Below are 56,819 nucleotides of genomic sequence, written 5' to 3' on the forward strand. Positions count from 1 at the left end.
TGCAGGCAACAGAGGCAAACTACGCCTCGGGGCAGTATGCAGTGCGGTTCCCTGCCTGGCTAGAAGCGCGGCGCAAGACGTGGGCGCCGGTTGTGCGGCGGGCCGCTCAATTGACGGGTGTCCCCGCCGCGTTGATTGACGCTGTCATCACGGTCGAGAGCAAATATAACCCTGGCGCACGGTCGGGCAAGAACGCTATCGGAATGATGCAACTGCTCGACACGACGGCTGCATTGGTCGGTGGCGGCGATCCGCGAAACCCTGAAGACAATATCCTGATGGGATCGAAGTACTTGGCGCAACTCGCGACAAAGTTCAATGGGGATCTCGCACTTACCTTAGCCGCATACAACGCAGGCCCAGGTGCGGTAACCAAGCGCGGCTATCGCATCCCGCCATTCCCGGAAACCCAAGCCTACGTCCCGCAGGTCATGGCGCTCTATTCGTACTTGCAGCAGCATCCATAATCGCTTTGCCAATCCGGTGTACGGGTGGGGCTGGAGAATTCACAGCCACGCGCATATGGGAATGCGACAAGTGATGAGACGGTGGGGTCATACAACTGGTGTTATTTGCAGGGCTTTGACAACTCTCAAAACAACGCAGTCGGCTTGTGGGAAGTGTCTATTGTCTCGGACGGTGGCCCGAACAATCGGTATTTTTTTCTGCACAATTCCAAAGGGGGCGGCGCTGGAATTCAGTACGCATGCTTTTGAGCAGACAATTACTTGCCCCGGCGCTTGTCAAATACCGCAATTGGCAAGGCGACCTTGAAACGCCCTGCCATATTGTGTGGTTTCCGGTCAGCAGCATGCGTCAATGGCAACCCAGTCGCCTACGACAGCAGTTGTTGGTAGGAAATCCGCCTTGCCAGAGGGGGGACGGATGCCAGCCCAGACCAACGCATTTCGCCCGAGGCGTTTACCTGAGCGGCTTTTGGTCGCTCAAGCCCGAGAGCGAGCAGCAGCGGACCGGACCGCCCAGGTGGCCATTCACAACCTGCTATGATTTACGCCGCAATTTGAAGCGAGTACCTGCGTGAACCAACATCAGCCCCGCCATCTGTCTCCTCACTATCGTCCCGACATCGACGGACTACGCGCGATAGCCGTCCTCTCAGTCGTGCTTGCACATGCCGGTTTTTCCGCCTTTGCCGGAGGCTTTACTGGTGTAGATGTTTTTTTCACCATATCCGGGTTCGTCGTAACGAATTCCATCCTCGGCGACCTCGAGCGAGGCGCATTTTCGTTCAAAGGGTTTTATGCGCGTCGTGCGAAGCGATTGGCTCCGGCGCTTTACGTAGTGCTGGCTACGACCTTTGTGTTCAGCATCCTTTTTTCGTTTCCGGACGACACGTTCCATCTTGCGAAGAACATCCTGGCGGTCGCCACGATGACTTCGAACATCTTCCTGTCGAAACAGACTGGATACTTTGACGCTGCAGCTGGGGATCAACCACTGCTGCATACATGGTCGCTATCGGTCGAGGAGCAGTTTTATGTCGTACTGCCGCTTCTCGTGTACTGGTTGTACCGGAAAGCTCGGAAGTGGCTTGTGCCGACCCTGTTCATTCTTGCGGCGATATCGTTCGGATATGCGGTTGCCGAGGCTCACCGTGACGTGGTCGGCGCGTACTATTTCGCTCAAAACCGCGCATTCGAATTCCTTGTTGGTGCTTTGCTCGCGCTCTATGAATCCCGGCGTACGCCCATCAAAAAGCGGCTGTACGATTTCCTGTTTGTTGCCGCACTCGCCATTGTCCTTGCGGCCGCAAACGACAGTACGACGCAGCAGTTTCCCGGTATCGGGGCACTCGCGCCGTGCGGTGGTGCTCTGCTGTTGATTTTTGCCGGACGCCGCGCGACGTTCGCCCACGTGTTGCTTTCGAATAGGGCGACGGTATTCGTAGGCCGGATCTCCTACCCGCTTTACCTGTGGCACTGGCCGGTGTATTTTGCGCTGCGCAGGCTCGACCTTGCGTCTGTGGACGGATACGTTGTGGGTATTGGTGTATCGGTTCTATTGGCGACGATGACTTACCTCTACGTCGAAGGTGCTGCACGTCGTGCGGTTATGCCTGTAAGACGCGCGTTGGTCGCGTTCGTCGCGGTGCCAATACTGGCGTCAGGAGCGATAGCTGCCGCAGGGAAAGTTACGGACGGTTTTTTGTTTGCTTATCCGGAGAAGGTCCGAAACGATTTTCGCTGGTCGGGGGACGCGCTGTTTGACATGCCTCGCGGCAAGAAATGCTGGTCGAAGGTTGACGTAACAGACGAAGCAAGCTGCACGTTGGGAGCGCCGGGCTCCAAGGATAAGGCAATACTGTGGGGCGATTCTCACGCCTACCACCTCATCTATTTCTTTGACGAGTTGGGCAAGGCAAAGCATATGGCGATCCACGATGTAGGATTCACGCTTTGCCCGCCGATCGAGAATGAACCGCCTAAACCAGGCGACATGACATTGCTCGAGGATCACCTGAAATGCGTCCAGCACAACAAAGCCGTGATGGCCTTTGTGATGACGCAGCCGGACATCCGCACGGTATTCATGGCCGCGGCATGGCAGAACTACCAAAACCTGTCTGGCGACTCCGCGCTAAGCCCGAATCTGCACGGCTTCCTTCCACTCCAGCTTGAAAACGAGCTTGGAAACACAATTGCGAAGCTGACAGGCGCCGGAAAGCATGTCGTGTTGATGGACGATGTTCCGATGATCCCGGTGAATCTGGTCAACTGTGACTTCAACAACAACCTGTATTTTCCAGTTCGTCGACAGGCCTGTGAGTTTGACGCGCGAATCGCTCGAGAGCAGCATGCGCCCATACAAGCGATGTTGGATCGTATAAAGACACGATTTCCGCAAATCGACATCATGCACACTTATGACGTCCCATGCACGGAAACCACCTGCACGCTTGATTTCGACGGCCGCCCGATATACCGGTTCGACGACTACCATCACTTAAGCGCCTCCGGCAGCTCGCTGCTATTCCCCAAATACATGGAGAAGCACCCACACGAGCTGGACACTATCCTCGCGCGGTAGCGCTTCGTTGATAGCCGTTGCCGATTGCTAGGCCTGCGTGCCATTCCGGTGTTTGAGTATCGGCTGGATCGATGAGCACGATTGCCATCGAATGGCGGTGGATTCGCGGCGTGCCTGGCTCATTCACTGCGAATGCAGTGGCGATGACGGACGGGAGATAAGTCCCCCCACACCGGTGCATCGAGTCGAACGGCTACGACTGCAAATGAAGGGAACGGTGGAAGCTGTATGCGCATGCATTTGTGCCGTAGCAGCGTGCCGCCTGCCAGCTGAAGCTATAGCGTCGCTTTGGCAAAACGGTACCCATCACAGCGGATCTATCACCAGCACATGCGAACTGTCTTCGTATTCAAGCGGCGGAGTCGGCGCTGGCGCCTTGGCTGACGTTCGCACGAGGTTGACGAGCTCGCGCAAGAGCAGGTCCTTTGCGCGCAGCGAGACTTCCTCGACATCCCGACCGGAGACCTGCAGATGCCGAAAATCCAGAAACTGCAGCGTAATGCCGGTGTCGCTGGCCGACACCGAGGCGGGGTAGGGCACGACCGCCTGGACGATGACGCGCTTGCCTTTGTTCAGCGTCTTCTTCCCGTCGAGCTTTTCAACGAGATTGCTGGCCTTGAGGTGCGTATATCGACGCAGCATCTGCATCGACTTGTGTCCGCTGATGGTTGCAACTTCCATCATGTCGAGCGTGCCGAGCTCGAATAGACGAGACACAGCCTCGTGCCGCAGATCATGGAAGTGAAGGTTCTCGATGCCGCACCTTCCAACGAGGTTGCGCCACGCCGATTTGAAGCCGTCCGACGTGTATTTGAAAACCTTGCCCCGCGTGCCGACCCCGAGGCGCGTGAGCGCGTCGACGGCGCGCAGGCTGAGCGGAACATCGCGCTTCGAACCGTTCTTGGTGATCGGCAGATGCGCGACCCGGGTCCGCAGGTCGATGTGTTCCCATTCGAGGCCAAGGATCTCGCCCTGCCGCATCGCGGTTTCCAGGGCAAGCACGATGATCGAATAGATATCCTGGTTCCGGTGCGCCGACGCCGCGCGCAGCACGCGCCGCTCTTCACCCCACGTCAAGCGACGGTCGCGGCCGGGCGGCAGCTTCGGCTTGCGCACGCGCAAGACGGGATTGTCCTTGCAGGCTCCCCATTCGATGATCGCGATGTTGAGCAGATCGCTGAGCATCGCCAGTTCCAGGCGAACCGTATTGGGCGATACCAGCCGCTTCGTGTGCGGCGCAATCGTGGCGAGGCGCATGTCGCGATAGTTCGCGACGTCCACGGTGGTGATTTCGCTGATCTTCAGCTTGCCCAGGAACGACCGCCAAATAGGGCGAGCTCGATACCTCTCCTGCTTGGCGCCGCGCTTATGCGCCGAGATCCGCTCTGTGTAGGTCTTTAACGCTTCCTTGATCGTCGATGTGGGCAGCACGGGTGCGCCCGGAACATCGTCATCGCGTGTGCGTGGTTCTAGCGGTCGGGGAGGGGATGGTGGCGGGGGGGCGGAAGACAGGGCGCCGCCGGCGGCTTGCGCGGCCCCGGAGGCCGGAAACAAGTCAGGATTCACTGGGTTGGGGATGCGATTGCGTGGAGTCGAGTTCTCGTTCGATTGCGGCCGCAAATTCCGTCAGTGATATCCCAAGCGCCCGGCTGAGTGCGAGCAGCGTGTCCAGGGTCGGCGAAGCCTCGCCGAGTTCCAATGAGGAAATGTACGAGCGGTCGAGGCGAGCGCGGACGGCCAGATCCCGCTGGGTCGCTTTTCGAGCTTTGCGTAACGAGCGAAGCGCCTTGCCGAAGGCGAGGTTTTGACTGTGCATGCTGGCCGATTGTTTTCGGCCAGCATTGTCATTCGAGATAAGGGGCAAAATTCTGGATATACCCAGAATTTCAGGGATATCGCCCCAAAATTTCTTTACTATGCCCCGGCGAAGAAACGGCTGGCGGACGACGGCCGATTGGCCATGCTGGCCCGCCGCTGCTGCCAGGTTTCGGGGATGTGCAGCGGCACGATGCGGCCGACGCGGACGGGCTTGCCTTGGCGAACAAGACAGAAACCGAGCAGCGTCTCACGCGCGAGGTCGCCGCAGCGCGCGAGCGGCACATGAATTTCGATCGCGATCTGGGGGATGAGGGTATCCATCACCGTCAGGCCTTCCGTCATCAGCAGCAGGCTGGAGCGATCGTCGTAGCCGTGCAACGCCGCTGCGATCGGCAGGTGCTCGAGCCACGGCGCCTCGCGCGCATCCATTGCGAGCATGAGGCCCAGATCGTCGCGTGCGAAGCCGAAGAGATCCGTGTGGGCAGGCGAAATCTGCACTCCGCGCATCGGCGTCTCGATGGCGCGGATACCCGCGTCGCCCAGAGTCGATGTCCACTTCAGGAAGTCAACGCACGCGATAAGCCGATTGGATTCAAAAACAAAGTTTTGTTTGTTTTCCATTTGGTGGAAAGTACCATGATTTTAGACAAATGCTAACCGTTTTGATAAACTATTGCCACGCTTTAAAGGCGCTATGGACACTCTTGGCGCATCAATGTCTGCACCCGAGACTCATCCGGGGGATGCCCGTCATCGAGGATCTGGCCGTTTTGCCGAGCGCTGTCCCGGCGCGTGAGCGTTTCGCAATCCACTCCCGCGATCTTTGCTGACGGAGCCTGACGATGATGCAGAAAACCCCCGGGAAGCCGGACATTCCAACTGATCAAATAGATCTCTTTCCGTTTGGCGACGAGCTTGTCGCGCGCATGCCGCAAGAGCGTGTGCATGAGGAAGTGCATCAGGGTATCCCGGCGTTGTCGGCCGTCGCCGATGCGACGGTCTCGCTGTCGAATCGTTTGCCGAACGACGCGCGCAACGCTCTTTTTTTCTCGGCGCCAGGCGTGGACGAGGGCTTGCGCGAGATTGCAGTGGAAGTCGCACTGAGACGGCGCGAAGAGGCGACAGTGGTGCAACCGGACTTCGATTACCTGCGCGGGCAGCAGTCCGCCACGCGGCAGAACTATGAGACGGGCGAAAACGATCTGTGGATGCCGAGGCCTCCGCGCCCGGGAGACTGACGAATCCAAGCAAAAACGGATGAATGCAATGTTTGCCGGAGAGGGTGATGGGTCTCGCGTCGTCTGAATTGCACGATGAAGTGAAGGAATTGAACCTGTCCTACTTGATGCTCGCACAGCGCATGCTGCGCGACGACAAGGAGGCGGGCATGTACCGCCTGGGGTTCTCGGTGGAGGTGGCCGATGTCGTTGCGAAACTGACGATGGCACAGATTCTTCGTCTGTCGACATCGGCGACGCTCCTGTGCCGGTTTCGCTTCAACGATCACGCGGTACTGTCGGCGCTTGCGGATAAGCGCTCGAAGGTGCCGCAGCAGACGGCCGGAATTCATCAGGCCATCGTGTTGGCTGGTCAGACGGTCGAGCAACCGACCTAACTCGGCTTCGTGATGCCAAGCCTGAGCGCCAAGCGTTGCTCACCTGCGCGCCGGGAGCCGGTCAGTCTTTTTGAGGCGAGATAGCTGCCCCCATTCCGGTATCGGTCATCGCCTGCGCCTGATGGCGGCCGCCCAGCGCCTCCAGGATTTCGCCATGGCGTTTCTCTTCGATATCGCGCTGCTGCTTGGCCTCGGTCCCCTGCCGCTCGCTTCGAGACGAGATATCTGCTCCCTCGCCTGTATCCGTCATCGTCTGCGCGTAACGGCTGACGCTCTGCGCCTCCAGCATTTCTTCATGGCGCTTGCTTCCGGTATCGCTCTGCCCACTAGCCCCAGGATTGGAGGAATCCTTGCCCGATGGAGACTTGTTGGCGCTGTCCATTGCGCGGGACATCGCCTGTTGCGCCTGCGAGCTGGCTGTGTTTTCGATGCGGCCCCTGGCGCCTTGCTCGCCGAGGTCGCCGATGCCCGCGCCGACCCACCGCAAGATGCGGTCCGGAAGCGTTTGAGGCAATCCGAACGCCATCATGAACGTGCTCGTCAAAACCGTCCCGTAGCCGAGCATGTACGCCGCGATCGATGTCGTCATCAACTCGGAGCCTTGCGCCACAGATTCGAATTTGGCAAGGAAGGCGGCATTGATGAAGTCGATTGCGGGACCCAGGATTGCGTTGCTCGCGACGAGGCCAATGATCATGAGCGCGGGCCGGAAGAAGCCGGACATGACCAGCATGTAACCCTGCATCTGTCCGCCGATGAAGCTGTTGTCGCGCGCAGGCGTTGTGTGTGCAGCGGCCCAGAGCATACCGGCCGCCATCATCTCGACGACGAACAGGAGCCACCCGATCACGCCGAGCGCGAATATGTAGAAGGGCACCATCGGCAACCAGATGCTCATCCAATTGCCGAGATACATGAGCGTGTAAAGTGCCGGCTTGACGATGTCGAACCGCTCATCGATAAACGTCGAGATGCCCTTTACGATTCCCGACACGATCCCGGTAGCGGCACTGACGTTGGTTCCCAAAACGCTTTCATTGGAGACAGCGTCAGCCTCTTTTCCTATGCCGGCCAAAACGGCAGTGGTATCGGCTTTCCACTGGAGGATATCGTCGACGACGGACGTAATGGAGTCGCCGATATCTTTGACGTGCATGACCGCGTCGTCCTGCTGGCCGATGGCGTTAACCACTTTTCCAACCAGCCATGTCGGGATCTTGTTGTAGATCTGCGCAACGGTTTGCTTGACGTCTGTTCCGCCTGCGGTGAAATCATTGAGGGTGAAATTGCTTTGAAGAGAGGGGGACGCAGGGGAGGCGTTAGCCGTTCCTGCGGCCGCAGGCAGTGCGAGGGCCTGCTTGGTTGCTTCGGCTGCCGCAACTTCATACGGGATGACTATCGATGAGACGGCGTTGTACATGTCGCCGTTGCTGAACATGCTGCGAATGCCGGCTTCGTCGGGTTCAGTGGTGGTCAGCGTGGATTCCGATGCGGATTTGACGAAGTCTTTGATTTGGGCAAGGTTGTTCCAGTACGAGCCCGCCATGGTCCAGCCCTGGCTTGTCAGCGCCGTGGCAAGCGCATCCGTGCTTTGCTTGGAGATATCGTTGCGCACAGCAGTCTGGATGGTGTTTTCCAACTGGCTCTTGTAGTTCGCAATATCGGCGGCCATGGCCTGGGCACTAACCGGGGGGGCGCTGTCGACGGCTTGCATGATCGCGTTTGCTTCCGAAGGCACCGGGCTCGAGCTGTCCGGCGAAAACATGTTCTTGTAAAAATCGAGGCGAGCCGACGCCAGATCACTACGCAAGGTCTGCAACGTCTGGTTGGTCGAGATATCCTTCACAGCCGCGGTTGCCAACCCTTGCAATCCATTGCTCGCGGCAGCGTTGGCGGCATCCTTGAAGACGGGTTGTTCATCGTCCAGCGTTATCGAGCCGCACAGCTTGTCGCTCCCGGGAGCATAGGGATCCGCGAAATAGATGATGGTCTCTGCAGTCTGTGTCCCGACCCACGTTCCATTGATGGGTTTCGTCTGAAAGGACAAGCTGAGGGGCTGCCCGGCTTGATTTGTCAGCCCCAGGGAATTGAACGCCTTGTTCATGGCCCCTGCGCAGACTTCCATGCGAATTGCCTGGGAGACCGCATTGCTGAAGTTGGTATCGTCGGCCACGCTGTTCAGTGCGCTTTGGGTGACGTCGGTTGCAACCACGGAGCTGACGACGTTCGTCCACAGATTCGACGCGAAGCCGACCGACCATGCCACGACGTAAAGCAGGATGATCTGCACGGGTGCATACCCGCTCGCGGCTGGGATCAGCGAGCCGGCGGCGGCAACCGTTCGGACCGGGGTGTAGAAGGTGTTCCAGGTCTTGCCGAGCACTTCGCCGTCGCTGGCTGAGTTCGACACGCCGAAGATGGTCACGGCCGTCAGGATGAGCGAGCCAAACAGCAGCACCCCCGAATCGAAGTAGCGGAAGGCGGCGGCCAGCATGTTCGATGCGTCCGTCACCTGTGCTCCGCCGGCGTTGACCGGACTGCTCGTCATGGTGTTCACGACGTTCCCGAATATCTTCCACAGCAGCACCATCGCCGCATCACTTCCAGATGGAATGAACGGATTCGTCATATCAACCCCAGCCTCAAGATTGAGTTCAAAAAAATAATTTAATTTGAATCATGAATACGTGGTATTTTACAATAAAGTGTGAAAATTTGTAGTTATATCGAGATTTGTTCGTCTGAGGGCAAATCGGCGCTGACAGGGTAGTGAACCCTGACTCAACCATGTGAGGGACCTATGCAATTTGCCGAGCGCTCTTCCGCTGCCCAGCACGTTGTCGAGCAACTCGCGAATGTCTCGCCCGAGTTCGGGCCGCAGGCGTTTGGCCCGATCGTCGCCTCGCGCGTCACGGCCATGCTGACCGCGATCGATGCTGCTGCTTCGACGGCCGGGCAGCCGCTTCTTGTCACCGATCTGCTACCGGGTGTCGACCTCATCGTTGCGCCCGATCACTCCCAGCCGGCGCAGCGCGCGCCCGCGGATGCGCCGAGCCTCGCATCGACCTGGGATCGGGAGCCGGCGGGCGCTGACTGGATCGGCGCGCTCGCCGGCCTGGTGACCGCCGCGCTGAGTCAAGCTCGCGCAGGCGCGGGTGAGCAGGGAGCCTGGTATCACCATGGCGGCGATGGCCTGCATTACTTTGTGTTCGATTCCCGCGACCGTGCGCAAGCGCTGCAGCAGTTGGGCGTCGAAGAAACTGATCTCGTGATGGTGTCACGTATCGAGGAGGTGTAAGCCATGAAGCTCTCTCTCCAGGCAGACGAATTTTCTCCGCAACCGGCGCCGTTCATCGCGTTCGCCCGCATGGGCGAGATCGTCCGGGAAAACAGTCTGTACGGCGATCGCACGCTCGGCATGAACGGTACGCATTTGCGCAACATCGCCACTGCAACGGCGCGCGAAGACGCCGAGGCGGCCATCGATCGGCTCGAGGCCGGCGTGCGCAATGCGCACGGCAGGGAAGCGCGCCAGTCGTTCCGCGATGCGCTTTCGATGGCCAAGCACAGCGAGAATCCGCATCAACTGCACTACCTTGCGAGCATGTTCATCAACCATCCGAACGTCATTCGGGAGATCGCGAAGAACCCGCATATCGAAACGCGCACGCAACTGGCCGTCCTCGATGATTCTGTGCTCGGTCAGGATGTGCGCCTGCAGCGCAATCTGGGCGACAACCCGGCTATCGGGCCGGAAGTGATGACGCGCCTGCTGAACAACAGCGAGGACTCGATCACCCATTACGCGGTTACGCGTAACGCGGTGCGCAAGTCCCTGCAGTCCAATGGGCCTGACACGCCATACGTTAAAATCTGCGACATGCTCGCCGATACGAGCCGTGACCCTGCGCTGCGCCTGGCCGCGCTTGCAGGCGTGCGAGATCACAGCGTCATGCGCAAGATCGTGCGTACTCGTGACGCGGTGTTCGGTGCGCGTGAACTGGAGGCGATCGCCGGCAACATCCATGCTCCGAAGGACGTGCTTGCGGAGATGGCGAATGCCTCGGGCCCGCGTCAGGCCGAGCATGCCGCGTTCGGCGCTGCGATCGGCCAGCGCGCAGCGCTCACGCTTGCACGCCTGTCGCATCCCGAAATGGATAACGACGCAGTGCGGCGGTCGTAGCGAGGCCGCGAAGAACCGGCGGGACCTCATCCAATAGCAAACAAGTCAGCACCATGTACTTCTCGACATCGAATTCCGGCAACCAGCAGGCAGCGAAGATCGTGGCACTTTCGGCTGCGGCGTTTGGCGCGGAGCTCACCAAGGACAGGTACGCGCACGTGCCGTTCGAGTCCGTGGCTGCGGCGATTTCGCATGCCAAGGCGATCCCGGCCGACCAGGTGGCGAGAGAGCTATTTCAACTCGATCCCGAGCGTCGCCGGAAGTCCTTGAGCGTGGGGCTCTCGCAGATGGTGAAGGCCTTCGGCAACGAAGAGCAGGCGATGGCTTTTTTCCGGCAGGTGCGTGAGCCCGTCGCGACGCTGCGCTTCGAAGGCGTTGGCGGTATCAGCGAATCTGCGCTGCAGGTGAAAAACCGGCTCGCCGCGCTTGCTTCGGACGCGTATTTGACGCGCCAGGGCGCAGCACATGATGGCCTGCTGCCGATCGAGCGGGAGTATGTCGACTTGCTCAAGTCCGTGCGTCGCGAACTGACGGTGGGCGTCGAGCGGGACGTCGTGCCGCCCGACGCGGCAGAAGGGATTGCCGCAGGCATCGAGGGCGCGGTCCGGCACATCCCGCTGCCCGGCATGGCCGAGTACGTCGCGCCGCTGCATGACGTTGCCCGCGAAGAGCTTTTCGAGGAAGCGCGCGAGCGCGTGCGTCAGCGCTACGCGGCCAAGCCGTCGTTCGACGGCCCGGCTCCCGAGTGACGCGCTTCATCGGCTGAATTGAGCTCCAGCGGGACAGGATAGAACCCGTCGTAAATCGAGCGGGTTCCGGGAGCGACTCAAGCGGATGGTGCAAACGAATCGTCAACCGCGGCCAAATCAATGTCGCGATGCGCATACGGCCGTTCCGTGCGATCCGCAGCTTGAGGCTGATCTGCCGCGCGCCGGGCCGCATCCACTTCCGCAATCAGGTCGACGGGCGTCTGATTCGGCTGGGTCAGGCGTATAGCCGACATCTGCGCGCGGACTTCGTCGATGCGCGTGACGGTCACGTCTTCGCCCAGCGTCGCCAGGGCGCATGCGATATCGTCGTTATGCGGCAGAGCCGCGGGCGTTACGGATGGCGCGCGATCCGCATGAGAGAGGATCTCCATGGCTTGCACAATCATCTCGCGGCGGACCTCGGTCCACTCCTCCGATTTGACCTGGCACACCATCCGGTCCTCGGAGGCGTGCGGGTTCTTTTCATGCACGGCGCCATCACGCACATAAAGCGCGTCGGCATCCAGCTGGTGTTTGTCCGCGAACTGGTGCAGCGTACGCGTCTCCTGTTCCAGCATGGTCCAGTACACCGAGTCCATCTTGCAAATGGGGCGGTCGCCGGAGCGCGTGTTCACCTCGCGAACCTCGTTGTTCTCGATCACGATAACCGTTGCGTTGATGCGGTGTGCCAGAGCCAAGCGCGCGATCATTTCCGCGGTGCCGGCTCGCGATGCGGCGGGTTCGCTGGGAGTGCGTGACGGATGGCGCTGCGATTCGCCGTCGACTGGAGCGTGCTCACGTTTGCTCGCCTGTGCAGAACGGCCGTCCTGAGCCGGTTCGCGGTTTTCGGGCTCCTGTGATCGCCCGTGTTTGCGAATCGCATGGAGCGTGTCGTTGAGTGCGGACTTCACGCTGTGGAATCCGTGAGCCAGTGACTCGATGGTCGAGCCGACGAGATTCGCAGCCGTGTTTATCGTGGTCAAGTTGAGGCCTGGTTTGGTGTCGGCCACGAAGTCCAGGATCTTCTTCCCCAGCCCGCTCCGCAGCCCTTTGCCGATGGCCGGAATGCCGTGCGCCAAGGCACGCGCTCCCTTGGTCGCGGCAAGGCCTTCAGCAATTTCTGAAACCGCGCCAACGCCTTCGGCAATTTCAACGGCACCTGCGAGGGGGGCAACGATTTCAGGCGCAAGGAGTGCGGCCACTCCAATGGCTGCGGGGATGGCGACCGACGAGTCGAGATGAATCTTGCCGAGTTTTTCCGCGAAGCGCTCGAAGAGGTGCGAGGATTTTGTTTGCAATGCGCTCATCGTTTGCTCCATCAGTGGGTTGACGCGTATTCGAGTTCGACCAGGTCGCAGAACTCTCCGACCATCCCAAGCATGTCGCCTACCGACGGATTCGAGGCATCGATTCTGTTCTCCATGAGATCGGACAGAAATGCGGCATACACCGTCGCATGCGACCGGACGAGCGTGCCGCTCGTCTCGATGCGGCGAAAGCAGGCGTCAAGCCGGGGGATGAGGCCCTGAGCCAGGAATTGTTGCGATGTCTGGAACTGAGGCATGAGCAGGCTCCTGTTTGTCGATTACATATCCAGCGACGCGGCGCTGTCTGCGCCGCTCTTGGGGTTAGGGGCTCGACCTAGGCGACGAACCCGTACGCGGCACCTAACGATTTCATTGAGTAGGGTACAAATAAGTTATATTTGTGTCAAATGATGAATAAAAAGATACTTTTGCATCTTTTATGATTCAAAAAAATATTTCAATATGATTGAGTTCGAGGCCGGGCGTCTAGGCTTCCTGGCTTGATGCCATAGCCCCGGCAGGGCATCGAGATTGCGGTGCGGCCACGATTCGTGTGCCATGTGCTGGTTCATGGAGATCCTGGGTGTGGAACATATCAGAGGTGGAATCAAAAACAACTTTTATTTTGAAATATTTTGTTGACGAAGTTATCTCTTGACATGAGAATGCCTGGGAAATTCTGGAGGATCATCCATGGTTGTCGCCGAGGAAAGGGGAGAGAGGGGCTCGCGAGCCAGTCAGTGCCCGCAAGCCGTGCTGCGCGTGCAGACGCTCGAGCCTTTCTTCGAGCGCCGCTTCAAGATGTCTCGTCGCGATCCTGACGCGCCGGTGGTGCATCTTGGCTGACGCCCGTTCCATGAAGCTGCGCGCGCGCCGCACCACGACCTGGGGAAATCCGCCCACGGTCAGCACGCCTCGATTCGTTCGCGTGTTCGCGGGCATCCTGCGGCGAACCAATCACGTCCTCAGCGGCGTCATCCTCCTCCAGCTGGCGCTGATGGCAGGTCTTCTGCTCTGTCTCACGTACGGAACGACGTTCAGCCGTATCTATGCATCCGACGGCTCGTCGCACTCGTGCGAATTTCACTTTTTGTCGAGGGGCAATCGATGAGTCACCCGCAACCGGGAGCCGCTCCTTCGAAAGAGCAGATGATCGATCTCGTTGCGAAGAATCAGCAACTGCAAGGGGCGATCAAGGACGAGCGCAAGTCTTTCACCAACATTCTCGTGAGCGTGATCGCGGTGCTGTCTTTGGTGATCGTGTTCCTGCTCTACCTCGTCTTCGTTCATTTCCCGCAGGACAGGGTGCTGGCGACGGCCAATGCCGCGACTGTCTGCAAGGTGCCGACGCTCGACAAGCCGTACATCAGCGAGGCCCAGGCGCTGAATTTCGCAGAGCAGGCCGTCATTTCGATGTACACGTACAACTACCTCGATTACCGCATGCGGACGCAGCAGGCGGCGAACGAATATTTCAGCAATGGTTTCGCGGATGCGTTCGTTCAGCTCCGCTCGAATTCACAGGAATTGCAGGATGTGATCCAGAAGCGGTTCATCGTGACATCGATAAGCAACCCGAACCAGCCCCCGGTCGTCGCCCGCTCGGGACCCTACAAGGGAGCGTGGGCGTGGGAGGTGTCCGTGCCTGTCTATGTCTACTACACCTCGGGTCACGAGCAATTCCAGGAAAAGCGCCTTGCCAATGTGACGGTCATGCAGGTGCCGCTGTCGCCCTCCAATCCGCGCGGACTCGCAGTCGACAACATCGTGCTGCGCCAGGCACTGAACTAGGAGCGCTCCGTTGAGAAAACATCTTTCCGTTTTGATGGTGGCGCTCGCGCCGGTCATGGTTTTTGCGCAGAGCGCCGGCGGCGGTGGGGTCTATGCGCCCGCGCCGGTTCAGCCGCAACCGCAAATTGCACGGCCGCAGGGCGCCCAGCCGCAGGCGGCATCACGCGCGGCGTCCCGGTATGCGCAGGCGGCGAATCAACCGGCGAATGACGGCGGCGGAGACGGCTCGCTCGATGATGTCACGCCGCCGATTCCCGTTACGCGGAGCGTGGTTCGCAGGCTCGTCCAGGATAGCGATGCGAAGGTCATCGATCCGGCCGAAATCGAGTCGATTCGCTCGACGACTTCGCGTGCGCGCCGCGCAGCGGTTTCTCCGTACCCGGGCAACGTCATGCCCACGCCGATTCATCGAACCGTTGTCTACGCGCCGGATACGCGCAAGCAACCGGAAGCGATTCGTCTCTGGCAAGGCACTGTGACGGCGCTGGTTTTCACGGATATGGCGGGCAATCCATGGAACATCGAATCGATCGCGTTGAACTGTCAGATGTTCGACGACGGCCGTTCATGCGGTAACGGTCAAGGCGCGTCCGCTCAGGTGGCGGGCGGGGCCAATGGCGCGACGCCGAGCTCGGGGCCCGGAGCGCCGACCAACGTGCTGAACCTCCAGTCGCTGATGCAGTACGGATACGGCAACGTCGTGGTGCGTCTGCAGAGCATGGCGAGTCCGATCGTGCTGGTGCTCAAGACGGGGCTCGACAAGAGCAACGAGAACGACATGCAGGTGGATTTCCACGTGCAGGGCCGCAGCCCTTCGGCTCGGCCGGAAATGATGGTGATGCAGACGCTGCCGGGATTCGACGCTCACATGAGCGATTTCCTGTACGGCGTGCCGCCGGGCGGCGCGCGGCAGATGAAGGTGTCCGGAGGGCTGGCGGAAGCGTGGATCTACAACGATGCGCTCTATGTCCGGACGCGCGTATCGATCTTGTCCCCGGCATTCACTGATCACGTCGGCAGTGCGGAGGGAATCGAGGTCTACAAGTACACCTCGGCTGTTCCGACGTTGCTCGCGAGCGTGAACGGCTCGCCGACCACGCTGGTCGTGACGGGCAACTGAATCCGGGGCGGCCACTCAATAGCGGATGCATCATGGCAGATCAGAACACTCAATTCGATCCGGACAAGCAAAGGCGCGACAACGATCAAACCCGCGAGCTCAAGGCGAACAACATACGCGCCGTGTTCGGCACGGGGGCGGGGCGTGTCGCGATCATTGCGGTGGCCCTTGCGATGGTCAGCATGGTCGCATTCGGCCTTTACAACCTTTTTTCCCCGAAGGCGCTCGATCAGCGCGCGGCGCCTGCGGATGCGATGCTCGGTGTGACGGGGCGAGATGGCGACCCGGTCGCGGGGAACGCGGCCGAGGCCCGTGCGCGTGCGGCGCAAAACGCCGTGGAGGCGTCGCAGGCGGCTGCCCAAGGCAAGGCTTACATGGCGCCGCCCCTGCTGGTTGCGAGCAACGCCCAGGCTCTTGCGCCCGTTGGCGAGGATGCGATGGCGCCGGCTTCACAGCCTGCCGATGCAGTGCCGGTTGCGCCGGGCCGGCCTGCGCGTGCGGGGGTAACGGACGCTCAGATCGCAACGACGCTCGGGTATCGCACAGTCAGCGCGGCGATCGGGGCAAGCGAGGTGACGCCGCAGATCATCTCCGTTGCGCGCGGGCAGGATCCGACGCAGCAGCACAGGGCTGCGCCGTATCAGATCGCGTATTACCCGGTGGACGATGCGCAGCAAAGCACTGGATCGGCACGCGGTGCAGCGGCTCAAACGCCCATGCAAGCGGGCGTTCCGAGTGCCGCAGCCTCAGCGGCAGGTTCGGCGGCTACGGCAGTGAAGCATGCTGTTCCGGGATTCGGTGCCGGGGATGCGTTCTACTGCAAGATCTATTTCGGCATGAATAGCGATTTGCCGCGCCGGGATGCCATGGCGAAGTGTTTTGGCGGTGCGGCCGATGGCGCGACCTTCATCGGGAGGGCCGAGGCCTCGACAGAAGGGGTAGCGGAGCCGGGCTTTACCGTGACGTTCGATAAGCTGAAGCTGCCTGGGCGCAATACGCTGGAAGTCAATGCCGTCGCAGTCGATGTCGGCACCATGGAAGAAAACGTCGCGGACGACGTGAGTAGCCACGGCTTCGTGAAGTTCAGCGAGCTCGCGCTCGCGGGCCTGCTCAAGGGCATCGGGCAGATCGCCAACCAGCAGCAGGCGCAGCAGACGACGCAATCGGTCGGCGCCGTGAGCACTTCGACCTACGCAACGCTGAAGCCGGACGCGTTCCAGATTGTCGGCGGCGCCCTGGGCGGTGTCGGCACTGCCGTGGGCGAGCTCTTCCAAAAGAAATCGGATGCGTTGAAGACGACCATCAAGGTGTGGCCGAACAAGGATATCGGGGTGGTTCTTTTTAGCGATGTGATGGAGTAAAAAAAGTGTTTTTTTTGTTTCCGATGGATATAATGGGTTCACTTTTCAATAGGTGATGCGAACGTGAGCGGAACAATTGATCAGAATCCTTTCGCTTTCGAGCAGGATCTCGATGCGCTCGAAGGCCAGCTTGGCGAGGCGGCGGACACGGGCGGCCAGGGGCCGGCAAAGGCGCCGGGAAAAGCGCCGCCCAAGCCGTTTCCGCTGAAGCTGTTCGCGATCGGCTTCGGTACTTTCATCGTTCTGCTCGGCGGGGCATTCGTCCTGACGTTGAAGCGGGCGTCGCCGGCCCAGGAACAGATGCAGGCCATTCCGCAGCCGCAGATGGCGGCTCCCGCTGCACAGGCTGTTCCGCCGTTGCCGCCGGGCGTGCCACCCGGCGCGCAAGGCATGCAGCAGTCGTGGGCGCCGGCGCAACCTCCGATGGCGCCCCCGCAGAATGCGCAGTCCCCGCAAGGGCAGCCCGGCGTGTTTCCCGCGGCGCCGCCGGCTGCCGATCCGTCGGCTGCCGTGCAGCAAGGGCAGGCGGTTGCGCCTGGCGCAAATGTTCAACCGATGATCGTTGCGCCCGGCCAGCAGCCGATACAGGCGCAGCCCGCCGCGGTTCAGCCGACGCCCGCGCAACCGGCTGAGGCGCAGTCGATGGCTGCACAACCGGCTCCTGCTGCCGCCGTCCATCGCAAGCGTGGCGCGGCCTGGTCCGATGCTGCGGGCGGGCAGCCGATCGGCCCGGAGCCGACGGCAGCGCCGAAATTGGCGGCCGCGATGTCGGACGGCAGCCAACAACAGATCGCGGAGCTGCGTCGTCAGGTGGCCGAGCTGACCAATCGGTTGAATCAGATGAGCGCGGGCAACGGCAATGGCGCGCAAGCGCAGGCAGAGGCTTCGGGCGACGCGGCTGCGCCGGCGCCGGCAAAGCCGGAGAAGCGCCGTGCGCACGAGGCGCACAAGGCCAAGGGCGCAAAGGCGGCAAAGACGGGCGCCGCGGCGAATGATCAGGACAGCGGGTACGTCTTGACCGGCATGATCGACAACCGCGCATTCGTTGCGCGCAAAGGCAGCGGCGACGTGAATGCATCGCTCACGCTGGCGCCGGGCGACAAACTCGACGATGGCCGCAAGGTGATCCAGGTCGACGCGAAGAATCGCCGCGTGTGGCTGAGCGGCGGCAAGTACATCGGCCTGCCGCCCGATTCGGCGCCGTCGAATTCGGACAATCAGCCGAGCTCGTCCGATCAGTAACCCATCGCGCACCAGGCGTTCCCGACGAGGACTTTCATGGACAGCACATCGAGCTCATCAACAGGCGCCATGACCACGATCATGAGTATCGCCGGTGCGTATCCGGCGATCTCTCAGTTCATCACGTCGCTATTCGCGCTCATCGGCGTGCTGATGATGGTCAGCGCGATCAGGGGCCTCTATTACATCCAGGCGCACGGGACCTACGCGCAGGGCGGCTATCAGCACCGTACCAATGGCGGCCTTGTCTGGCGGCTTCTGATCGGCAGCATCCTGACCATGGGCGCGTGGGGTGTCGGGATCGTGGGCAACACGGTCTTCGGCTCGCAAGTCGCCACCGGCGCAATGGGCTATCAGGCCGCCGGCCTGTCCGCTACCCAGCAGGCGGCGGTGCAGGCGGTTTTCGCCTGCTTTTCACTGGTCGGCTACATCTCGTTCGGACACGGATGGATGCTGCTGGACGCACACACGTCGGGCCGCTCGCAGGGCGGATGGAAGCCGCCGATCGTGTTCATCGTCTCGGGCGTGATCCTCGTCTACATGCAGCAGTTCCTGAACATCGAGGCTGACATCACCGGTGTCAACGTCGTCGACATGCTCGTGTTTTAACCACCACACGTAGGAGAAAAATAAGTGAAACGACTCTATACCCATATGGACAAGCTGATTGCGACGATCGCCGTCGCGACGCTGTCGGTGCAGGCCCGCGCGCAAAGCACGCTGCAGCTGAACAATCTGTCGGGCTCCACCGGCGCAGGCTCGAACGACATCACGGCGCTGATGACGAGGGGGCAAACCGTTGCCCAGGCGGCCGTTACTTTCGGCATCGTCGTCGCTGCGGCGATCGGGGTGTTCATGATCATCTTCGGCATGTTCGGCATCTACAAGGCTCAGAAGGATCAGCGGGAATCGCCGAAGACCGCCGTGGCGGGGCTCATCGTCGGCGCCTGCCTGACGTCGGTGGCCCTGATCGTCGGCCTGCTGCGCAACACGGTCAGCGTGTCGTCGTCGTAAGCACGGCGGAGGTCCTCGCGGATGGTACAGAAGCGGATGGCGCCCGATCTCGTGATGTCTGCCAGACGCTCGGTCTGGCGGATGAGCGATCACGCGGGGGAAGACGCAGACAAGGCATTCCAGCGTCTGCGCCGTGTGGTCCTGGACGCCTGTGCCGGCCGATGCGAGTTCTGCGGATTCGCCTCCGGCCGCTATCAGGAGGTCCATCACGGCGATGACGATCATCGCAACAACCAGCGGGAGAACCTGTTCGGCGCGTGCCCGCTCTGCCACCAGGTCTTTCATGTCGGGCTCTCCGGGATGCGCGATGGCGGGTTCATCATCTACGCGCCCGAGCTGACGCAGGCGGAAATCAACCAGATCTCGCTGCTGATCTGGACGATCGAGTCCACGACCGATCCGGCAGTCGTCGAGACCGACCTGTTCCGGCGAATTCGCGATCGCGCCGTGAAGCTGCGGGGCGACCTCGAAAACCGGCGCGGGACCGTATTGTTCCGGATGGAAGCCTATCTCAAGGAAAGCGGGCTCTTGCCCGAGGGCATGAAGCCGAAGTTGTCCCACTATTCCCCGATGTTGTTCGCGAACGTCCTGATGTCGCTCGACGAAGCGACGTATGCGAGGCGCCGTGACTTGCTGGGCGGGCTTCGTCTCTTGCCGCGCGCGGTTCGCTTCGAGAAATGCCTGGAACATTGGCGCGACGAGCAGGCCAGGACCATGCCGATTGCCGGCTGGCCGTCGCTCGTGCCGCCCGCGCGGTTGGCCGACATCATCCTGTCCTGCTGGCAGCGGGTCGCGGATGCCGAGCAGCGCCTTGTCGCGTGAACGGGAGGGGCCCATGCCCTACGGTGTAGTGCTATTCGATGACGTGTTTTGCAACGTCGCCCGCAAGGCAAAAGCGCCCGGCGGGGCGGGCCGGAAACTGGAACCCTGAAGGTACGGATCATGATGAAAGGGCTGCTGGATCTTAGCGAACAGGTGCTTGCGCGACTCATGCAGGTGCTCCATTTCAACATCAACGACTACTGCGATCTGGAGACGACGGCAAGCGATTCGCTGATCGCGAGGGATGGATCCGTGGCGACAGTCGTTCGGCACGACGGCTTCCGCTCGTTGCTTGGCCGAGGGGATTTCGAGTATCTGACCTCCGAGTTCGCCTCGCGCGTCGAGCAGTACTTTGCGAAGCGCGGGCATCAGCTGCAGGTCGTGTTTATCCGGGATGAGGACGCGACCGACACGATTCGCTCGATGCTTGCGTCGCATTACGAATCGGCCGACACGTTGAAGCTGGACGTGCGCGATGTGCTCGACGAGAAGGTGCAGATCCACTCGTCGTACTGCATGGACGAAAGATGCTTTTTCGTGCTGTGGTCGCGTCCCTCGTTGCTCGACGTCACGGAGATCGAGATTTCGCGCAGCGAGGCCGCCAGTTTGTCGAAGAAGCACGTGATCCCCACGTTCGAGCGCGCGCAGAATCTGTTGCGCCCGAATCGATTCCTGGTCGATCAGCACGACGCCTTCGTGCAGAAGGTCCTCCAGGAGCTCGACGCGCTGAAGTGCGCGGTCACGCTGATCCCGGCAAGGGACATCATCTTCGAGGCGAAGCGCTACCTCCATCGCGAGACGCCGCTGTCCTGGCGGCCTGTGCTCGCGGGAGACCCCGTGATTGCCCGCTGGAAGAACAACAGGAAGATGCGCGACGCCAGCGAGTTGACGTACCCGCGCATCGACGATCAGGTTTTCCATTCGCCCGGCCACAACGGCAATTCCAAGGGGATCGGGGGCGTGACGGATACGGCTGCCGTCCGGATCGGCGACCGCCTGTTTGCGCCGGTGCTGATGAAGCTGCCGCCTGCCAAGCCTTCTCCGTTCAACGATCTGTTCAAGGCGATGAACCAGGCGGTCGTGGAGGACGGCAAGGGCGTCAAGCGGCGCGTGCCGTGGTCCATCAGCTATACGATCGAAGGGGATGGTCTCTCCAGCATTGGTATGCGCAAGTTCTTCTCGACGCTGCTCGGGGCCTTGTCGGCGGACAACCGCAACATGCGCGCTGCGGTGAATGCGCTGACCGCCTATCAGCAGGACGAGAACGGGGTGATCGCCAAGCTGCAGATCACGATGGTCACGTGGGCCGACTATCCCGATGAGGCGATGCTGATGGCGCGCCGGCGGAAGATGAGCGCCGCGTTGATCGGCTGGGGGCGCTCGACCATCGAGGCCGAGCATGGCGACCCGGCGGAGGCGTTGATCTCCACCGCGCCCGCGCTCACGCTGCGCGCCGTTGCGCCCGAATCGGCGCCGCCGCTTCGCGAAGTGACGAGAATGCTGCCGATGACTCGCCCGTCGAGTCCGTTCAAGCGCTGCACGCTGCTGTTGCGCTCGCTCGACGGCAAGCCGCTTCCGTTCGAATCGTTCTCGGACGAGCAGAACACCTGGATCACGCTGGTGTTCGGCGGCCCAGGCTCCGGCAAATCCGTCTTCTCGAACCGGCTGAACTTCGAAATGTGCATGATGGCCGGCCTGAAGCGCTTGCCGTACGTCGGCGTGATCGACATCGGCGTTTCGTCGCAGGGCTTCATTTCGCTGATCAAGGACAGCTTGCCGGAAAACATGAAGCACTTGGCGATGTATGTCCGCCTGCAGAACCGCGAGGACTACTCGATCAACCAGTTCGATACGGAACTGGGGTTGCGCTTCCCGCTGCCGCGCCAGCGCGAGCTCATGAAGAACTTCCTCGTGCTGCTCGCCACGCCGGCGGAGCGCGGAAGGGCGCACACCTACATGAACGAATTCGCGGGCCGCGTGCTGGATCGCGCGTTCGCCAAGCTCTCGGACCTGGGTGATCGCGGCGAGCCGACGCGCTACGCGCACCGCGTGAACCCGTGGCTGGCGGGGCGGGTCGAGCAGGTGGGCATCGAGTTCAACCAGGCTACGCGCTGGTGGGACATGGCCGATGCGTTTGCCGACCGCGGGATGTACTACGAGGCATCGGTCGCTCAGCGATATGCAATGCCTACGCTGGCGCATCTGTTGAAGGAAGCGAGCGACCCGTCGTTTGCGAAGGAGTGGGAGGGCGCCAACGAAGGCACGGCCAACGTGGTGGAAGAGTTCAAGCTCATGATCACGGCCGCGATCGGCGACTACCCGATCTTCCGGGACTTCACGCGCTTCGACGTGGGCGAGTCGCGCGTCATGGCCCTGGATCTTCAGGATGTCGTGCCGGGGGGCGATGCGCCGGACGCGAAGAAGAAGGCCGCGCTGATGTACATGGTCGCGCTCAATGCCTTCACGCGAAAGATCTCCCTGATCAAGGAGGACCTGGAAGCCGAGCCGATGAAGATGGTGCCGAGGTATCTGGCCTACCACTCCAAGCGCATCGACAACCTGGCCGAAGACAAGAAGCGTCTTTTCGTCGACGAATATCACAAGACGGGCGACAACGCGAACCTGCGCGAGTCGTTCCTGATTTTCGGACGCGAATCGCGCAAATGGTTGCTCGAGCTCGTGCTCGCGAGCCAGCTGCCGGACGATTTCCGCGAGCTTGCGAAGATCGCGACGACGACGCTGATCATGGATGCGGGCACGCCGGAAACGCGCCGCACGATCCGGGACGTGTTCGGATTGAACGACACCGAAGTGGCCGCGCTGCGCCAGTTCGTGAACGGGCCGCGGGCGGGCGGCGTGACGTTCCTTGCGAAGATCAAGACAAAATCGGCCGAGCTGTCGCAGTTGTATACCGCCACCAGCGGCGGCCTGGAGCTGTGGGCGCTTTCGACCACGCCGGAAGACCGGCGCTTGCGCTCCTTGCTCTACGATGCGATGCCGCCGCGCGACGCGCGCCGGGTGCTGCGCAACCGTTTCCCCTCGGGAGGCTGCAAGAGCTACGTGCTCAACGAGGCCTCTCGCACCAAGGAAGACCGGGGCGAGTCGTTCATCGACGACGACGTCGAGGATTCGGTGATCCAGACGCTTGCCAAGCAACTCATCGACACGTGGAAGGTCGACAGCATGCGAACTCCCGACACGTCACCGACGTAACCGGACAATAGCGCATGGCTGTCGAACGAAAATATCGCGGCATCGAGCAGCGGGACGAGGTCAGGCCGGGGCAGGCCCGGCCCGACACACGTTCGCGGCTGACGCGTGCGCGCGCGTTCTTCGCGACGACCGACGGCGTGATCGCGGCGATGCTGTTCACGCCGGTGATCGCGCTGGTTTGCATCCGCGTTCCGTTCTCGGGCGAGATGATCCTGCTGACGACGTGGATGTTCTATCAGTTCTTCGTCAACCCGGGCCACAACGATCCGAAGCGCACGAACAAGGCCGGGCAGGTGATCGGGAAATTCCGTCTATACGACTTTCCGTTCCGGATTCCGGCTGCCGCGAAGCGCTTCGATGGGTCCTATGCCCAGGCGCGCCTGGGCAACGGGATCACGTTCCTGGGCCGGGAGATCTCGACGAAGCTGGAGATCTGGTCCTCCGACAGCGACTTGCGCACCCACATGCTGGTGCTGGGGACCACGGGCTCGGGCAAGACGGAATTCCTGCTGGGGCTGGTCTACAACGCGCTCGTCCAGAATTCGGGGTTTCTGTATACGGACGGCAAAGGCGCGGTCGATCTCTACCACAACGTTTTCCGTCTCGCGCGCTATCTCGGGCGCGAGGACGATCTGCTCGTCATCAGCTTTCTGACATCCGGCCGCGACTTCCTCGACAAGCAGGTCGATCGCACGACGAACACGATGAACCCGTTCGCGCTCGGCAGTTCGGGGATGCTGATCGAGCTGATCATCTCGCTGATGGACGATTCCGGCGGTGGCGGAGACATGTGGAAGGGCCGCGCGATCGCCTTCGTCGCCGGCTTGACGCGGGTGCTGTGCTATCTGCGGGACCGCGGGTACCTCCTGCTCGATGCGAACACGTTCATCGGGTATTTCGAGCTGCCGGTGGTCGAGCGCGTCGTGTTTCAGCGCACGATCACGATCGGGGGGGAGAACGTCGTCATCAACGATCCGCTTTTCGAGCGGGTGATCGAGCCGCTCAAGAGCTTCGTGCTGACCCTGCCGGGCTATTCGCGCGACAAGCTCGGCCAGCAGGAACAAAAGACGATGGAGCAGCACGGCTTCATCACGATGCAATTGACCCGCCTGTTCGGCGACCTGTCGTTCACGTACGGCTACATCTTCCAGACGCTGCTGGGCGAAGTCGACATGTACGACGTCGTGATCAACCGGCGCATTCTCGTCGTGCTGCTGCCGTCGCTCGAACGCGCGCCCGATTCGCTCAAGATGCTCGGCAAGCTGATCGTGGGCTCGATCAAGCAGATGATGGCCGGCTGCCTGGGCAATCGTCTCGAGGGTTCGGTGCGCGAGATCGTGGATGCGCGGCCGACGAACGCCGCGGTGCCTTTTTACGTGGTGCTCGACGAGTACGGCTATTACGCGGTCCTGGGGTTCGCGGTGGCCCCGGCTCAAGCCCGCTCATTGGGCTTCCCGCAACCTTTGCGCTCGCGCATCCGCAAAGGCGACGGCACGTGGACGACGATGGGCGAGATCCTGCCGGATGACGAGATCCTGCTGCCGACCGGCGCGAAGAGCTGCGTGCGGGAAGTGCGCCTGACCGGCATGCTGCCGGTCGCGGGCATCCGCCTGGCGAATGGCCGCAAGGTCGACGCGGCCTATTCCCATCACTGGCCGGTGCGGATCAACGGCCAGCATGTCGTGAAAACCACGCGCGAGGTCGAGCAGGCGATCCATGCGGGGCAGGAGGTGGAATTCGCCTTCACGTCGGCTGACGGGCTTGGCTTCGAGCGCGTCGAGGAGATCGTTTTCCTTGGCGTCGAGCCGACCCGTTGCATCGTGGTCGAGGACGAACTGCATTGCTACGTGACGGACGACGAGATCGTCACGCATAACTGCATCACGTTTGCGGCTCAGGACTTTTCCAGCTTGCAGAAGGCCTCCAAGGAGGAGGCGGATGCCACGTGGGAAAACACGAACGTGCGCATCATCGGCCGTATCACGTCGGGCAACGAGTCTGAAACCTGGCGCCGCGTCGCGGGAGTCGCGGGTGACGCGCAGGTGTGGGAGGCCGGCCGAAAAGAGCACCAGGCCGGCACGGTCCTGGACGGTTATCGGACGAATCTCGACGCGAGCGTGCGTGATGTGAAGCGCGTGACGTACGACGATCTCGCGCAGCAGGAGAACGGCGAGTTTACGTTCCTGATCGGCAAGAAGCACAGCGACGGCACAGGCGGGGTGCGCGTGATCCGCGCGCGGACCTTCTATACGGCCGTCAAGGAAATCCCGACCAAGATCCGGATCAATCACTTTCTGAAGGTCGAGCCGCCGAGCGTCGGCAGCGGCGGCGATCAGGAGATGGAGACGATCGCGACGCTCGAGCGTCTCATTGCCGACGCGCTGAAGAACGGGGATCTGGCGAAGGTCTTCCCGGACGATCCGGAGGAAATGCTGCGCCAAAAACGCCCGCAGCTGTACAAGGTGCGGATGTGGGTGCGCGAGGCGTCAGGCACGTTGCCGCTGGACCAGGCGATTCGGGTGGCGTTTCTCAGCGACGTGAACGAGTCGGAGGTCAGGGCGGCCGAGGACGCACGTCGCGCGAAGGCGGCTGCGGAAGAAGCCGACGCCGCGCTCGCGCGTACCGCGCAGCTGCTGAAGCTTCCGCTCCCGCCAGTTGCGAATCAGGCGGCCGCGGGGACGCATGCGCCAGCCCTTGCTGCCGGAGGTGAAGATTTGCCGGCGGCGATTCGTGCTGCGGGCGCGAATGAAGAGGGCGTGCCGGAATCTACGCTCGGCGATCGGGGTTCCGAACCGGCTTCGCCGGTGCGTGCGCCTATCGCACCGGAGGATGCTCGCGCGGCCGTGATCGATTTCCTCGACAGCTTCGAACACGACACACCTGCGCTTGCGCAAGGCGGTGCCGGCGATACAGCCGGCGAAGGCAGTGCGATGGAGCCTGGCCAGGCGATAAGCATGCTGACTTTGCGCCCGTTGGACGACAGGGAGGAGCCGAACAAACTCAGTTCCTACCTGGAAGAGCAGATTGCATCGACCGATGCGGCGCTGGGTATCAAGAAGGATCCCCTCGAGATCCGGGCCGATGCCAAGCGCGCCGTCGACGATATCGAGAAGATGACGGCCTACTGGGATGGTCCGGCGCAGAGCGTGCCGACGCTGCAGGAGTGGGATGCGGCGGTGGAGGACCTGGTCGGGGCAGTGGGCCGCAAGCCGCCGAGCGACCGCTGAGCGTAACGGTCGCCTATGCGTGAGCAAGCATGGTTGGATTTAAAAAAACATGTTTTTTTATAGCAATTTGTTGAATATTTATTTTTGGAAACTATAATCTGCATGAAAATTGATTGAATTGGACGATGGAAGGCGCATGCAACTGACCAATGAGCGGGCCTGAACATGGGGTGGATGGGGGCGGTTGGCAAAAGGATTGCGCGTGAGCATGGATATATCGCCGGCTACGGCTGGGTGGTGGCTGGGGCGCGTATCACGGCGCAGCAGTGGACGAGGTTGCGTCGTCCGCTGTGCCCCAAGTGCGGCGAAGGGTATTTGTTTCCGGCGCAGGTTGAGGCCGATCGGGGCGGACCTGATTTGAGCGGCTATGTCGGGTGTAGCCGCTGTGATCACTATGAGGCAGCGGGGCGCAACAAGGATGCGGAAACGATTGCGCGCCTGCACGCGCTGGCGGAGCAGCGCTTCGCCGATCCGGTGGAGCGTGAGGCCAAGGTGCGTCAATACCGCGCGCAGAGCCGGTGCATGTATGGCCTCGCGCTCGTTTGTCTCGGCATTGCCTTGTGGATGATGGCGAGCAACCCTGTGCATACGGTCTACATCAACGTCGCGATGATTGGTCTTTTCGTGATGGCTAAGGGAATGCGTGCGAGCTATCGCGGCTGGCAGGTGCAGCACAGCCGGTTCTTCGAGCCGGGCCTGTTCAGAATCTGGTTCAGCTCCGGCAAGTGGTTTCTATGAACATGCGCGAGCCTTCCACGGTATCCGTCGCAGGGACTGAGGGGACGCTGCGCCAGTTCGGCGGGCAGCAGCCGTTCCTCGAAAGGACGAGACCGTGAATTACTACGACGTCGAGCAGTATCGGCCGGCCACCATGCAATGCGTGCTGCAGTCTGCCGTGCACTACCGGGTGCCTGCCGATGTCCTGCTGGCGATCGGGCAGTGGGAGGCCGGCACGGAAGGTTCGGCCATACCGAACACGAACGGCACGTATGACTTGGGCCGTGCCGGCATCAACACGATCCATCTCGCCGACTTGCGCCGTTATGGCGTGGATCCGGTCGTGGCCGTGCATGCCTTGCGTTTCGACGGTTGCTACAACTATGCGATGGCCGCATACCTGCTGCAGCGCAGCTTGTCGGGGTGCAGACAGGACTATTGGACGTGCGTGGCGAACTATCACTCGGTAACGCCGCGCTACAACATGGTGTATCAGCAAAGGATTCGTCCGCTGGCTGAGGAGTGGGCGGCGTATTTGAAACAACACTACCGGGTTTGGGGTTTCGAACAGTGAAGAAAGCGCATGTGGCGGCACTCATCGCATTGATGATTTCGTTGAACGTGAATGCGGCGCCGGATGCGGCAACGCCGCCGAGCCTTCCGGCGGGCGTCGTCAAGCCGGCCTTCTTCGATGTGCACGGGATCCGCGTGCTCAACTGGCAGCGCGGCGCGGGCGGTTTGAACGTCTGGCAGGTGGACCGCAACGGCATGAAGACGGTCTTCTACTCGACGCCGGACAACAAGACGCTGATTTCCGGAGTCTTGTGGGATGCGGCGACGGGCGCGGTGCAGTCGGATGCGTACATCACGCCTGCGATGACCGCGCCTCAGAACGTCGCGCGCATCAATGGCGAGGCGGGCGTGATGCAGGCAGTGGATGCCCGGTCGGCTTCGCAAGCCGCCGCTCCGGCCCAGGCCCAGGACCAGACGGGAGCCGTAGCCCAGTCGATTACCGGTGTGGCTGCGCTGACAGGCGTCAGAGAGGGGCGCGCAAATGCGTCGAAGACGATCTACATCATGTTCGATCCGCGTTGCCCGCACTGCCGCAGTGTGTATGACCAGAGCCGGGACTTCGTGGCTCACGGCGGTTCGATCAAGTGGCTGCCGGTGACCGTGCTGGGCAATCCGCCGGATGGTTTGAACCGTGTGGCGGCGATCGTCCAGGCGAAGGATCCGGTGGCGGCCATGAACGTGATCGAGCACGCCGCGATGATAGGACAGCAGGACGTGAAGCCCTCGACCGTGAGTGCGGTCAGCGCGAACGAGGAGTATTTCTGGGCGGCTTTCAATCGCAACCCGGGCGCGGGTACGCCCGGCGTGCCGGTGGCGTTTTTCCAGGATCGGAATGGCGCGCCGCAAATGGTGTCGGACATTGACGATCCGGCGTTGCTGAAGCGCATCTTTGAGGAAGTCGGCAAATGAGCAATGCACCGCAGTTTTTTATCCAGCAGAAGGGTGGTGCCGAAGGCACGACGGTTCGCGTGAAACTGTCGCTGCCGCACGATGATCGATTCCGCGTGCGGACGTTCATCGCGAGCATGAAGGGCGTGGAGTTGGACGATCTCTACGTGGACGTGGAGGTCGAAGCGGCCGGAGAGATCCTCGCGCTTCTGAAAACGCGCACGGTCGACGGCGAACGCCGGGATGCGGTCTGCGGTGAACTGGCTGCGCTCACTCAGGTATCGGGCGGGGCGCAGGAAAAGGATCTTTTCGTCGCGCGTCTTGCAAACGAGCTGGATCGTGCGTTTGTCGATGCGGTGTTTGCGGCGGGCGAGCAGCCCGCGATGCGCGCCGCCGCGGGTGCGCAAGCGTTCGCCGACGCGCCTGCCGCGCCGGTGGTGGTGCCGGCGGTCGCGGGCGGGCGGGGCTGGCGTTGGCTGGTTCCTGCCACGTACAAAGCGTGGCTGCTGACCGGTGTCGCACTGTGCGCGCTCGCGCTGATCGCTGTCGGCGTGGTGCGTCAGGTTCGGGGGGCGGGCAACAACGCCGATCTGTCACTGGCGGGTTCCAATTCCGCGCTGGAAGCGCGGGTGCGCGCGCAGATCGACGACGCGGTGCGCAACCCGAACGGCACCCAGGGCTACAACGGCATGAATGTCGCGCTCGCGACCATGCGAGCCATGGGATTGAACCCGGGCAAGGCGAATGCGGGGTGTCTGGTTGGCGTCGGCAAGTAGTTTGCCGAGGGTGCGGAGGTACGCGGTGAAGCGCAGTGTGTTTGCCGATTGACGCGGCCTGACGATCAGTTCATGAGCAATACATGGGAATTGTTACAAGAGCAATTAACTTCAGCTAAAAAGTGAGAAAATCTTAGTTTGTTTGTGGTTCAGCTAGAATACAAAAACAAAACCATTTTTTGATTCCGCCCCTCCATGATGACTCCATTGAGCAAGTTTGCGGACCTTCCAGAAGTACAGATCCGGGGCATGATCACGCACGTCAAACGTGAGTTTCCCTTCCTGGATCATTCGAGCGAAGACGCGCTCTACGTGCTGGCGCGCCTCATGATCAACATCGACTTCATCGCTGAGAAGCGCGTCACGCCGCTGCGCTCCTCACTGCTGTTCCTGCGGCGCATCGGCGCGGCGGTCAATCCGCCTGTCGAGACGATCAAGGAGCGTGACTTCGTCTTCCTGATCAAGATGTTCGGGCTCAAGGTGCGCAACAAGAACGGTCTGCTCGAGTTCTTGCCGGATAACGAGTGGATCGACGATAGCGACGAAGACGGCAAGCCGGCGACCGAAGTGAAGATCGAGAACGGCAAGGACGCGCAGCTGATCGAGAAGGAAGTCTCGGACATCAAGCGTCACCGCAAGATTCACGAAAAGCGGATCGATGCGGGCACGAACCGGCTGCTTCGCTGGTACCGCGACAACTATCTCGCACTCGTTCTGGCTGAGCGCGTGCTCAAGGAGAACGAGAAGATCGGCGAAGCGCGCGAGTTTCTGCGCGTGCATCACGACGTGAAGGACCACGAGTACGTGCGGATCCGAAAGCGAGCGTTCGAGCTCGGCTTGATCGAGAGTTCGCGCACGGCGCGTCGAAAGAACATGCGCGTGACGCTCGACATGGATTGCGCTGTCTGGATCGAGCAGCTGCTTCGTGAGACGCGGTTTCGTAGCCGCACGCCGACGTACGTGGTCAATACCTGTTTGCGCGACCTCTACGAAATGAGCAATTCGGGCAGGAAGATGCCGCCTGCGCCGAAGCTCATGATGAGCGACGATCTGGAGGAAGGGTTCGAAGCTGCGCCCGCGAGGGCGGGGCGTGCGCCTGTGAGCGGCGCGGCTGCCTCTGCCAAGGGCGGCGCCAAGCCGGCACCTGCTGCGAAGAAGAAGCCGGCGGTGCGCCGCACGTCGCGCGCTTGACGGGAGGCGCGGATGACTATCGAACGACTGACGCCGGGTGTGATCGTCGAATTGGACGATCCGGTGATGGGCGGAAACAAATTAGGCCTGGTGGATGAATCCGGCGTGGGTTATTTCGACCTCTTGGATGACGGCGAGATTCCGAAGCCGATCCAGGCCGAATTCAATCCGCGTTCGCTCGGCCCGATTGAAACGTGGATCGGGGGGGTGCCGCCCGAGCGCCGCGAATGGTGGGTGCAAGCATGGCGCGAATTGAGCCGCCGCAGGCTGGACATCCTGACCTTGGCGCGCGCGTTGCGCTGGGGGCTGGACAATCAGAGCGTGGACATCGATCTCATCGAGCAGATGGGGCGCGAAGCCTCGCAACGCATTCAGGCCGGTCGCAAGCAGATCGCGCAGGCGTTTTCGGGGGGCGGCCGCTAAACCTCAACCTTTGCACAATATGTGGGAGCCCGGCCATTGCGCCGGGTTTTTTTGTATCCTTCACAGTAAGAACTGCCCATATTTGAGGGAGAAATGTCAAATTCTGTGGGTATTGGTTCATTCGTAATATAAAATCGAATACGAAAAAGCAATGCAGCGAGGCGCATCTATGGACGACCCCACGACCCTCTTGCTGGAAGCTGCGCGGGATATCGCGCAGGAAGTCGCCGCAATTTTTGTCGCGGGCGGGGGCCGGATGCTGGTCGACGGCGAGGTGCTCACGCCGGAGCAGGTCGCGTCGCCAGCGGGGGCGCTGGGGCCGCTGTTGCTGTGGGCGGGGGATTTCACCCGCGGGCAGGGCGTCCGATTCGCGTCTTCGAACTTCGTGCGCGATGAGAGGGCGCTCGCGGGTTTCCGGCCTCGCGACATCGTCATTGCGCAAGTCTCCGGGGATGCATCGAAAGATACGTCGGCGGAGACGATTCTTGCGTTCTCCCACTTCCTGCGCAAGGTCTGCTTCAACCTCGATCACCATCCTGAAATCGATCTGACTCCGGTCTGCGAGAGTTTCCGCAGATGGTGCGAGGCGAATGTCGTGAGCCAGGCCGATGGGCAGCGAGGCGGCGAAACCCGCGCGTAAAAATGAAGCTGCGCAAGTTGCCCTGACGCAGTCGTGCGGTGTGATGGCGGTGGCATTCTTGTGTCTTGCCCAGGGTTCGGGTATGAGTCAAAAAGAAAAATGTTTTTACTCCATTTCGATGGATTAAAATGCACGCAAACGAAAAAACACGAGGGATTTGCAGAAATGATTGGAGAGGCCAGGGGTGGGCAGGGTGATTTCGAGTCGGGTGGCGATTTTCGCGTGTCGAGCCGGGAGGACGTTGCTCAGCACTTTCTGATGCGAGATCCGACCGGGCAGATGCTTTCCACGCTGCACTACCTGGGAACCGTCGAAGACTGGGTCTTCCATCGGCTCGCCGAGCACGGCCAGCCGATGCGAGAAGAGGTGCGGGTCCGCCTGCAGCGGCTCGACGCGGTGATCACCCAGTATCGGGAGCAGATCCCGCCGGACAACGCCCAGTTTCTGCTGATCCTCTCGTGGCTCGATACGCAGGAAAGTCTCTACACGCTGGAGTACCTGCACCGGTATCAGCCGGAGTTTTTCGAGCGGCTGCTCGAGCATTGCCGCGATCTGGTTCGCAATGACGCGACGGCCAACCACCTGTTTGGCCGATTCATGGTGGTGTTGCGCACCCGGCTATATGACCAGATCTTCGCGCCGGACAACGTCCAGTTCGTCGCTCGCATTCTCATGGAGAGGGAAGCATGAAGGGGGTTCCTGATAACGTACGTGCCGTGTTTCGCAGCAACAAGATGAGTTACCTGGTTGGGGCGGTTTTCGGGGCGGCGATCGTCACTGTCGTGGGCGTGAAGGCGCAGCAGGCTTTGACCACGCCGTCCGCGACCGATGCCTACCCTTGCGCGATCGCTACCGCGGCCAACACAGCGCTCAATAACCAGATAACGATAATCGGCACGACACAGCCGGATCCGTCGAAGTATTTCACGGTCGGCGGCGTATCCAGCTGCATCGGGCCGATTGCGAATATCGACCTGTCCAACCTGATTCCGGACCCGATGGGCCTGCTGACGTCGCTCGCCCAGGCGGCCATCCAGACGGCCGTCCAAAAGGCGTGCACGGCGGTGCGGAGCAGCCTCTCCGACTATATCGGCAAGTACAACCAGGTGGCCGGGATGATCAACGGCGGCACGCAGGGCATGCTCTCCACCGCGCTTGGACAGGCAGTGGGCATGAACTTGACGAACTACGGGACGAACTATGCCGCGCCTGCGGGATCGCAGCTCGTGGTCAATCCGCTCGCGACCGTGACGAATGCGGCGAACGCGGCAGTGGGTGCGCAGTTGTCGTCGGCGCAGCAAAGCGTGACGTCGACGGTGCAGAGCACGCTGGCGCCCGTGAATTCGGCCTATAAGAGCGCAGCCGGCAGCGTGACGTCGGCAGTGAGCGGCGCGGTGACGTCGGTTCAGAACGGCGTTCAAAACGGCGCTACTTCGCTGGGCAACAGCATTTTCGGGGCCTCGAACTGATATGCGGCGTGCTCTCGGAATGGGGCTGATGGGGGTTGCGCTGGCTGCGCCGGGCCTCTCGCATGCGCAGGTGACCTCTTGGGTGCAGCAAATGGAGAGGATGGTCTCCTCGCTCGGAGTGGTCACGAAACAGCTGTCGGCCAGCGCATCGAATTCCGATTCGATGCGGATGCAGGCAGAGCAGGCTTTCCAGTCCACGATGGGGGATGCGGCGACGACAACGCAAGTGCGCCAGATCGTCCAGGATTTTGGCCCGAATGGTCAGCTGATCGATTCCTGCTACCAGCTCGGGATGGCGGCTCAGGTTCAGTTGACCGAAAGCAAGACCAGTGGGCAAGCATCGAGCGCGATGGCGCGGCTGTATACGCTGTCCGATAGCGGTGTGGGCAGTGCAGGGGGAGTCCTCGGCGCTCTCGGAGGCACCAGCCAGGTGACGCAGTTTCCGTTTGCCGCGTCCGTCGCGCAGCGCGTCTCGCGGCAGTTGACGCGTTACTGCACCGTTTCCCAGGCGCAGCTGGGGTACTGCACGCTGAATCCGAACGGCATGCAGGCCGGCGATGCGGATTTCTCGCTGCACTTGCAACCGGGCAAGACCTATGGGTGGGATCAGACCGAGGCATCGACGGATTTCATCAAGACGATCGCGCCGATTCGTCCCACTCCCACCAGCCAGGCCTGCACGAGCACGGCGTGCATCGCGGCCCGGCAAGCACGTATTCAGCAAGAGACCATGATGTCGATGGCGCGATATTCGTTCTTCCGTTTCACGGAGGCGCACGAGACCCAGAAGGTCGGCGAGGGGCAGGCGCAATGAAGAGACTCGATAAGGTGAAAGCGTCGGGTGGCGTGCGCCGCATCGCTGTGGCGAGCGTGCTCCTGTTCGCCGGCGCGGGGGCGGCATGGGCTTCCTGCGGCGGAACCGAGGCGCTGGTCAACAAGGCTGCTGCCGGGCTTGCCGGCACGATCATTGGAGCGATCTCGGCGGCTACAGGCTCGATCACGGCGCTCGATGAGGCGCAGACGGAAGAGCTGATCGGCTCGATCAAGGTGCTGACGAAGCAGGTCCAGACGTCGACGTCGAATAGCGACGACTCCACGCGGCAGGCGGAGGAGGCGGGGGCGTCGTTCCAGACGGCTCTCGCAACCAACGAAGTAATCAACAAGATGGTGCTCGATTTGAAGTCGCAAGGCTACGATCCGTGCGCGCAGGCGAGCGCGACCAAGCAGATGGCAACGGCCGAGGCGCAGGTGACGGCCGCGCTTCCGCAGCGCATTGCAGCGGAAGTGCAGGCGGGCGGCGGACGCTATGGGGATCTTTCCACGGTGCTGCGGCAGCGCGAGCAACAGCATAAGGCGCTGTTCTGCACGCAAGCCGAAGTGACGGCGGGGCTGTGTTCGAGCCTCGGCGCTGTGCCGGGGGGCGACTCGAATGCGTCGCTGATCTTCAGCTCGGATACGAGCCCAAACATGTTGGCCGCGAAGAACGCGGCGATCAACAACATCATCGGCATGCCGGACGCGTTGCCGCCGGCCGGCTCCGCGAATACGCCGCAAGGCCAGGCCTACCTGTTGGCGAAGAAACAGAAAGATGCTTTTCTGGCGTTCCCCGCCTATTCGCTGAAGGCGATCCAGTCCGACGCCGAGGGCTTCGACTCGTTCATGTCCGAGCGTGTCGGCCAGTATTTCGGAACGGATCGTGCCGCCCAATGGGCACACGATCAGGCGTCCGAGGCGGAGCGCGGCGTGCTGGTGGACACGGTGAAAATCGAAGGCTTGCTCCTGAAGCTGCATGAGCGTCAGCTGAAGCAGTCGCTGCGCGCGGAGGCGGATCAAGCGGCCGAGCTCGCGCTCGAGAACAAGAGGATCAATGGTCAGAGGGTCGAGGCGGCGCAGATGGCTGTCGCAGCGGCCAACGCTCGTTCAAAGGTGGCGCCGTGAATCGCACATTGAAGAAGACGGTGGCCGGGATGACGTTGCTGTCGTTCGCGGGGGTGGTCGCCGCCTCGGGGTGTCCGGCTGTGGCCGATTCGATCTGGGAGGAGGGGATGGTGGCCGCCGGCGGGGCAATGACGTCGGCGATCACCGGCATGGTGAATGCCGTCAGCGCCGAGCGGTCATATAACCTTCAGAGAGTGACAGGGGCGCTGAAGGTGCTTGCCGAGCAGATCAACTCGTCGGCGAACAATTCGAACAGCCAGCTGCGGAGCGCCAAGGAGGCGGCCGCAAGCGTGCAAGCAGACATCTACAACTTCAAGGGGATCTCGAAGGCGCTGTTCGACTATGGGCCGAGGACGGGCCAGGGGTACAACCCCTGCGTCGAGCAGGATCGTTCGAAGAACCTCAACGTCGCGCTCGGCGAGGCAAGCAATGACATGCAGGAAAAGGTCATTCGCGAAATCGACGCGGCTCCCGGTGCGTTTGTTCCGGATCGCGGCGTTGCGATCGCACAGCGGATGAGGGATGCGGCGAACCTGTACTGCACGCCGGGCGACGCGGCAGCTGGGCTGTGTTCTGCGCCGGGTCCGATGGCCGGAAAGGATCTCGATGCGTCGAACTTTTTCGCGTCGGCGCCGGGAGGTTCGACCCAGTCCAATGCGAAATCCGCGCTGCTGAACAATTTGTTCGGCCTGCCTGCCGTGGCCTTGCCGGCATCGGCGGTGGCGACGCCGGTCGGCCAGGCTTTTCTGGACCAGAAGCGCACATCCGATGCAGTGAATTCGGTGGCGCAAGCTTCGCTCAAATCGATTCAGTCGTGGACCGAGGCGCGCAGCAGCACTGGCGGCGCCACGGATAACCAGAGCGTGCTCGACGCATTGAGCTCGAAGGTGGATACCTATGCCGGCGGCGCCGATTACGACAACTGGGCTGCCGCGCAGACCTCCCAGAGCGAGCGCGGTCTGCTGGTCGAGCTCGCCAAGATGGAGGCGCTCGATCTGTCCATGGGCTATATGGAATACCAGTCCGAGGAACGCCGCGAGGCCGCGGCGGCGGCGAAACTCGCATTGATGGCGGGCCAGATGCCGAATTCGGATGCGACGGCGCAAGCGGCCCTGGCGCGCTCGCGGGTGACGCAATGACGTTGCGCACGCAGGCTTGGTGGGCGGGGCTGGCGGTAACGTTGAGCGTTGCGGTCCCGGTCAGGGCATGGGCTGACGCGTGCTTGGCCGAGCCGGTCGACATCCCGAATCAATTGGTGACGAGCACGTTCGGCAAGACCCGCCTCCTGAAACAGTACGCGGCGCCGCGCGTTCACTGGGGAGTCGACTTCCACGCGAGAGACTTGTCCGGCAAGCCCGCGCAACTGAAGGCAGTCGACAACGGAACCGTGATCGGGGCCGGGTGGTGGGGGCACGGCTACGGGAACCGCGTGGCTTTGCGTCGCGCGAACGGCGATGTCGTGATCTACAACCACATGTCGACGGTGGATCCGAAACTCAAGGGCGGCTCACTGGTCGGTTTCCAAACCGGCGGTGCGGCGGTTGGGGCCACACAGGTGTCGGCGGGCGATATCTTGGGCGTGGCGGGCGGGATGGGCGATCACATGGACCGCCCGGATCTGCCGGTGCATCTGCATCTGGAATATGTGACCGGCTACGGCGGGGTCAAGCTGCGGGAGACGAACGACGGCACCGACAAGACGCGAAGCCGCTATCTGCGCAATGCGTTGGAGTATTCGTGCAAGACTTACCCGTTCGCAAGCGATGCCGGGCCCGTCACAAACGGGACGGGGGGCGCGGCACCCTCGCCGTCCGAGACCGGTGGGGCGGCGGCCGCGAACTCGACGGTGCCGGTTTCTGCCGATCAGATCTACGAGGCGCAGCAGACGCAGCCGTCCGTGACGGCAAAGGAGCGATATGGGTTCCCGGATCAGCCGCCCTATGCCACTTACGATGGGATGAGCGAAGCGCAGATCACAGATGCGGAAGTGACGCGCCGACTGATGGATACGGAATGGGAGGTCAAGCTGACTGGTTGGAGTTCACGAGGTATTTTGGCCGAGATTGCGAGAATGCATGGTGTAAAGTTATGGCTCGACGCGAAAATAGCAGAAAAAAAGAGGCGAATTGAAGCCATGCAGGCGATGGCGCTCGCGCTGCAAGCAAATCGCGACATGCAACCGGCAGTGAATGCCGCCTACCAGCAGGTGGTGAGTGGTGCGGCACGGGGGATGGTCGGCCACTGATCATCGTGAAGCGGGAGTGGATGATGAAAAAAAAGCAGTTGGACGCGCTGAATGCGCTTCCCTCGGGCGAGGGTGAAGCGCAGCGTCAGCACGTCGAAAATGAGGCGGACAAGGCGGCTAAAGTGACGGCCGAAGCTGCGGAACCGGGCATGCTTGGTGTGGAAGACGCCGACGCGCTGATGGACGAGTTGCTGGAGCGTGTCGGGAACGGGCCAGCGGCCGCGCCTGCGGCTACAGGTGTGCCGGCTGCCCAGGTCTCGGGCGGTGCTGCGGTCCAGGACTCGGTCGGGAATGTGGCGGCGGGGGTCGTGACGGCACCTTTCTACGCCTTGTCGAGTGCTTACCGGTTGCTGAACAAAGCCGTCAAACCCGGTTCACCGCAAGCTGCGGGTTTGCCGGGGCTGTCGGCTTCCGCTCAGCCGGGAATGATGGCTGCCGCCATGGGCGGGGTAGGCGCCCCGCTGGCCGCTACCGAAATGATCTCGCACTGGAAATGCGACAAGATCGAGGATGCCCAGAGGCACGTCCTGAAGGCAGCCGAGGCGCTGCGCAACGTCGATGCGTTCCCGCTCTGGGAAGATGCGATGCTCGCCGAGGCCGGCAAGCGCGGCATGCTTCCGAGCGATCTGGTTGCCCGCATGCGGAACGATCCGGATCTGGCTCCGTTGAAGGAGCAGATGACCGCGCTGTGGCGCGACAATCCGAAGGAGGTCGAGGCGTATCGGCAGGCCGCTGGGGAATTCGAAAAGCACATAAAAGACGTGCAGCGGAAGTACGCCAATTCGGAGCCGCCGATTCAGAAGCGCGTGATCGATGCGATGGAGACGGTGCGCGAGAGCACGGGTGATCTGCCGGGTTTCGGCCGCCAGGAAGGCGAATACACGGCTACGCTGGCGGAACGGCTGCGCGAGCTTGCGCGTACGATTGCAGAGTCCGTCAGCAATCTGCTCGTCAAACTGCAGGGACGGGCACCGAGCGCGAGCGTGGCCGCGTCGCCCGAGCCGAACAGTTGAGCGTGTTAACGGGCCGGCTACGGGCCAGGTTGCTTGATCTAGTCGCGCGGCGTTAATTTTTCATAAGAATTGTCGTTAACCAGTAGCCGGTACCGCTTTCGTTGCGCGAGGCTCGCGCGATCATGCTCTCGGCTGCCGAGCCGCATTTCGATTCTCCCGTTCGTGAGCTTGCTGCAGCTGATACGGTCGCGCCATGCGCGCCCTCCATTCGTGTTGAGTGGCGCGCTGCCTCGATACCCAAAAATAACGCCGCCGACCAACGGCATCTGCGCAGCAAGACGGGTTCCGGTACCTATGGTTCTTCCAGCGAGAAAGCAGGCGGAGCCTATGATGGTCAGCCGAGGGATGCGGGGATGATTGCGGATGATAGTGTGCTGGTCTGGCCGAGCATGATGCGGTTTGGCGCGGACCTGAAGCTGGTGTTCAACGAATCGCTCGATCGCGAGTTCCTGAAGTTCGTTATTCAGGATCAGGAGCAGTTCGAGCGCATGGGTGGCGGCAAGGGTGAGGCGCTTCTGCAGCGTTTTCGAGAGGCCGGATTTGTCTACTCTCCCAGCGAGACGTCCAAGAACGCCGCGTGCGCCTACGACACGGCGATGAGTCGCGGCTTGGGCGTCGCGCGTGCTGAGCAAGCCGTTGCGCAGGCCAAGAAGACGCTCTACTTCTATTCGAGTTCGACGCAGCTTACGCATTCCCGGCTAAGGCGAATGGTGCCCGCGTCGGTTGCGGATGGGGATGGTAACGACTACCACCTGCAGCCGGTTTCCCGATTCCGGGAAGCCGATCAGCAATTTCTGCCTCCGGCCTTTCTGGCCGATTTCATTCGCTCCCAACAACAGCTGCGCGACGCCCAGCCCGGACGCTGGTATGTCGGCCCGGCCGAGCGGGCGGTCATGGCGGCTGCCGGCATGCATCGTTTGTCCGTGCACGAGGTGCTCGGATACCGGGATTTGCCGCCGTCGTACCGCAGGGCGCTGCCGGAGCCGATTGCCTGCCTGGAAAAATTCAGCCCCGTGCGCCTGGTCGAAGCGGCGGTTCAACGGCAGACGCTCGACCTGACGGGCATGCCTTTGCGCGCTCCGGAACTCGACGCCGTGATCATCGGCTATCCGACGCGTGAGGCGGCGGTTGCCGGGAGCGGCGGTGTCGAGGAGGGGATCGAGGCTTTGGATCTTCCCTATGGCATCCCCGTCGGATTCAACGCGGAGTCAGGGTGTTTGATGGTGCTCAAGGACGCCCGCTATCTGGAGTACAACGAAGAAGATCTTCCCGTGGCAGAGGACCTGTACAGCGTGCAGCAGCATTTCGACTTCATGCGCGTGCTGGACAGCATCCGGCGGGAATACGATGCACTTGCGGCCGATGGCCTGCTGACGGCAGATGCATGGTCGAACAGAGACGCCGCCATGCTCGCGCGCGCCCGGTGTGATGCCATATTCGAGTTGATGAAGTCGGCCTTGGCGCCTTGGGGGTCTATCCAGGGCTTTGTGTCCGAAGACGACATCAAGTGTTGCGGCGGCCAGCGCGCCGAATACTTCAAGCGGCCGGAGAACCAGGGCTTTATCCGGTTCCTGTCGATTTTCCGGACTCAGATGTATATCGCGGTCAAGCAGTGTTCCGAGAGCAAGGCTGCTCGAGCCAGTTACGCCGTCGAGATGGCGCGCTTCAGGCTGCCGGCAGCCGGCACCGTTTCTCGTGAGGCGGAGCGCGGTGTGCGCCGGTTGCTCAGCGATGTGCTCGGATTTCCGGTCGTGAGCCGGATTCCGGCGCGCGCCAGCGCAGCGCATTTGCCCGTGATCGAGCGGCGCGGCGAGGACTGGCGAGCGGGAAGCGACGTGGATCCGGCCGCGTTTCTCGAGGTGTTCCGCGTGCGCGGTGTCGAAACGGGAATATGGCTGCCTGACGCCGAGCGTCAGCGCGTGATGAATGAGGCGTTCGACGCCTTGATGGACCAGGTTGCGGTCCTCGGGCTACCGCCGGAGATGATCGGTCTGGGCGGCACCCTGACGCTCGCGTTTGGATGCCGTGGCGAAGCGGAGCGCGGTGCGCGCGAGGCGCATTACGAGCCGGGGCGGGTGATGCTGCATCTGCCCGCGCTACTGGGGGCCGGGACGATCTCGCGCGCTTGGGCGCTCGCCTTCGATGCCTGGCTGGCCCGCGCGGCGTTGGGCGGAGAGCATGCATCCGTCGTCGAATTGAGCTCGAAAGGGACGGGCGAGGCGGGGGCGCTGCCTAAACTGGTCGATGACCTTGTCGGGATCGCGCGCCGGATGAAATCCGTGCCGTTGACGCGCGAGGAGGCCGCCCGGCCGTGGATGGAGGTCGAAGTGGGGGATGCGGTAGTCCCCATGACCGAGTCGCTGGAAACCCGCCTGATCGACTGGATCGGGTCGCTGGATCGGCTGCTTCCGGATGGGGCGCGGCAAGGGGATTTCTACCAACGTGCGCTGGCCCGCTTGCGGGAAGAGTGGGTGGCGAGCCCTTACCTGGAGCGATTTGGCGTACGGCAATTGGCCGACGCGGAAACGTTCGTGCACGATGTCTGCGCCATCATGGATGCGGTATCCGGTGGCTTGGGCTGGCGTGGCCAGGTGAACCTCGATTTGCCGCTGCATCTGGATCGGGTGGGCCGCGGCCGGGAGGCGAAGGCTCGTGATGTCATCCAGAAGTGGGCGCCCGGTCTATATCGCCGCGACACGGCGTACTTCGCAAATGCCAGCCGTCACGACATGGTGGAGAAGCGTGCCCTGTGGGCAAGCGATAGAGCACTGTTTGCGCGTATTTTCGAAGCATGGACCGAGGCATTGCTCGTGAAGGTCAACGGGTGGAACAGCCCCTACCTGGTGGCCGGCACCACACTCGACGAGAACACCGAGCACCCCGTTTACCCGACGGGCGCTGATCGCGAGGTCCTGTTCGGCATGCTGAATCGATTCTTCCTTCGGTGCGGGGCGGATCTGCGCGCGCTGATCAATGGGCGCATGGTGGTTCCCGATGCAATCTTGTGGCTCGTCCCGGACAACGACCTGCCCGCCTTCGTGACGTGATTCCAGCGAGCGCGCCTGCCGCGCCGCTTGTGACGGTAGGCGGTGCGGGAAGGCAGGTGCTTTCAAAAAGGGTACAGGATCGATGCAAAATCATCAAAATCCTGCAATTTTTGTAAAAATTGCTTTTTATAGTCTGAGTGACGGATAAAAAAAACTATATTTTTGAAACATGATGTTAGAATGGGTAAACCGACGATGAGCCTGCGAGAGTCGGGTTCGGTCGAGCAGGATCGTAGGCGTGACAGTGGGTGTGGCATGGTCATGGCGCAGCTCAGCGGCGAGTGTCGGCGGCTCCTGCAGCCGAGCACTCCTGTGAATCAGCTTATGGAGCGTGAAATGGATGTCGCTATGAGCACGGTGCGGAAGCAGTCGCTCGCTTTTTTCGGGCTTGCGCTCCTCGCGGCCTTTGTGGCTTTCCTGATGCTTTTCGTGGGGCGCATCGATCACTTTCTCGCTACCGGAGTGTCGGTGCTCGCGCTGATTGCTTTCGTCTTGCTGTTCAACCGCGCCTGGACGCTTTGGGAGCAGGCGCACCAGGTGCTGGATCATGGCTGACCGTATGAAAGGCGGCCGCGCGCCTGCCGATAAGGCGCCGATCTTCATCCGCCTGCGCAAGGCGATTGGCGAGGCGCTGCAGCAGCCCGGCCTGACGGTGCGGAAGGTTTCGCATCTGGAGCTGGCAATCGGCGCACTCGCGCCGTCCACCATCCTCAAGGGCTGCGTCATCAGCGACTATCCGTTTCCGATGTGCCGGTATGTGTCTGCGCGAGATGGCCATGTGTATCACGTCAAGGGCCCAACGGAAGACGGCGAGCAAATCGTCGCCTATCGGCAGGGCTTCCTGACATCGCTCTTTACGAGCAGAGGCGGGATTGCGGTGGCGATCAGCGAGGAAGGGTGGATGGGGTCGGTCATGATCCTGTATTCGTTGATGCACGCGCATTTCGAAATGGACAAGGGGGCGCTGCAAGACGTGCACGATGAATGGACCACACGGCGCAGTTATCCGATCAAGCGTTTCCGGGTATATCTCGCATTTATGCGGCGCCGGATAGCAACCTGGCCTGTGGTGCAGAACCTAGTGGCGCTTACGCATCGGGCTTGAGCGCGAAGAGCCATCGCGCATTCCAGCGCTGCTCTCGAGTCGATGCTGAACGGCGAGGTCGGGTTGGTGTTTCGCAAGTGAAATCAAAAAAATTTCACCCGAATTGATTCAAAAAAATATATATTTTAGCTTCATTGCTATGCAATGATCCTTGGATTGCCGGAGATTTTGATGAAAAGTTCGGTTTGCGTGCTTACGGTAGAGCGGAGCCGGATCGAAGGTTTGATGGGCGGTTATCGGCGCAGCCGGATGCTGCGCACCGCGTAGAGCAGAGGTGGTTCGACGGGACCCGCTGCGAATGCGCAGCAGTGCTTGCGCCAACCCGATCGGTGATCGGGCCATGGCGGTGATGTAACACGACAACACGAAGAACAATTTGTAGCAGGGGCCATCATGTTTGAACCGGGGTTTCTCGAGCAGGTGCGTATTCGTAGCGATCTTGTCGGCACCATCGGCCGAACTGTGAAGCTGGGCAAGGCCGGCAAGGAATACCTAGGCGTGTGCCCATTCCATGCCGGAACAGCGCCGAGCTTCACTGTCAGCGGGTCGAGGCAGTTCTATCACTGCTTCGGGTGCGGTGCGCACGGCGACGTGATTCGCTGGGAGATGGATTACGGCGGGCTCGGCTACGTGGACGCGGTCGAGAAACTGGCCCGCGGCGCGGGGCTGCCATTGCCGGAGCAGGCGGCCACGGCCGATGCGAACGGCGAGGCCGGATCTCTGGCGGGGCTCCCCAAGCCGGATCCGAACCGCTCCGCCTTCTATCGTCAATATGCGCTGCTGTGCGCGCTCGATATGACGATGATTCTCGAGGTGCCTGAAGCGCTCGTCGACGACTTCGCGTCGCTCATATCCGGCTGGTTTGCCTGTGCCCCAGCCGACATGAAAGAACGCATCGTTGCGCTGTCCTCGGTGCGCAACGGCGCCCTGCGCAGGGTCCTCGGTTCCGCACTCGAAGGCACGAGGGAGCGTGCGGCTCTCATGCATCGGGTTCAGTTGCGCGACGAGGCCGACGCAATCACGGATGTGACATATGCCGGGCAGGAGCGCGTCGAGCGGCCGAACAAGGCGGTCGAGCGCTTCGCTGCGTAGAGGCGCGGATGAGCCAATCTGCCTCGAAGCCCGTTGAGCCGAAGCAGGAAGGGGACCCGGTATGGGTCCTCGTCTCCATGCTGCTGGCGTTGGTGCTGGTCGGCGTTTTCTGGATGGCCGCGCATACGATCATCGCGCGGCTGTACGGCTGGGTTCGCATCGCGCAATTTGCCGTTTTCAAATTGATCCATTCGCCGTGGGCGTCCCTGCCCGGCGTGATGCTGGCCGGCGCCGGATACATGCTTGGCAAGCGGTACCCGCGCAACAGACTTGCAAAATGGCTCGTTTTTCCCGGGATCTTTTTGGTCGTTGCGAGTCTGGTCGGCGGGATCTACGCCAGCTGGTTCGACTTCTTCGCCGGTTCCGATCCGTCGTTGGTCCAGTGGGGGCACCTGACCGATTCGAGCATGTGGGCCAACGGGTTCACATTGCTCGTCCTCATCGTCCCGCTATGCTTCTGGACGGCGCGCCGCTCCTTGCATACCAATCCGACGAACCACCTGCACTACGCCCGTGCCGTGGACTACACGCTGCACTCGTTTTCCGACGAGATGGGCAAGCATTACCCGCATGTCCGGCTCTTTCGCAAGCTCAACCTGACCGCTCGTCCGATCGACGAGGGGCAGTACCGTATGGCGGATACGGAAAAGCAGTTCGCGATGATGCATGCGCTGCTCGATCACACCGGTATGGACGGTCTATATCAGGTGAACAGCGATCGGGCAGCCCTGGTGTTTCGTGAACAGCTCGGGAAGCTGTGGCGTACTTTCAGTGATCTCTCGAAGTGGGAGATCGCAGTGCTGTCCGTGCTGATGCCTCGTATTGCCGCAACGGATGTCGAGATGTCCGACGGGGATTACAAGGCAGCGCTCGAAACGACAAACAAGCTGGTCGCCTCCTACTGGGAGTCTGCTGATCGCACTTACGATGCGGCGAAGGACACGCTCGATGTCGATGTCACGGAAGGGTTGGCTGCGATCCGCAAGTACTACCGAAGCCGAAAGGTCGAGAAGTATTTCAGGAAACATGCGTACGTGTACACGATTCTGTACGCCATGCTTAATGACGCGCGCTCGCTGGGCGTGCTGCCGTCGAACGAGTTGCGCTGGTTGCGGGTCGTGGACCGGCGCTTGTGGCTGGTGATCAACAACGCCGGACGGACGGTTGCCTGGGCGGAGGTGTCCGGTGTCTACGGGCACTACGTGCACGAGCTGAAGAAGCAGCGCGCGCTCGAAAAGCCGGAAATCGGTAATGCGGTGAAGGGCTTGTGCGACGCGGTGGAGGGCTATCGCTTCAGCGAGGAGGAGATCGCCAGGATCGACCGCCAGCGGCAAGCGAAAGAGAAGGCCCGCATGGTGGTGGACCCGAAGACCGTAGCCAGGGAGCGCAAGACGCTGATTCTCGGGGCGCTGCGAGTGCGTCACGACGGCAGGGAAGACTTCCTCGAAGTCGCGTTGGTCGGCCAGGACGGATCGACTGTCTATTCGCAGCGCTGCCAGCCCCGCGTACCGCTCGAAGCCATCGAGCGGGAGTACCGCCTTTCCGATGACGACATGAGCGCACTGCTGAAGATGCCGCTCTCCCAGGATGTGCGCAAGCGCATCGTTGAACTGGCGAACGGTCACGACGTGGTGGCCTACTACCGCGCCGAGTGTGCTCTCGTGCCTGGGCTCGAACGCTCGGCGGCGAGCGTGCGCGCACTGGAAGATCTGGATGACGCAAAGGACCTGTGGACGTCCGGCGTGAGGCAGGGAATCGCCGACCGGTCGCGCGAGATCCATACGGCAGTCGATGCGGCGAAGGTGGCGCGGCTGTTGTGGATTGAACTCAGGAAGGTAGAGATGCGGGCCGCGCAGGGCGCAGCGGGGGCGCAGCCCGCATGATCAGGGACGATTCGCGAGCCTGCGCGCGTGACGCGCTCATGCCGGGATGGAGCCCCGGCGATATTCAGAGGACGGGGCGGCCATGGATCAGGTAGCAAGGAGCGGGACTTCGGAAGAGGACCGGGCAACCGGCGTTTCGAACGACGTCGGCGCTGAGAAGGTGACGGTCTCGGTGACTGTTCATCCGACCGACTATTCAAGGATGGTCGATGTCGCGCGAGTCAGCGGTATCCCGAAGAGCGAATTCATGGCGCTGGCGATGCACCTTGGCGTGTGCGAAGTGGCGAGCCTTTACGGAGAGGATGACAGGGCTGACGACTCGGGAGGGACGTAACCATGGCGGAGGATGTATGGGTGAGCAAACGCGATTGAATGCTGCAACGCTGATAGGCTGGTTCCGGAAGCGGAAATCTCCTGCCGGGATTAAGGAAATCAAGGCGTCCGGGCTGATGGACGCACAGACGGCGTCGGCGGCCGTCGGCTATGCGGTTCGGCATCAGGTGCTGGAGCGTGTCAAGGCGGAGGATGGCCACCGGTGGCTGTATCGCCTGACAGGGCGGCCGTTGCCGGCGGAGCGCGAGCCTGGCGACGTGATGTCGTTCGACTCGCTGCTTACCGCATGGGGGTTGCCGCGCGTGCCGCTGGATCTGCAGGTGGCGTCGTGCCGGCGGATCGAGGCGTTGTGTTGAAGGCCGCGGCGAAATCGGGCGACCTCGTTGCGGCGGCAGCGCTGTGACGCCGAATGCGCATTGAAGGGGTTGGCATGGCTATCCGGCAGGGGCAGTCCTGGCGAATGCATTGAAGGCAGCATGAGGAAACAATCTTTCCGCTGGCGAGCGCTCTGCGCGCCGATTCTGGTGTGGGCCGCATGGGTGCATGCCGCCCCGCATGATGAGGTGAAGCCGATCCCGGATGGCGTCTACAGCGCACGACTCGATGCAGACCGTCAGCTTTTCGTGCCCGCGCGCAATGCCATGGGCACGCTGTTCGTGGTCCCGTCCCGGAATGACTTCGATTCGGTACGCATCCGTGCCGTGCTGCTTCGCCGCGGGGTTCCCGTCGGACTGATTGACGGCGGTATCGTTTATTGGCGCAACGGCCAGTGCGTGATTGCGTTCGATGGGGTGGCGGTGCAGGGCGGCAGGATCATTCCTGGACGGGGGTACTTCCCGGTCGCCGCCCTGGATATCTTGCCGAAGCCAGGTGACGCCATCCATCCGGGGATGACGGTATTCGTTCCGGGCACGTCGAAACGTGAGTGGCCGCTCGTGATCGATCACACGGTTTCGCCGCCAACCGACGAGGCCGATGACGATGGCGATTGATCGGTCAGTCAGATTTATTGAGTTGTGAGGATGCGATGAGCGATCCCGTTTTGAAGATGACGACGAGTGACGGCCAGAGCGGCGGGCATCGCATGCAGCGCCTGAACTGGGCGATGGGTGACGTCGATCGTGCGCGCCGCAGCGCCGGTCTGCCGTTCCCGTTTGGTACCGCCATTCTTCAGGTGCGTGACGAGCACGACACCTTGGTGGTGCACTGGAGCAGCGCGGAAAGCATGGTCGTGTACGGCCGTTTTTTGCTGGAAGCGTGGCGTGAGCATGGCAATACGCGCGTCGAGTTTGTGATGCCCGACGACGTGCGCCTCAAGTTGGACGCGAGCACGCAGGGGGGCGAGCGCACGGCAGCGCCGTCGAAGCCGTCGCGAGAAATCCGGCCGATGGCGTTCAGGGGTTAGAGGTGGGCGCCGTCGGCGCTCGTGACGGTGGCGAAACCTGTGACAGGCCGGAATCGGGCCGAGTCCTCAAACAATCATGAGCAGCAGCGAAAAAATTGGAACGTCCATGAACGGCAAACCTGTCTCCGTTCGAACTGAGAGCGGCGTCCGCCGCTCGGCCGAGCGCGTGTGTGCGCCCGTGCTGTTGCTCTTGTCGCTCTTGATGCTCCTGTACCCCTTCCTTCACGCGAGCGCCACGATTCGTTCCTGGAACACCCCGGCGCTGCCGCAAGATTGGCCGCTCAATCTCGGCATCGCACTGTTCGTGGGCATTGCGGGCATGCTGCTGCTGGGCGCTTCATGGCGCATGGCCCAGCGCGCCTATGGCTTCAGCCGTTCGCCGAACAGTCTCGCGAAATCGCGCAACCCGCGCTAAGCATGCTCGGCGGGCATCGATCCAACGCCGCATAGCCATCGATGGCAAGCGAAACGCCGTGCGGCCCGCTCCTATCGCATCAGGTTTTGACGCAGCTCGACAACGTGTTGCATGCCACGAGGCGTAGTGACGCGCTTACCGAGGCGCCGCCGCTTTCCTATAGAATGCCGCTTGTCACAAATCCGTCACGATCGGAAGCTGCGCGCGCTGAGTTTCGTACGAGTGCCGTACAACCCGCGCCGATGGTGCGGGTGTGATCGTTAAGTTGCTGATTGTATTGAAAATATCGGAAAGAGCTCATCTTATATGTTCGGTCGATTCATGCCCACCGAGGGCAAGTTCTTTGAAATCTTCAATGCGCACGCGCAGTGCATCGTAGCCGCCAGCCAGGAGCTCGAACTCCTGATCGACAATCTCGAAGACGCCGAGATTCACAAGCAGAACGTGCAGGGCAACGAGAAAGCCGCCGACAAGCTCACGCACGAAGCAATCGACCTCCTGCACAAGACCTTCATCACGCCGCTCGACCGCGACGAAATCCACAAGCTGATCACCACGATGGACGACATCCTCGATCTGATGGAGGACGTCGCCACGGCCATTTCTCTCTATGACGTGCAATCCGTCACGGCGGAGGCGAGCGAACTCGCCCATCTATGCACGGCGAGCGTCAAGCATCTGCAGGCGGCGGTCGGCCTGCTGTCGGACATGAAACAGGCGGCGCAGATCCTGAAGGCGTGCGAGGAGATCGACCGCCTGGAGTCGGATGCCGACCGCGTGCTGCGCGGGGCCATCTCGAAGCTGTTTCGCGAAGAAGACGACGTGAAGACGCTCATCAAGCTGAAGGCGATCTACGAGCTGCTCGAGACGATCACGGACAAGTGCGAGGATGTCGCGAACATCATCGAAGGCATCGTGCTGGAAAACGCGTAAGCGGGACGCCGACCGATGCAATCGATCCAACTCGCCCTGTCGGCGCTCGCGACGCTGGTCGTGGTCGCCCTCGTATTCGACTTCATGAACGGTTTTCACGACGCGGCGAACTCGATCGCCACCGTCGTGTCGACCGGGGTTCTGAAGCCGCAGCAGGCGGTGGCCTTTGCCGCCGCGTTCAATGTCATCGCCTATTTCATCTTCCACCTGAAAGTCGCGCAGACGGTAGGCAAAGGCACCATCGATCCCGGCATCGTCGATCACTACGTCGTGTTCGGCGCGCTCATCGGGGCCATCGGCTGGAACATCGTGACCTGGCGCTACGGAATTCCTTCAAGCTCGTCGCATGCGCTGATCGGCGGGCTCATCGGCGCGGCGCTCGCGAAGTCGGGATGGGGTGCGCTCAACTGGGACGGCCTCTTGAAGACCGTCGCCTTTATCTTCATTTCGCCGCTGCTCGGCTTCGTGCTCGGCTCGTTTTTCATGCTGCTCGTGTCGTGGATGTACTTCCGCACGCCGCCAAGCAAGGTCGACGGGCGCTTCCGGCGCATGCAGCTCGTGTCGGCCGGGCTCTATAGCCTCGGGCACGGCGGCAACGACGCGCAGAAGACCATCGGCATCATCTGGATGCTGCTGATCGCGACCGGCTATGCGTCGGCGGCGGCCGAGGCTCCGCCGATGTGGGTCATCGGCGCCTGTTATCTGTCGATGGGGCTCGGCACGCTGTTCGGCGGCTGGCGCATCGTTCGCACGATGGGGCAGAAGATCACGAAGCTGAAGCCGGTCGGCGGCTTCTGTGCGGAGACAGGCGGGGCGATCACGCTGTTCGTTGCGTCGGCGCTGGGCATTCCCGTGTCGACTACGCATACGATCACCGGTGCGATTGTCGGCGTCGGCGCGACGCAGAAACTTTCCGCTGTGCGCTGGGGCGTCGCGGGCAACATCGTCTGGGCCTGGGTGCTGACGATTCCCGCATCCGCGCTGCTTTCGGCCATCGGCTGGTGGTTCGGCCACCGCTTCTTGTAATTCCCCTCATCGCATCACGGTAGGCAGCAACGCGCTGCCTAGCCGGCGATGCCGGGCCTTTCGATTGCGGCGCCTCGAGTGCCGCAATTTCCATCATCGCTTCGCATGATTCGATGTGCGTTGCTGCATTTTGCCGCCGCGCGGCTTCCAAGCGCGTCAGATCAGCGCGGATGCACCGCCATCCATCGGCACGATCGCGCCCGTGACATAGCTGGCCCGGCGGCTGGCGAGAAACAGCGCGACATCCGCAATTTCCTCCGGCTTGGCGTAGCGCCCGAGCGGCACCTGCGCCTCGCCGCGCGCGAGGGCTTCGTCGGTATCGATGCCTTGCCGCGACGCCTCGAGCTTTAACGCCTCCTCGACGCGCTCGGTCAGCGTCGAGCCCGGATTGATCGCGTTGATGCGGATGCCGAGGCGCGCGTAATAGTGCGCGAGGCCGACGCTGGCGAGCATCAGCGCCGCATTGGCCGCGCCGCCTGCGATATGAATGTCGCTCGCGATCTTGCCGCCCATGCCGATGATGTTGACGACCGCGCCGGGTTCGGCCGCGCCGTCCGTTTTCAGCCGCTCGGCCATGCGGCGCAGCACGGCTTGCTGCGTGTGGATGTAAGGAAAATATTTGGCGTCCATCGCGGCTTTGAATGCCGCGGCGTCGAGCGCAGCCGGGTCGTAGCGCTTCGCGGCGCCGGCGCTGTTGATCAGGATGTCGATCGGACCGACCGCCGCCGTCGCTTCTTCGACGACATCCTCTGCGCTATGCGCCTCCTGAAGATCGGCGCGGGCGAGATGGACATGGTGGCCGTCCGCAGCCAGCGTTTCGCGCGCTCGCGCGAGGTTGGCCGGATCGCGCGAGACGATCGCGACCTTGGCGCCTTCCGCGGCGAATGCCCGCGCACAAGCGAGACCGATGCCTTTGCTGCCGCCCGTGATCAACACCACCTTGCCTTCGAGACCCAGATCCATCGCTGCTCCTCGCTGTTGAACGTGTTGCCGCGTAGGGAACGATAGCAGAACGGGGGAGGCCGTGCGGCGGGCGGGGGCTGGCCTGCGAGGCAGGGAGCGGGTCAGTCGCCGTTTGCGAAGCGGGCGATCGGGTCGTCGGCGCTCGAGGTCGGGGCGGGAACGCCGCGCGACGCGGTGGATGCCCGCATGATCTGCACGCCGTTGGTCGCCGGCGAGGCCGATGCGGACGCTTGCTGGGCTTGCTGCGCCTGACGCGCGGCGACAGCCGCCGGCGGCGGCGGCTCGAACGCGTCAGCGGCGGCGTCGATGGCGTCGGGGGCATTGCTGCTGGCCGGGGCTGCTGCCGGTCCGCTGACCGCCGGCGCTTGCGCCGCGGTAACGGCAGGCGCGTTGGACGGCGCCACCGAGCCCGCGGCGCGCGCCTGGACTTGTGCGGCGCGCATGCCGGGCGGCGGCGGTTCATAGGGATCGGCGGCGGGGCCAGCTTGCGCCGCGGCGGGCGCTGCTGCGACCGGCGCGGGATTGCGGCTGCCCGCAAGCGCAGTTGGACTGAATTCAGACGACGCGGCGGCAGACGGCGATGGCGTGCCCGCCGCCGCATAGCCGGACTCGGCCGGAGCCTGCGCGGGCACCGGCGAACTCGGCGCCGGCGCTTCGCGCGGCGCGGCTAGATAGGTCGGCGCATCGAACGGCACGGATTTAGGCAAAGGCGCGGCGACCCGGCGAATGCCGTCGAAGCGTTTGGCCCAATAGGGGTTCGTCAGATAGTCGAGCCGCACAGTGCCACCCGTCGACGGAGCGTTGACGAAGCGCAGCTTGCCGACGTAGATGCCGACATGCGAGTGAGGCCGGCCGGTCGTATTGAAGAAGATCAGATCGCCCGGCGCGATTTCGTCGGGTTCGATCGAGTCGCCGCGCGTGCTCATGTCGGCCGTCGTGCGCGGCAGGTTGACGGAGGCTGACCGCAAGACGACGTAGCGGACGAGCCCACTGCAGTCGAAGCCGCTGTCGGGCGTGTTGCCGCCCCAGCGGTACGGCACGCCCACGAGGCCCATCGCCTGAATCGAGATCTCTTCGCGGCCTGTGCTGTGATCGACGAAGTTGGGGAAACCGGGCGGCGGCTCGGTCCGATAGGCGCCGCCTGCCCCGATCGGCGGGCTTGAGCTGCGCGATACCTTTTGCGGCGCGCTCGAGCACGCGGCAAGCACAAGCACGATCAGCAGCGGGAACCAGAGTCGGCGCATGGACAGAGCAGGCGAGCGAGGCTCGCCTATCGTATGACTAACGGACGTTGGGCCGATGGTAGCCCGCCAGGCGGACCAGCGGCAAGGGTTCTTCAGAATTTACTTGAGCTTTCTCCGCTAAGTGTTGCTGCTCCGGCACGCGTGAATGATGCGCGCCAAGTACGCATGGGGCGTGGAAAGAACGAAAAAAAGCCGCGCCAGGGATGTCCTGGCGCGGCTTTCAAACGGCGAAAAAGCGCGTTAGAGGATGTCGGACGCGTAATCGGCAAGCCGCGACCGCTCGCCGCGAGCGAGCGTCACGTGGCCGCTATGCGCCCAGCCCTTGAAGCGGTCGACGACGTACGTAAGCCCCGAGCTGCCTTCCGTCAGGTAAGGCGTGTCGATCTGCGCGATGTTGCCGAGGCAGATGATCTTCGTGCCTGGACCCGCGCGCGTGACCAGCGTCTTCATCTGCTTCGGCGTCAGGTTCTGCGCCTCGTCGATGATCAGGTACTTGTCGACGAAAGTCCGGCCGCGCATGAAGCTCATGCTCTTCACTTTCAGGCGCGAGCGAATCAGCTCCTGAGTCGCCGCGCGGCCCCATTCGCCGGCTGCGTCGTCGGTTTTCTGGAGCACTTCGAGGTTGTCATCGAAAGCGCCCATCCACGGCTGCATCTTTTCCTCCTCGGTGCCCGGCAGGAAGCCGATATCCTCGCCGACAGGCACCGTCGCCCGCGTGACGATGATCTCGTTGTAGCGTTTGTCGTCGAGCACTTGCGCGAGGCCCGCCGCAAGTGCAACGAGCGTCTTGCCCGTGCCCGCCTGACCGAGCAGCGTGACGAAGTCGATCTCCGGGTTCATCAGCAGGTTGAGTGCGAAATTCTGCTCGCGGTTGCGCGCCGTGATGCCCCACACGTTGTTCTTGTGATGGCCGTAGTCGCGCAGCGTTTGCAGGAGCGCTGTCTTGCCGTTCAGCTCGCGTACGAGCGCATGGAACGCGGGCTCGCCGTTCTGCGGCTCGAGGTAGACGAACTCGTTGACGAGCAGCGACGAGCACAGCGGTCCGGTCACGCGGTAGTACGTGGTGCCCGTCTTGGTGTCCTGCCAGCTCTCCATGCCTTTGGCATGCTTGGTCCAGAAGTCCTGCGGCAGCTCACGCACGCCCGAGAAGAGCAGGTCCTTGTCTTCGAGGACTTGGTCGTTGAAGTAGTCTTCGGCGGGCAGGCCGAGCGCGTGCGCCTTGATCCGCATGTTGATGTCTTTCGACACCAGCACGACCTGGCGATCGGCGCGGTCGCGCTGCAGGGCACGCACGACCCCGAGGATCTGGTTGTCGGCCTTGCCTTGCGGCAGGCCCTCGACGGGTTCGATGTCCGTCAGCTTGGTCTGGAAGTACAGACGCCCGAGCGCTTCGCGGCTGCCGAGCTGCGAGAGCGGCAGCCCGTCGGCCATATCGCCGGCGTGCGCGACGAGCGAGTCGAGCGTGCGGCTGACCTGGCGAGCGTTGCGGGCGACTTCCGACATCCCCTTCTTGTGGTCGTCGAGCTCCTCGAGCGTCATCATCGGCAGATAGACGTCGTGTTCCTCGAAATGGAAGAGGCAGGTCGGGTCATGCATCAGCACGTTTGTGTCGAGCACGAACAGCTTGCGGACTTCGATCTCACCGGTCTTGCGGGCGCGGGTCTTCTCGGCGCCGCGGGCCTTCGGCGCGGTGGCGGCAGGCGTGGCAGCCGCGGGTTTGTCGTGGCGGGCGACGGGCGTATGTGCTGGCAGCGGAGCGGGCACGGGTTGCAGCAACGCCGCCGTCTGCTTCGATTTCCGGCCTCGCGCGACCGGCGCGGCTTCTGCGGCGGGAGCGGCAGTCTTGACGGGACGCAGGGTGGTGGCGGTATTGGCTGCGCGCATCATCGGTTCGGCGACGCTGGCCGGGCCGCTCATCGCGCTGTAGTCGGCCGCTTCTGCTTGCTCCCCAACGGTGTCCTGTTTCTTCGCTTGCTTGCCAGGCCGTGCTTTGGCCTTGAATTCGTCAGGTGGCAACAGGTTGCCGAGCTTGCTGGGTGGGGTAGGCAAAGGCATGAGTTCCCTCGAAAAAATCGGGTCGCATATCGGGCGCCGCTTGGTCGGCCGACGGATGCGCCATCGTGTGACACACCCGCTTCGGACCGGCAGCGCGCTTTGGGTTTCGAAACGCCGGTTCGCCTAGTTTTCGATCGGCTCCTTGACAGAAAAGTGCTGCCGGCGCGGGCGGCCGGCTCGGTCCAAATCGCGTTGCATGGGACCCGGGTAAGTGCTGAAGCACAAACTCGTGTCGACAAAAAAGCCGCTGCCCCGTGACCGGGGCTAGCGGCTCGACTTCGATAATCGCGCGGCGCCTGGCGACCAGGACCTCTACATTGGCCGTGAGGCCGGCGCGGCAGCGAAAAAAATGGGGTGGACAGGCACTCATTGCAACCCAATATAACGCGCCTCAAAGCGCTTGTACAGCCTCCAGCGCCGCGTCGACGTGGCCCGGCACCTTGACCCCTCGCCACTCCTGGCGAAGGACGCCGGCGGCGTCGATGAGGAACGTGGAGCGTTCGATTCCACGTACCTCTTTGCCATACATTTTCTTCATTTTGATGACGTTGAAGAGCGCGCAGAGCGCCTCGTCGGCATCCGAGATCAGCGGGAACGGCAACTCCAGCTTGGCCTTGAAATTCTCGTGCGAGCGCAGGCTGTCGCGCGACACGCCGATGATTTCGGCGCCGGCTTTCTTGAACTTCGGATAGAGGTCGCGGAATTGCAGGCCTTCGGTCGTGCAGCCGGGAGTGTTGTCCTTGGGATAGAAATACAGCACCACCTTCTTGCCCCGAAGACCGGACAGCGTGATTTCGCCGCCTGTCGCGGCGGCCGTGAAATCGGGGACGGGTTGGTCGACTGCGATGGACACGTGGTTCTCCTATTGTTATGGCGAGGGTTGCCGGCTACCGGCTCTCGATGGCTTTTGAGCGCCCCCAAACCTGTCGCTACGCGCCAGGCCCCCCGAGGGGGCAATCCCACAAGGGGACTTCCTTCGGGGCGGAAAACTTGGGGGCGGCCCGGCGTTTTCTTGAGAGCGAAGGAGGCGACCCAGGCCTGCGGTACGCGATCAGTCGGGCTGGACGATCAATTCGCCGGAACGGCCCGCGATCTCGCCCCATACGACAGGGTACGATGGCAGGGTGTCGCGGTCCAGCGCAGCATGATAGTCGCCCATCGTCGCAAATGTGTGACCTTGCGCGCGCCAGCCGGCCAGCAGCTGCTCGAACACGGGGGCGAGCTTCTGGCCTTCGAGCTCGGCATGCAGCGTGAACACCTGATCGTGCGGATTGTGCTCGGTCTGCTTGAGGATGCTGGCGGCGACGCTGGTTTCGTCGACGCCGTCGATGCCGAGCACTTCGTCGAGCGTCGGCAGCGTGGTGGGCATCTGCACGTGCGTCAGGGTCTTGCCGTCGACGACCGGAAAGTACGGTGCATGCCCGCGGCCGTCTGACGCGTAGCGTATTCCCCACGCGTCGATCTGCTTGAACGCGTGGCCGTTCATCTGCCAGCCGGCCGCGCCGTGCGTGACGGGCGGCGCGCCGAAGATGTCGGTGAAGCGCTCGTAGCTCTTTTGCATCTCGCGCGCAGTCCAGTCGGGCGAGCGCGTGCGCACGTTGTCCTGCCAGTAGACGTGGTCCCACGTATGGATGCCGCATTCGAAGCCGGCTTCGTGGATCGCGCGCATTTCGGCGGCGGCCTTGATGCCGATGTCGGGACCGGGCAGCAGCACGCCGTACATCAACTGCTTCACGCCGTAGTGCTCGACGACCGAGGTGCGCGACACCTTCTTGAGGAACCCCGGGCGCAGCGCGCGCCGCATCGCCCAGCCGGTGTGGTCGGGCCCGAGGCTGAAGAGGTAGGTGGCGCGCGCCTTGAAGCGGTCGAGCAGGCGCGCGAGGTTCGGCACGCCTTCGCGCGTGCCGCGCAGCGTGTCGACGTCGATCTTCAGGACGATGCGGGCCAAGGAGCGGTCCTTATCCTTGCTGCTCGACGAGCGCGCGGGCGTCGGCGACGTGGCCGCGATACGCTTCGAAGATCTTGCGCAACGCGTCGTCGAACGTAGCTTGCGGCGCCCAGTTCAATTCCTGCATCGTGTTGTCGATCTTCGGCACGCGGTTCTGCACGTCCTGATAGCCCGTGCCGTAGTACGCGCCCGACGAGGTTTCGACGAGCTTCACCTGCTTCGCCGAATCCGCGTACTCGGTGTACTCGGCCGCCAGCGCGAGCATCTTGTGCGCGAGCTCGCGCACCGAGAAGTTGTTCTTCGGATTGCCGATGTTGTAGATCTTGCCGGAGGCTACGCCGTTCGAATTCTCGATGATCTTCATCAGCGCGCTGATGCCGTCGTCGATGTCGGTGAAGGCGCGCTTTTGCGAGCCGCCGTCGACGAGGCTGATGTTCTCGCCGCGCACGATATGGCCGAGAAACTGCGTGACCACGCGCGAGCTGCCTTCCTTCGGCGTGTAGATCGAGTCGAGGCCCGGGCCGATCCAGTTGAACGGGCGGAACAGCGTGAAGTTCAGGCCTTCCTGCATGCCATAGCCCCAGATCACGCGATCCATCAGCTGCTTCGAGCAGGCGTAGATCCAGCGCGGCTTGTTGATCGGGCCGTAGGTGAGCTGCGAGGCTTCAGGATCGAACTCCTCGTCGCTGCACATGCCGTAGACCTCGGAGGTCGACGGGAACACGAGGTGCTTCTTGTATTTCACCGCCGAGCGCACGATCGGCAGGTTCGCCTCGAAGTCGAGCTCGAACACGCGCAGCGGCTGCTGCACGTAAGTGGCGGGCGTGGCGATCGCGACGAGCGGCAGAATCACGTCGCACTTGCGCACGTGGTACTCGACCCACTCCTTGTTGATCGTGATGTCGCCTTCGAAGAAGTGCATCCGCTCGTGATTCGCGAGGTCACCCAGGCGATCGGTCTGCATGTCCATGCCGAAGACTTCCCAGT

General features: G+C 62.3%; 56 protein-coding genes (2 of these 56 only partly in view). 44 read left to right on the forward strand and 12 right to left on the reverse strand.

Annotated features, from left to right (window positions below; all coding sequences use genetic code 11):
* Both FAZ69_RS08300 and FAZ69_RS08310 read left to right on the forward strand, forming a co-directional pair.
* Positions 1-467 carry the 3' portion of a lytic transglycosylase domain-containing protein gene (locus tag FAZ69_RS08300; protein WP_169708593.1) on the forward strand. 259 nt of this gene lie to the left of the window's left edge, so 467 of the gene's 726 nt are visible here — the last part of the coding sequence; its start codon lies off the left edge, out of view; the stop codon is at positions 465-467.
* A 571-nt stretch (positions 468-1,038) separates the two neighbouring features.
* Entirely contained in the window at positions 1,039-3,048 is a 2,010-nt protein-coding gene (locus tag FAZ69_RS08310; RefSeq protein ID WP_136893472.1) for an acyltransferase family protein, read from the forward strand.
* A gap of 306 nt (positions 3,049-3,354) precedes the next feature.
* Here the strand turns inward: FAZ69_RS08310 and FAZ69_RS08315 are convergent, their stop codons facing one another.
* From FAZ69_RS08315 to FAZ69_RS08325, 3 genes are all read right to left on the reverse strand, one after another.
* Positions 3,355-4,602: a site-specific integrase gene (locus FAZ69_RS08315; protein WP_240702148.1), complete on the reverse strand. Its 1,248-nt coding sequence runs from the start codon at positions 4,600-4,602 to the stop codon at positions 3,355-3,357.
* Position 4,603: 1 nt separating this feature from the next.
* Entirely contained in the window at positions 4,604-4,864 is a 261-nt protein-coding gene (locus FAZ69_RS08320) for a helix-turn-helix domain-containing protein (RefSeq protein WP_136893473.1), read from the reverse strand.
* A 98-nt stretch (positions 4,865-4,962) separates the two neighbouring features.
* Positions 4,963-5,487, reverse strand: a complete 525-nt coding sequence (locus FAZ69_RS08325; protein ID WP_136893474.1) for a hypothetical protein — start codon at positions 5,485-5,487, stop codon at positions 4,963-4,965.
* 221 nt (positions 5,488-5,708) lie between these two features.
* Here FAZ69_RS08325 and FAZ69_RS08330 point away from each other — a divergent pair, with 221 nt between their 5' ends.
* Both FAZ69_RS08330 and flhD read left to right on the forward strand, forming a co-directional pair.
* Positions 5,709-6,104 (forward strand): hypothetical protein, encoded by a 396-nt coding sequence (locus tag FAZ69_RS08330; protein WP_240702149.1) that lies wholly within the window; start codon positions 5,709-5,711, stop codon positions 6,102-6,104.
* Between the two features lie 47 nt (positions 6,105-6,151).
* Positions 6,152-6,481, forward strand: a complete 330-nt coding sequence (flhD, locus tag FAZ69_RS08335) for a flagellar transcriptional regulator FlhD (RefSeq protein WP_136893475.1) — start codon at positions 6,152-6,154, stop codon at positions 6,479-6,481.
* A 61-nt stretch (positions 6,482-6,542) separates the two neighbouring features.
* Here flhD and FAZ69_RS08340 read toward each other — a convergent pair whose 3' ends face one another.
* Entirely contained in the window at positions 6,543-9,110 is a 2,568-nt protein-coding gene (locus tag FAZ69_RS08340; protein WP_136893476.1) for a DotA/TraY family protein, read from the reverse strand.
* A gap of 171 nt (positions 9,111-9,281) precedes the next feature.
* On the opposite strand from FAZ69_RS08340, the gene FAZ69_RS08345 reads away from it, so the two are divergent.
* From FAZ69_RS08345 to FAZ69_RS08355, 3 genes are read left to right on the forward strand one after another with little or no spacing between them, the layout of a single operon-like run.
* Positions 9,282-9,779 carry a hypothetical protein gene (locus tag FAZ69_RS08345; RefSeq protein WP_136893477.1) on the forward strand — a complete coding sequence of 166 codons (498 nt, stop codon included), beginning with the start codon at positions 9,282-9,284 and terminating at the stop codon, positions 9,777-9,779.
* A 3-nt stretch (positions 9,780-9,782) separates the two neighbouring features.
* Entirely contained in the window at positions 9,783-10,664 is an 882-nt protein-coding gene (locus FAZ69_RS08350; RefSeq protein ID WP_136893478.1) for a hypothetical protein, read from the forward strand.
* Positions 10,665-10,717: 53 nt separating this feature from the next.
* Positions 10,718-11,413: a hypothetical protein gene (locus FAZ69_RS08355; RefSeq protein ID WP_136893479.1), complete on the forward strand. Its 696-nt coding sequence runs from the start codon at positions 10,718-10,720 to the stop codon at positions 11,411-11,413.
* 77 nt (positions 11,414-11,490) lie between these two features.
* Here FAZ69_RS08355 and FAZ69_RS08360 read toward each other — a convergent pair whose 3' ends face one another.
* The gene (locus FAZ69_RS08360; RefSeq protein WP_136893480.1) at positions 11,491-12,720 is read right to left on the reverse strand and encodes a hypothetical protein; all 1,230 of its coding nucleotides are present in this window, start codon (positions 12,718-12,720) and stop codon (positions 11,491-11,493) included.
* An 11-nt stretch (positions 12,721-12,731) separates the two neighbouring features.
* On the reverse strand, positions 12,732-12,977 hold the full coding sequence (locus FAZ69_RS08365; protein ID WP_136893481.1) for a hypothetical protein: 246 nt from the start codon (positions 12,975-12,977) through the stop codon (positions 12,732-12,734).
* Positions 12,978-13,413: 436 nt separating this feature from the next.
* Between FAZ69_RS08365 and FAZ69_RS33215 the strand changes: the two genes are divergently transcribed.
* The 37 genes from FAZ69_RS33215 to FAZ69_RS08545 all read left to right on the forward strand — a co-directional run bounded on the left by FAZ69_RS33215 (position 13,414) and on the right by FAZ69_RS08545 (position 49,622).
* Positions 13,414-13,566, forward strand: a complete 153-nt coding sequence (locus tag FAZ69_RS33215; RefSeq protein WP_169708594.1) for a hypothetical protein — start codon at positions 13,414-13,416, stop codon at positions 13,564-13,566.
* Positions 13,559-13,831 (forward strand): hypothetical protein, encoded by a 273-nt coding sequence (locus FAZ69_RS08370; protein ID WP_136893482.1) that lies wholly within the window; start codon positions 13,559-13,561, stop codon positions 13,829-13,831. The genes FAZ69_RS33215 and FAZ69_RS08370 overlap by 8 nt, the downstream gene beginning before the upstream one ends.
* Positions 13,828-14,511 carry a DotI/IcmL family type IV secretion protein gene (locus tag FAZ69_RS08375; RefSeq protein WP_136893483.1) on the forward strand — a complete coding sequence of 228 codons (684 nt, stop codon included), beginning with the start codon at positions 13,828-13,830 and terminating at the stop codon, positions 14,509-14,511. The genes FAZ69_RS08370 and FAZ69_RS08375 overlap by 4 nt, the downstream gene beginning before the upstream one ends.
* Before the next feature lie 10 nt (positions 14,512-14,521).
* Complete coding sequence (locus FAZ69_RS08380; RefSeq protein WP_136893484.1) at positions 14,522-15,631, forward strand: DotH/IcmK family type IV secretion protein; 1,110 nt, start codon at positions 14,522-14,524, stop codon at positions 15,629-15,631.
* A 32-nt stretch (positions 15,632-15,663) separates the two neighbouring features.
* Entirely contained in the window at positions 15,664-16,992 is a 1,329-nt protein-coding gene (locus FAZ69_RS08385) for a TrbI/VirB10 family protein (protein WP_136893485.1), read from the forward strand.
* Between the two features lie 63 nt (positions 16,993-17,055).
* Positions 17,056-18,234, forward strand: a complete 1,179-nt coding sequence (locus tag FAZ69_RS08390; protein ID WP_136893486.1) for a hypothetical protein — start codon at positions 17,056-17,058, stop codon at positions 18,232-18,234.
* A 69-nt stretch (positions 18,235-18,303) separates the two neighbouring features.
* Entirely contained in the window at positions 18,304-18,843 is a 540-nt protein-coding gene (locus tag FAZ69_RS08395; protein ID WP_136893487.1) for a hypothetical protein, read from the forward strand.
* Positions 18,844-18,867: 24 nt separating this feature from the next.
* A complete protein-coding gene (locus FAZ69_RS08400) occupies positions 18,868-19,248 on the forward strand; it encodes a hypothetical protein (RefSeq protein WP_136893488.1) in 381 nt (126 codons plus the stop codon).
* A gap of 54 nt (positions 19,249-19,302) precedes the next feature.
* Positions 19,303-20,070, forward strand: a complete 768-nt coding sequence (locus FAZ69_RS08405; RefSeq protein WP_240702150.1) for an HNH endonuclease — start codon at positions 19,303-19,305, stop codon at positions 20,068-20,070.
* A gap of 120 nt (positions 20,071-20,190) precedes the next feature.
* Positions 20,191-23,283 (forward strand): putative type IV secretion/conjugal transfer ATPase, encoded by a 3,093-nt coding sequence (locus FAZ69_RS08410; RefSeq protein ID WP_136893490.1) that lies wholly within the window; start codon positions 20,191-20,193, stop codon positions 23,281-23,283.
* A 14-nt stretch (positions 23,284-23,297) separates the two neighbouring features.
* Entirely contained in the window at positions 23,298-26,510 is a 3,213-nt protein-coding gene (locus FAZ69_RS08415) for an FtsK/SpoIIIE domain-containing protein (RefSeq protein ID WP_136893491.1), read from the forward strand.
* A gap of 165 nt (positions 26,511-26,675) precedes the next feature.
* Entirely contained in the window at positions 26,676-27,248 is a 573-nt protein-coding gene (locus FAZ69_RS08420) for a hypothetical protein (protein ID WP_136893492.1), read from the forward strand.
* 94 nt (positions 27,249-27,342) lie between these two features.
* The gene (locus FAZ69_RS08425; RefSeq protein WP_136893493.1) at positions 27,343-27,801 is read left to right on the forward strand and encodes a lysozyme family protein; all 459 of its coding nucleotides are present in this window, start codon (positions 27,343-27,345) and stop codon (positions 27,799-27,801) included.
* Between the two features lie 11 nt (positions 27,802-27,812).
* Complete coding sequence (locus FAZ69_RS08430) at positions 27,813-28,709, forward strand: thioredoxin domain-containing protein (protein ID WP_240702151.1); 897 nt, start codon at positions 27,813-27,815, stop codon at positions 28,707-28,709.
* Positions 28,706-29,464, forward strand: coding sequence for a hypothetical protein (locus FAZ69_RS08435; protein WP_136893495.1), 759 nt, complete (start codon positions 28,706-28,708; stop codon positions 29,462-29,464). Before FAZ69_RS08430 ends, FAZ69_RS08435 begins: the two co-directional genes overlap by 4 nt.
* Positions 29,465-29,713: 249 nt before the next feature.
* On the forward strand, positions 29,714-30,655 hold the full coding sequence (locus FAZ69_RS08440) for a hypothetical protein (protein WP_136893496.1): 942 nt from the start codon (positions 29,714-29,716) through the stop codon (positions 30,653-30,655).
* Between the two features lie 39 nt (positions 30,656-30,694).
* Positions 30,695-31,078, forward strand: coding sequence for a hypothetical protein (locus FAZ69_RS08445; protein ID WP_240702152.1), 384 nt, complete (start codon positions 30,695-30,697; stop codon positions 31,076-31,078).
* 169 nt (positions 31,079-31,247) lie between these two features.
* Complete coding sequence (locus FAZ69_RS08450; protein WP_136893498.1) at positions 31,248-31,718, forward strand: hypothetical protein; 471 nt, start codon at positions 31,248-31,250, stop codon at positions 31,716-31,718.
* Positions 31,719-31,883: 165 nt separating this feature from the next.
* The gene (locus tag FAZ69_RS08455; RefSeq protein ID WP_439654754.1) at positions 31,884-32,408 is read left to right on the forward strand and encodes a type IVB secretion system protein IcmW; all 525 of its coding nucleotides are present in this window, start codon (positions 31,884-31,886) and stop codon (positions 32,406-32,408) included.
* Positions 32,405-33,187 (forward strand): hypothetical protein, encoded by a 783-nt coding sequence (locus FAZ69_RS08460; RefSeq protein ID WP_240702153.1) that lies wholly within the window; start codon positions 32,405-32,407, stop codon positions 33,185-33,187. Before FAZ69_RS08455 ends, FAZ69_RS08460 begins: the two co-directional genes overlap by 4 nt.
* Positions 33,188-33,215: 28 nt before the next feature.
* Positions 33,216-34,001, forward strand: a complete 786-nt coding sequence (locus FAZ69_RS08465; protein ID WP_240702154.1) for a hypothetical protein — start codon at positions 33,216-33,218, stop codon at positions 33,999-34,001.
* Positions 33,998-35,125, forward strand: coding sequence for a hypothetical protein (locus FAZ69_RS08470; protein ID WP_240702155.1), 1,128 nt, complete (start codon positions 33,998-34,000; stop codon positions 35,123-35,125). Before FAZ69_RS08465 ends, FAZ69_RS08470 begins: the two co-directional genes overlap by 4 nt.
* On the forward strand, positions 35,122-36,264 hold the full coding sequence (locus FAZ69_RS08475; protein ID WP_136893501.1) for a hypothetical protein: 1,143 nt from the start codon (positions 35,122-35,124) through the stop codon (positions 36,262-36,264). The genes FAZ69_RS08470 and FAZ69_RS08475 overlap by 4 nt, the downstream gene beginning before the upstream one ends.
* Positions 36,261-37,370 (forward strand): M23 family metallopeptidase, encoded by a 1,110-nt coding sequence (locus tag FAZ69_RS08480; RefSeq protein ID WP_136893502.1) that lies wholly within the window; start codon positions 36,261-36,263, stop codon positions 37,368-37,370. The genes FAZ69_RS08475 and FAZ69_RS08480 overlap by 4 nt, the downstream gene beginning before the upstream one ends.
* 20 nt (positions 37,371-37,390) lie before the next feature.
* Positions 37,391-38,383, forward strand: a complete 993-nt coding sequence (locus FAZ69_RS08485) for a hypothetical protein (protein ID WP_136893503.1) — start codon at positions 37,391-37,393, stop codon at positions 38,381-38,383.
* A gap of 122 nt (positions 38,384-38,505) precedes the next feature.
* On the forward strand, positions 38,506-41,430 hold the full coding sequence (locus FAZ69_RS08490; RefSeq protein ID WP_136893504.1) for an LPD1 domain-containing protein: 2,925 nt from the start codon (positions 38,506-38,508) through the stop codon (positions 41,428-41,430).
* A gap of 180 nt (positions 41,431-41,610) precedes the next feature.
* Positions 41,611-41,985 carry a hypothetical protein gene (locus FAZ69_RS08495; RefSeq protein WP_136893505.1) on the forward strand — a complete coding sequence of 125 codons (375 nt, stop codon included), beginning with the start codon at positions 41,611-41,613 and terminating at the stop codon, positions 41,983-41,985.
* On the forward strand, positions 41,978-42,535 hold the full coding sequence (locus FAZ69_RS08500; RefSeq protein ID WP_136893506.1) for a hypothetical protein: 558 nt from the start codon (positions 41,978-41,980) through the stop codon (positions 42,533-42,535). Before FAZ69_RS08495 ends, FAZ69_RS08500 begins: the two co-directional genes overlap by 8 nt.
* A 393-nt stretch (positions 42,536-42,928) precedes the next feature.
* A complete protein-coding gene (locus tag FAZ69_RS08505) occupies positions 42,929-43,627 on the forward strand; it encodes a CHC2 zinc finger domain-containing protein (protein WP_136893507.1) in 699 nt (232 codons plus the stop codon).
* An 8-nt stretch (positions 43,628-43,635) separates the two neighbouring features.
* Positions 43,636-45,510: a secretion/conjugation apparatus DotM-related subunit gene (locus FAZ69_RS08510; protein ID WP_136893508.1), complete on the forward strand. Its 1,875-nt coding sequence runs from the start codon at positions 43,636-43,638 to the stop codon at positions 45,508-45,510.
* 82 nt (positions 45,511-45,592) lie between these two features.
* Positions 45,593-45,844: a hypothetical protein gene (locus FAZ69_RS08515; protein ID WP_136893509.1), complete on the forward strand. Its 252-nt coding sequence runs from the start codon at positions 45,593-45,595 to the stop codon at positions 45,842-45,844.
* A 16-nt stretch (positions 45,845-45,860) separates the two neighbouring features.
* Complete coding sequence (locus FAZ69_RS08520; RefSeq protein WP_136893510.1) at positions 45,861-46,199, forward strand: hypothetical protein; 339 nt, start codon at positions 45,861-45,863, stop codon at positions 46,197-46,199.
* Positions 46,200-46,319: 120 nt separating this feature from the next.
* On the forward strand, positions 46,320-46,835 hold the full coding sequence (locus FAZ69_RS08525) for a hypothetical protein (protein WP_136893511.1): 516 nt from the start codon (positions 46,320-46,322) through the stop codon (positions 46,833-46,835).
* A gap of 35 nt (positions 46,836-46,870) precedes the next feature.
* Positions 46,871-47,248 (forward strand): hypothetical protein, encoded by a 378-nt coding sequence (locus FAZ69_RS08530; protein WP_136893512.1) that lies wholly within the window; start codon positions 46,871-46,873, stop codon positions 47,246-47,248.
* Positions 47,249-47,354: 106 nt separating this feature from the next.
* A complete protein-coding gene (locus tag FAZ69_RS08535) occupies positions 47,355-47,663 on the forward strand; it encodes a hypothetical protein (protein ID WP_136893513.1) in 309 nt (102 codons plus the stop codon).
* 306 nt (positions 47,664-47,969) lie between these two features.
* Positions 47,970-48,596, forward strand: coding sequence for a DUF47 domain-containing protein (locus FAZ69_RS08540; protein ID WP_136893514.1), 627 nt, complete (start codon positions 47,970-47,972; stop codon positions 48,594-48,596).
* 15 nt (positions 48,597-48,611) lie between these two features.
* A complete protein-coding gene (locus tag FAZ69_RS08545) occupies positions 48,612-49,622 on the forward strand; it encodes an inorganic phosphate transporter (protein WP_136893515.1) in 1,011 nt (336 codons plus the stop codon).
* Positions 49,623-49,778: 156 nt separating this feature from the next.
* On the opposite strand, the gene FAZ69_RS08550 is transcribed toward FAZ69_RS08545, so the two are convergent.
* From FAZ69_RS08550 to FAZ69_RS08575, 6 genes are all read right to left on the reverse strand, one after another.
* Positions 49,779-50,585: an SDR family oxidoreductase gene (locus FAZ69_RS08550; RefSeq protein ID WP_136893516.1), complete on the reverse strand. Its 807-nt coding sequence runs from the start codon at positions 50,583-50,585 to the stop codon at positions 49,779-49,781.
* Positions 50,586-50,686: 101 nt separating this feature from the next.
* Positions 50,687-51,829 carry a C40 family peptidase gene (locus FAZ69_RS08555; protein ID WP_136893517.1) on the reverse strand — a complete coding sequence of 381 codons (1,143 nt, stop codon included), beginning with the start codon at positions 51,827-51,829 and terminating at the stop codon, positions 50,687-50,689.
* Positions 51,830-52,069: 240 nt separating this feature from the next.
* Positions 52,070-53,884 carry a PhoH family protein gene (locus FAZ69_RS08560; RefSeq protein ID WP_136893518.1) on the reverse strand — a complete coding sequence of 605 codons (1,815 nt, stop codon included), beginning with the start codon at positions 53,882-53,884 and terminating at the stop codon, positions 52,070-52,072.
* A gap of 391 nt (positions 53,885-54,275) precedes the next feature.
* Positions 54,276-54,737 carry a peroxiredoxin gene (locus tag FAZ69_RS08565; RefSeq protein WP_136893519.1) on the reverse strand — a complete coding sequence of 154 codons (462 nt, stop codon included), beginning with the start codon at positions 54,735-54,737 and terminating at the stop codon, positions 54,276-54,278.
* 198 nt (positions 54,738-54,935) lie between these two features.
* Complete coding sequence (locus FAZ69_RS08570) at positions 54,936-55,832, reverse strand: polysaccharide deacetylase family protein (protein WP_136893520.1); 897 nt, start codon at positions 55,830-55,832, stop codon at positions 54,936-54,938.
* 10 nt (positions 55,833-55,842) lie between these two features.
* On the reverse strand, positions 55,843-56,819 hold the 3' portion of the coding sequence (locus FAZ69_RS08575) for a bifunctional UDP-4-keto-pentose/UDP-xylose synthase (RefSeq protein WP_136893521.1). Its footprint extends 94 nt past the window's final position; 977 of the gene's 1,071 nt are visible here — the last part of the coding sequence; its start codon lies off the right edge, out of view; its stop codon occupies positions 55,843-55,845.

This window comes from Trinickia terrae, from assembly GCF_005144415.1.
In the GTDB taxonomy this organism is placed as follows: Bacteria; Pseudomonadota; Gammaproteobacteria; order Burkholderiales; family Burkholderiaceae; genus Trinickia_A; species Trinickia_A terrae.

Excerpts from the sequence above, each read along its gene's own strand:
- FAZ69_RS08320 (WP_136893473.1), bottom strand. The coding sequence starts at position 4,864 with ATGCACAGTCAAAACCTCGCCTTCGGCAAGGCGCTTCGCTCGTTACGC.
- FAZ69_RS08325 (WP_136893474.1), bottom strand. The coding sequence starts at position 5,487 with ATGGAAAACAAACAAAACTTTGTTTTTGAATCCAATCGGCTTATCGCG.
- FAZ69_RS08330 (WP_240702149.1), top strand. The coding sequence starts at position 5,709 with ATGATGCAGAAAACCCCCGGGAAGCCGGACATTCCAACTGATCAAATA.
- flhD (WP_136893475.1), top strand. The coding sequence starts at position 6,152 with ATGGGTCTCGCGTCGTCTGAATTGCACGATGAAGTGAAGGAATTGAAC.
- FAZ69_RS08340 (WP_136893476.1), bottom strand. The coding sequence starts at position 9,110 with ATGACGAATCCGTTCATTCCATCTGGAAGTGATGCGGCGATGGTGCTG.
- FAZ69_RS08345 (WP_136893477.1), top strand. The coding sequence starts at position 9,282 with ATGCAATTTGCCGAGCGCTCTTCCGCTGCCCAGCACGTTGTCGAGCAA.
- FAZ69_RS08350 (WP_136893478.1), top strand. The coding sequence starts at position 9,783 with ATGAAGCTCTCTCTCCAGGCAGACGAATTTTCTCCGCAACCGGCGCCG.
- FAZ69_RS08355 (WP_136893479.1), top strand. The coding sequence starts at position 10,718 with ATGTACTTCTCGACATCGAATTCCGGCAACCAGCAGGCAGCGAAGATC.
- FAZ69_RS08360 (WP_136893480.1), bottom strand. The coding sequence starts at position 12,720 with ATGAGCGCATTGCAAACAAAATCCTCGCACCTCTTCGAGCGCTTCGCG.
- FAZ69_RS08365 (WP_136893481.1), bottom strand. The coding sequence starts at position 12,977 with ATGCCTCAGTTCCAGACATCGCAACAATTCCTGGCTCAGGGCCTCATC.
- FAZ69_RS33215 (WP_169708594.1), top strand. The coding sequence starts at position 13,414 with ATGGTTGTCGCCGAGGAAAGGGGAGAGAGGGGCTCGCGAGCCAGTCAG.
- FAZ69_RS08375 (WP_136893483.1), top strand. The coding sequence starts at position 13,828 with ATGAGTCACCCGCAACCGGGAGCCGCTCCTTCGAAAGAGCAGATGATC.
- FAZ69_RS08385 (WP_136893485.1), top strand. The coding sequence starts at position 15,664 with ATGGCAGATCAGAACACTCAATTCGATCCGGACAAGCAAAGGCGCGAC.
- FAZ69_RS08395 (WP_136893487.1), top strand. The coding sequence starts at position 18,304 with ATGACCACGATCATGAGTATCGCCGGTGCGTATCCGGCGATCTCTCAG.
- FAZ69_RS08405 (WP_240702150.1), top strand. The coding sequence starts at position 19,303 with ATGTCTGCCAGACGCTCGGTCTGGCGGATGAGCGATCACGCGGGGGAA.
- FAZ69_RS08410 (WP_136893490.1), top strand. The coding sequence starts at position 20,191 with ATGATGAAAGGGCTGCTGGATCTTAGCGAACAGGTGCTTGCGCGACTC.
- FAZ69_RS08415 (WP_136893491.1), top strand. The coding sequence starts at position 23,298 with ATGGCTGTCGAACGAAAATATCGCGGCATCGAGCAGCGGGACGAGGTC.
- FAZ69_RS08420 (WP_136893492.1), top strand. The coding sequence starts at position 26,676 with ATGGGGTGGATGGGGGCGGTTGGCAAAAGGATTGCGCGTGAGCATGGA.
- FAZ69_RS08435 (WP_136893495.1), top strand. The coding sequence starts at position 28,706 with ATGAGCAATGCACCGCAGTTTTTTATCCAGCAGAAGGGTGGTGCCGAA.
- FAZ69_RS08440 (WP_136893496.1), top strand. The coding sequence starts at position 29,714 with ATGATCACGCACGTCAAACGTGAGTTTCCCTTCCTGGATCATTCGAGC.
- FAZ69_RS08450 (WP_136893498.1), top strand. The coding sequence starts at position 31,248 with ATGGACGACCCCACGACCCTCTTGCTGGAAGCTGCGCGGGATATCGCG.
- FAZ69_RS08455 (WP_439654754.1), top strand. The coding sequence starts at position 31,884 with ATGATTGGAGAGGCCAGGGGTGGGCAGGGTGATTTCGAGTCGGGTGGC.
- FAZ69_RS08460 (WP_240702153.1), top strand. The coding sequence starts at position 32,405 with ATGAAGGGGGTTCCTGATAACGTACGTGCCGTGTTTCGCAGCAACAAG.
- FAZ69_RS08465 (WP_240702154.1), top strand. The coding sequence starts at position 33,216 with ATGGGGGTTGCGCTGGCTGCGCCGGGCCTCTCGCATGCGCAGGTGACC.
- FAZ69_RS08470 (WP_240702155.1), top strand. The coding sequence starts at position 33,998 with ATGAAGAGACTCGATAAGGTGAAAGCGTCGGGTGGCGTGCGCCGCATC.
- FAZ69_RS08480 (WP_136893502.1), top strand. The coding sequence starts at position 36,261 with ATGACGTTGCGCACGCAGGCTTGGTGGGCGGGGCTGGCGGTAACGTTG.
- FAZ69_RS08485 (WP_136893503.1), top strand. The coding sequence starts at position 37,391 with ATGATGAAAAAAAAGCAGTTGGACGCGCTGAATGCGCTTCCCTCGGGC.
- FAZ69_RS08490 (WP_136893504.1), top strand. The coding sequence starts at position 38,506 with ATGCTCTCGGCTGCCGAGCCGCATTTCGATTCTCCCGTTCGTGAGCTT.
- FAZ69_RS08495 (WP_136893505.1), top strand. The coding sequence starts at position 41,611 with ATGGGTAAACCGACGATGAGCCTGCGAGAGTCGGGTTCGGTCGAGCAG.
- FAZ69_RS08500 (WP_136893506.1), top strand. The coding sequence starts at position 41,978 with ATGGCTGACCGTATGAAAGGCGGCCGCGCGCCTGCCGATAAGGCGCCG.
- FAZ69_RS08505 (WP_136893507.1), top strand. The coding sequence starts at position 42,929 with ATGTTTGAACCGGGGTTTCTCGAGCAGGTGCGTATTCGTAGCGATCTT.
- FAZ69_RS08510 (WP_136893508.1), top strand. The coding sequence starts at position 43,636 with ATGAGCCAATCTGCCTCGAAGCCCGTTGAGCCGAAGCAGGAAGGGGAC.
- FAZ69_RS08515 (WP_136893509.1), top strand. The coding sequence starts at position 45,593 with ATGGATCAGGTAGCAAGGAGCGGGACTTCGGAAGAGGACCGGGCAACC.
- FAZ69_RS08520 (WP_136893510.1), top strand. The coding sequence starts at position 45,861 with ATGGGTGAGCAAACGCGATTGAATGCTGCAACGCTGATAGGCTGGTTC.
- FAZ69_RS08525 (WP_136893511.1), top strand. The coding sequence starts at position 46,320 with ATGAGGAAACAATCTTTCCGCTGGCGAGCGCTCTGCGCGCCGATTCTG.
- FAZ69_RS08530 (WP_136893512.1), top strand. The coding sequence starts at position 46,871 with ATGAGCGATCCCGTTTTGAAGATGACGACGAGTGACGGCCAGAGCGGC.
- FAZ69_RS08535 (WP_136893513.1), top strand. The coding sequence starts at position 47,355 with ATGAACGGCAAACCTGTCTCCGTTCGAACTGAGAGCGGCGTCCGCCGC.
- FAZ69_RS08540 (WP_136893514.1), top strand. The coding sequence starts at position 47,970 with ATGTTCGGTCGATTCATGCCCACCGAGGGCAAGTTCTTTGAAATCTTC.
- FAZ69_RS08545 (WP_136893515.1), top strand. The coding sequence starts at position 48,612 with ATGCAATCGATCCAACTCGCCCTGTCGGCGCTCGCGACGCTGGTCGTG.
- FAZ69_RS08550 (WP_136893516.1), bottom strand. The coding sequence starts at position 50,585 with ATGGATCTGGGTCTCGAAGGCAAGGTGGTGTTGATCACGGGCGGCAGC.
- FAZ69_RS08555 (WP_136893517.1), bottom strand. The coding sequence starts at position 51,829 with ATGCGCCGACTCTGGTTCCCGCTGCTGATCGTGCTTGTGCTTGCCGCG.
- FAZ69_RS08560 (WP_136893518.1), bottom strand. The coding sequence starts at position 53,884 with ATGCCTTTGCCTACCCCACCCAGCAAGCTCGGCAACCTGTTGCCACCT.